At 72.6% G+C, this 57671-nt stretch carries 51 protein-coding genes and 2 riboswitches (1 of these 53 running past the window's edge); of the genes, 39 read left to right on the top strand and 12 right to left on the bottom strand.

All coding sequences use genetic code 11. The features are described from left to right. Together BGO37_RS04770 and BGO37_RS04765 are read right to left on the bottom strand one after the other, a co-directional pair. On the bottom strand, positions 1-416 hold the 5' portion of the coding sequence (locus tag BGO37_RS04770) for an ABC transporter ATP-binding protein (protein ID WP_291752750.1). The gene continues 1318 nt to the left of window position 1, outside the view; 416 of the gene's 1734 nt are visible here — the first part of the coding sequence; the start codon lies at positions 414-416; its stop codon lies off the left edge, out of view. Next, on the bottom strand, positions 413-2269 hold the full coding sequence (locus BGO37_RS04765) for an ABC transporter ATP-binding protein (RefSeq protein ID WP_291752748.1): 1857 nt from the start codon (positions 2267-2269) through the stop codon (positions 413-415). The genes BGO37_RS04770 and BGO37_RS04765 overlap by 4 nt, the downstream gene beginning before the upstream one ends. 229 nt (positions 2270-2498) lie before the next feature. Between BGO37_RS04765 and guaA the strand changes: the two genes are divergently transcribed. From guaA to BGO37_RS04745, 4 genes are all read left to right on the top strand, one after another. Continuing rightward, positions 2499-4094, top strand: a complete 1596-nt coding sequence (gene guaA / locus BGO37_RS04760) for a glutamine-hydrolyzing GMP synthase (RefSeq protein WP_291752746.1) — start codon at positions 2499-2501, stop codon at positions 4092-4094. Positions 4095-4110: 16 nt separating this feature from the next. Next, complete coding sequence (locus tag BGO37_RS04755) at positions 4111-4452, top strand: DUF3817 domain-containing protein (protein ID WP_291752745.1); 342 nt, start codon at positions 4111-4113, stop codon at positions 4450-4452. A gap of 301 nt (positions 4453-4753) precedes the next feature. After that, positions 4754-5431 carry a hypothetical protein gene (locus tag BGO37_RS04750; RefSeq protein ID WP_291752743.1) on the top strand — a complete coding sequence of 226 codons (678 nt, stop codon included), beginning with the start codon at positions 4754-4756 and terminating at the stop codon, positions 5429-5431. Positions 5432-5643: 212 nt separating this feature from the next. Then, positions 5644-6195: an aromatic ring-opening dioxygenase LigA gene (locus BGO37_RS04745; protein ID WP_291752742.1), complete on the top strand. Its 552-nt coding sequence runs from the start codon at positions 5644-5646 to the stop codon at positions 6193-6195. Between the two features lie 68 nt (positions 6196-6263). Here the strand turns inward: BGO37_RS04745 and BGO37_RS04740 are convergent, their stop codons facing one another. Both BGO37_RS04740 and BGO37_RS04735 read right to left on the bottom strand, forming a co-directional pair. Further along, positions 6264-6836 (bottom strand): hypothetical protein, encoded by a 573-nt coding sequence (locus BGO37_RS04740; RefSeq protein WP_291752740.1) that lies wholly within the window; start codon positions 6834-6836, stop codon positions 6264-6266. Next, positions 6833-8350: a PspC domain-containing protein gene (locus tag BGO37_RS04735; protein WP_291752739.1), complete on the bottom strand. Its 1518-nt coding sequence runs from the start codon at positions 8348-8350 to the stop codon at positions 6833-6835. Before BGO37_RS04735 ends, BGO37_RS04740 begins: the two co-directional genes overlap by 4 nt. Positions 8351-8507: 157 nt before the next feature. Here BGO37_RS04735 and BGO37_RS04730 point away from each other — a divergent pair, with 157 nt between their 5' ends. From BGO37_RS04730 to pcrA, 5 genes are all read left to right on the top strand, one after another. After that, the gene (locus BGO37_RS04730; RefSeq protein ID WP_291752738.1) at positions 8508-9863 is read left to right on the top strand and encodes an ATP-binding protein; all 1356 of its coding nucleotides are present in this window, start codon (positions 8508-8510) and stop codon (positions 9861-9863) included. Further along, positions 9860-10519: a response regulator transcription factor gene (locus BGO37_RS04725; RefSeq protein ID WP_291752737.1), complete on the top strand. Its 660-nt coding sequence runs from the start codon at positions 9860-9862 to the stop codon at positions 10517-10519. Before BGO37_RS04730 ends, BGO37_RS04725 begins: the two co-directional genes overlap by 4 nt. A gap of 111 nt (positions 10520-10630) precedes the next feature. Then, positions 10631-12565: an FAD-dependent oxidoreductase gene (locus tag BGO37_RS04720; protein ID WP_291752736.1), complete on the top strand. Its 1935-nt coding sequence runs from the start codon at positions 10631-10633 to the stop codon at positions 12563-12565. 137 nt (positions 12566-12702) lie between these two features. Further along, on the top strand, positions 12703-13056 hold the full coding sequence (locus tag BGO37_RS04715; protein WP_291752735.1) for a hypothetical protein: 354 nt from the start codon (positions 12703-12705) through the stop codon (positions 13054-13056). Between the two features lie 54 nt (positions 13057-13110). Then, on the top strand, positions 13111-15543 hold the full coding sequence (gene pcrA / locus BGO37_RS04710; protein WP_291752734.1) for a DNA helicase PcrA: 2433 nt from the start codon (positions 13111-13113) through the stop codon (positions 15541-15543). A 110-nt stretch (positions 15544-15653) separates the two neighbouring features. Here the strand turns inward: pcrA and BGO37_RS04705 are convergent, their stop codons facing one another. Both BGO37_RS04705 and BGO37_RS04700 read right to left on the bottom strand, forming a co-directional pair. Further along, positions 15654-16199, bottom strand: coding sequence for a Clp protease N-terminal domain-containing protein (locus BGO37_RS04705; RefSeq protein ID WP_291752732.1), 546 nt, complete (start codon positions 16197-16199; stop codon positions 15654-15656). Continuing rightward, positions 16199-16408, bottom strand: coding sequence for an RNA polymerase subunit sigma-70 (locus BGO37_RS04700; protein ID WP_291752730.1), 210 nt, complete (start codon positions 16406-16408; stop codon positions 16199-16201). Before BGO37_RS04700 ends, BGO37_RS04705 begins: the two co-directional genes overlap by 1 nt. Positions 16409-16689: 281 nt before the next feature. Between BGO37_RS04700 and BGO37_RS04695 the strand changes: the two genes are divergently transcribed. From BGO37_RS04695 to BGO37_RS04680, 4 genes are all read left to right on the top strand, one after another. After that, complete coding sequence (locus BGO37_RS04695) at positions 16690-17277, top strand: class I SAM-dependent methyltransferase (RefSeq protein WP_291752728.1); 588 nt, start codon at positions 16690-16692, stop codon at positions 17275-17277. A 218-nt stretch (positions 17278-17495) separates the two neighbouring features. Continuing rightward, on the top strand, positions 17496-18602 hold the full coding sequence (locus tag BGO37_RS04690) for a succinate--CoA ligase subunit beta (RefSeq protein WP_291752726.1): 1107 nt from the start codon (positions 17496-17498) through the stop codon (positions 18600-18602). A gap of 28 nt (positions 18603-18630) precedes the next feature. Beyond that, on the top strand, positions 18631-19515 hold the full coding sequence (sucD, locus tag BGO37_RS04685) for a succinate--CoA ligase subunit alpha (protein ID WP_291752725.1): 885 nt from the start codon (positions 18631-18633) through the stop codon (positions 19513-19515). Between the two features lie 183 nt (positions 19516-19698). Continuing rightward, positions 19699-21000 (top strand): DUF6350 family protein, encoded by a 1302-nt coding sequence (locus BGO37_RS04680; protein WP_291752724.1) that lies wholly within the window; start codon positions 19699-19701, stop codon positions 20998-21000. On the opposite strand, the gene BGO37_RS04675 is transcribed toward BGO37_RS04680, so the two are convergent. Continuing rightward, on the bottom strand, positions 20939-21595 hold the full coding sequence (locus tag BGO37_RS04675) for a hypothetical protein (RefSeq protein ID WP_291752723.1): 657 nt from the start codon (positions 21593-21595) through the stop codon (positions 20939-20941). The genes BGO37_RS04680 and BGO37_RS04675 overlap by 62 nt on opposite strands. 76 nt (positions 21596-21671) lie before the next feature. On the opposite strand from BGO37_RS04675, the gene purN reads away from it, so the two are divergent. Both purN and purH read left to right on the top strand, forming a co-directional pair. Beyond that, entirely contained in the window at positions 21672-22319 is a 648-nt protein-coding gene (purN, locus tag BGO37_RS04670) for a phosphoribosylglycinamide formyltransferase (protein WP_291752722.1), read from the top strand. 3 nt (positions 22320-22322) lie between these two features. Then, positions 22323-22413: riboswitch (ZMP/ZTP riboswitch) on the top strand. A gap of 46 nt (positions 22414-22459) precedes the next feature. Beyond that, positions 22460-24085: a bifunctional phosphoribosylaminoimidazolecarboxamide formyltransferase/IMP cyclohydrolase gene (purH, locus tag BGO37_RS04665; RefSeq protein WP_291752721.1), complete on the top strand. Its 1626-nt coding sequence runs from the start codon at positions 22460-22462 to the stop codon at positions 24083-24085. Positions 24086-24108: 23 nt separating this feature from the next. On the opposite strand, the gene BGO37_RS04660 is transcribed toward purH, so the two are convergent. Beyond that, a complete protein-coding gene (locus BGO37_RS04660) occupies positions 24109-24375 on the bottom strand; it encodes a DUF3017 domain-containing protein (RefSeq protein WP_291752720.1) in 267 nt (88 codons plus the stop codon). A 33-nt stretch (positions 24376-24408) separates the two neighbouring features. On the opposite strand from BGO37_RS04660, the gene BGO37_RS04655 reads away from it, so the two are divergent. Further along, positions 24409-25722: an FAD-dependent oxidoreductase gene (locus tag BGO37_RS04655; RefSeq protein ID WP_291752719.1), complete on the top strand. Its 1314-nt coding sequence runs from the start codon at positions 24409-24411 to the stop codon at positions 25720-25722. A gap of 15 nt (positions 25723-25737) precedes the next feature. Here BGO37_RS04655 and BGO37_RS04650 read toward each other — a convergent pair whose 3' ends face one another. After that, positions 25738-27627, bottom strand: a complete 1890-nt coding sequence (locus tag BGO37_RS04650) for an adenylyl cyclase (RefSeq protein WP_291752717.1) — start codon at positions 27625-27627, stop codon at positions 25738-25740. Between the two features lie 173 nt (positions 27628-27800). After that, positions 27801-28745 (bottom strand): aquaporin, encoded by a 945-nt coding sequence (locus BGO37_RS04645; RefSeq protein WP_291752715.1) that lies wholly within the window; start codon positions 28743-28745, stop codon positions 27801-27803. 145 nt (positions 28746-28890) lie between these two features. On the opposite strand from BGO37_RS04645, the gene BGO37_RS04640 reads away from it, so the two are divergent. From BGO37_RS04640 to BGO37_RS04560, 17 genes are all read left to right on the top strand, one after another. After that, positions 28891-30108: an NADP-dependent isocitrate dehydrogenase gene (locus BGO37_RS04640; protein ID WP_291752713.1), complete on the top strand. Its 1218-nt coding sequence runs from the start codon at positions 28891-28893 to the stop codon at positions 30106-30108. A 28-nt stretch (positions 30109-30136) separates the two neighbouring features. Further along, the gene (locus tag BGO37_RS04635) at positions 30137-31126 is read left to right on the top strand and encodes a malate dehydrogenase (protein WP_291752712.1); all 990 of its coding nucleotides are present in this window, start codon (positions 30137-30139) and stop codon (positions 31124-31126) included. 58 nt (positions 31127-31184) lie between these two features. Further along, positions 31185-31457, top strand: coding sequence for a DUF167 domain-containing protein (locus BGO37_RS04630; protein ID WP_291752711.1), 273 nt, complete (start codon positions 31185-31187; stop codon positions 31455-31457). A gap of 276 nt (positions 31458-31733) precedes the next feature. Next, positions 31734-32915, top strand: a complete 1182-nt coding sequence (chvE, locus tag BGO37_RS04625; protein ID WP_291752710.1) for a multiple monosaccharide ABC transporter substrate-binding protein — start codon at positions 31734-31736, stop codon at positions 32913-32915. Positions 32916-32998: 83 nt separating this feature from the next. Further along, positions 32999-34549 carry a multiple monosaccharide ABC transporter ATP-binding protein gene (mmsA, locus tag BGO37_RS04620; RefSeq protein ID WP_291752708.1) on the top strand — a complete coding sequence of 517 codons (1551 nt, stop codon included), beginning with the start codon at positions 32999-33001 and terminating at the stop codon, positions 34547-34549. Beyond that, positions 34546-35739, top strand: a complete 1194-nt coding sequence (gene mmsB, locus BGO37_RS04615) for a multiple monosaccharide ABC transporter permease (protein WP_291752707.1) — start codon at positions 34546-34548, stop codon at positions 35737-35739. The genes mmsA (BGO37_RS04620) and mmsB (BGO37_RS04615) overlap by 4 nt, the downstream gene beginning before the upstream one ends. A gap of 100 nt (positions 35740-35839) precedes the next feature. Then, on the top strand, positions 35840-37096 hold the full coding sequence (locus tag BGO37_RS04610; RefSeq protein WP_291752706.1) for an ROK family transcriptional regulator: 1257 nt from the start codon (positions 35840-35842) through the stop codon (positions 37094-37096). A gap of 66 nt (positions 37097-37162) precedes the next feature. Next, a complete protein-coding gene (locus BGO37_RS04605) occupies positions 37163-37933 on the top strand; it encodes an ATP-binding cassette domain-containing protein (protein ID WP_291752705.1) in 771 nt (256 codons plus the stop codon). Between the two features lie 265 nt (positions 37934-38198). After that, entirely contained in the window at positions 38199-39326 is a 1128-nt protein-coding gene (locus BGO37_RS04600; protein ID WP_291753012.1) for a sugar-binding protein, read from the top strand. 118 nt (positions 39327-39444) lie between these two features. Further along, the gene (gene mmsA / locus BGO37_RS04595) at positions 39445-41007 is read left to right on the top strand and encodes a multiple monosaccharide ABC transporter ATP-binding protein (RefSeq protein WP_291752703.1); all 1563 of its coding nucleotides are present in this window, start codon (positions 39445-39447) and stop codon (positions 41005-41007) included. Next, complete coding sequence (gene mmsB / locus BGO37_RS04590) at positions 41004-42233, top strand: multiple monosaccharide ABC transporter permease (protein WP_291752702.1); 1230 nt, start codon at positions 41004-41006, stop codon at positions 42231-42233. Before mmsA (BGO37_RS04595) ends, mmsB (BGO37_RS04590) begins: the two co-directional genes overlap by 4 nt. Positions 42234-42259: 26 nt before the next feature. Continuing rightward, positions 42260-43456 (top strand): ROK family transcriptional regulator, encoded by a 1197-nt coding sequence (locus BGO37_RS04585; RefSeq protein WP_291752700.1) that lies wholly within the window; start codon positions 42260-42262, stop codon positions 43454-43456. 94 nt (positions 43457-43550) lie between these two features. After that, entirely contained in the window at positions 43551-44309 is a 759-nt protein-coding gene (locus tag BGO37_RS04580; protein ID WP_291753010.1) for an ATP-binding cassette domain-containing protein, read from the top strand. Between the two features lie 57 nt (positions 44310-44366). Next, complete coding sequence (locus BGO37_RS04575; RefSeq protein WP_291752698.1) at positions 44367-45584, top strand: ROK family transcriptional regulator; 1218 nt, start codon at positions 44367-44369, stop codon at positions 45582-45584. Between the two features lie 123 nt (positions 45585-45707). Beyond that, positions 45708-47243, top strand: a complete 1536-nt coding sequence (gene mmsA, locus BGO37_RS04570) for a multiple monosaccharide ABC transporter ATP-binding protein (RefSeq protein WP_291752697.1) — start codon at positions 45708-45710, stop codon at positions 47241-47243. A gap of 43 nt (positions 47244-47286) precedes the next feature. After that, a complete protein-coding gene (locus BGO37_RS04565) occupies positions 47287-48549 on the top strand; it encodes a sugar ABC transporter permease (protein WP_291752696.1) in 1263 nt (420 codons plus the stop codon). Between the two features lie 64 nt (positions 48550-48613). Next, positions 48614-49810, top strand: coding sequence for a sugar-binding protein (locus BGO37_RS04560; RefSeq protein ID WP_291752694.1), 1197 nt, complete (start codon positions 48614-48616; stop codon positions 49808-49810). A 232-nt stretch (positions 49811-50042) separates the two neighbouring features. Here the strand turns inward: BGO37_RS04560 and purU are convergent, their stop codons facing one another. Beyond that, on the bottom strand, positions 50043-50894 hold the full coding sequence (gene purU / locus BGO37_RS04555; RefSeq protein ID WP_291752692.1) for a formyltetrahydrofolate deformylase: 852 nt from the start codon (positions 50892-50894) through the stop codon (positions 50043-50045). 48 nt (positions 50895-50942) lie between these two features. Here purU and BGO37_RS04550 point away from each other — a divergent pair, with 48 nt between their 5' ends. The 6 genes from BGO37_RS04550 (at position 50943) to BGO37_RS04525 (ending at position 56058) form a co-directional block, all read left to right on the top strand. Beyond that, positions 50943-51452, top strand: coding sequence for a GNAT family N-acetyltransferase (locus BGO37_RS04550; protein ID WP_291752691.1), 510 nt, complete (start codon positions 50943-50945; stop codon positions 51450-51452). Next, complete coding sequence (locus BGO37_RS04545) at positions 51449-52198, top strand: aminoglycoside 3'-phosphotransferase (protein ID WP_291752690.1); 750 nt, start codon at positions 51449-51451, stop codon at positions 52196-52198. Before BGO37_RS04550 ends, BGO37_RS04545 begins: the two co-directional genes overlap by 4 nt. Before the next feature lie 70 nt (positions 52199-52268). Further along, positions 52269-52355: riboswitch (ZMP/ZTP riboswitch) on the top strand. A gap of 65 nt (positions 52356-52420) precedes the next feature. Continuing rightward, positions 52421-53698 carry a serine hydroxymethyltransferase gene (gene glyA, locus BGO37_RS04540; RefSeq protein WP_291752689.1) on the top strand — a complete coding sequence of 426 codons (1278 nt, stop codon included), beginning with the start codon at positions 52421-52423 and terminating at the stop codon, positions 53696-53698. After that, positions 53698-54579 carry a bifunctional methylenetetrahydrofolate dehydrogenase/methenyltetrahydrofolate cyclohydrolase gene (locus tag BGO37_RS04535; RefSeq protein ID WP_291752687.1) on the top strand — a complete coding sequence of 294 codons (882 nt, stop codon included), beginning with the start codon at positions 53698-53700 and terminating at the stop codon, positions 54577-54579. The genes glyA and BGO37_RS04535 overlap by 1 nt, the downstream gene beginning before the upstream one ends. Before the next feature lie 75 nt (positions 54580-54654). Beyond that, the gene (locus tag BGO37_RS04530) at positions 54655-55134 is read left to right on the top strand and encodes a VOC family protein (RefSeq protein WP_291752686.1); all 480 of its coding nucleotides are present in this window, start codon (positions 54655-54657) and stop codon (positions 55132-55134) included. 123 nt (positions 55135-55257) lie between these two features. Further along, entirely contained in the window at positions 55258-56058 is an 801-nt protein-coding gene (locus BGO37_RS04525; RefSeq protein WP_291752685.1) for an exodeoxyribonuclease III, read from the top strand. Between the two features lie 50 nt (positions 56059-56108). On the opposite strand, the gene BGO37_RS04520 is transcribed toward BGO37_RS04525, so the two are convergent. Continuing rightward, a complete protein-coding gene (locus tag BGO37_RS04520) occupies positions 56109-57644 on the bottom strand; it encodes a DUF222 domain-containing protein (RefSeq protein ID WP_291752684.1) in 1536 nt (511 codons plus the stop codon). Positions 57645-57671 lie beyond the last annotated feature (27 nt).

The following is a 57671-nucleotide window of genomic DNA, read 5'->3' as shown; positions in this document are numbered from 1 at the left end:
CGCACCGCGTGCTGCAGCCGGTTGACGTCGTTCGTCGTGCGCGCGACGAGGTCGCCGGTGCCGGCGCGCTCGACGGTGGACAGCGGCAGGGCGGTGAGCGTCTCGACGAACTCCTCGCGCAGCTGCGCGAACACCTTCTCGCCGAAGACGATCGACGCGCGCTGCGCGGTGCGGACCAGCCCCGCCTGCGTGACGACCATGACGAGCCCGAACGCCACCATCCGGTCGATGTAGCCGCCGGTGGTGCCGCGCGTGATCGCGTCGACCACGCGCCCGAGGAGGAAGGGCCCGACGAGACCGGCCGTCGCCCCGAGGGTGTGCAGCACGGCCAGCCGCGAGAGCTCGGAGCCGTGGACCCGCAGCAGGCGCGCGGCGTAGCGACGCACGGTCGCGGCGTCGGCCACCGGCAGCTTCATCGCTCACCTCCCTCGCGTCGTGCGTACACGTCCTCGACGACGTCGTCGTGCTCGTCGTCCTCGTCCGGACCGGCCGTCCCGTCGGTCGCCGCGCCCCAGCCGTCGTCCTCGCCCTCGTCGTCGAGCCGCCGCCCGACGATCCGCTGGTAGGCGGCCGCGACGCGGGCGCCGGCCGCGCCGTCGAGCAGCTCGTCGTGCGTCCCGCGCGCGACGAGGCGGCCGTCGGCGACCAGCTGGACCTCGTCGACGTGCTCGAGGACCAGGGGGCTGGCGGTCACGACGAGCGTCGAGCGGCCGCGCCGCGCCTGCGCCAGCCGGGCCGCGATGCGCGCCTCGGTGTGGGCGTCGACCGCGCTGGTGGGCTCAACGAGCACGAGCACCTCCGGGTCGACGAGCAGCGCCCGCGCCAGCGCGACCCGCTGCCGCTGCCCGCCCGACAGCGACCGGCCCTTCTCGGGCAGGTCACCCTCGAGGCCGCCGGGCACGGAGTCGAGCACGTCGTGGGCGTCGGCCAGGGCCACGACCCGGTGCAGCTCGTCGTCGCCCGCCCCGCCGCGCACGTCCAGCTCGACCCCCAGGCGTCCGGAGAAGAGGTGCGGCGTCGCCTCGGCGACGACGATGCGGGCCCGCACCTCCGCCTTCGGCAGGTCGGCCAGCCGCGCCCCGCCGAACGTCACCGGGGTCGGTGCCTCGGCCTCGTCGTCGAACCGGCCCATGCGGGTGGCGATCGCCGCCGCCTCGTCCGGGTCCGCCGAGACGAGCCCGACGAGACGGCCCGGCTCGAGGCGCACGCCGCTGGTCTCGTCGACGAGCGCGGCGCCGGGCGCGGGGCTGTCGGCGCTGGCCGCCCGCACCCCGGTCGCCGGGACCACGCGCAGCACGCCGAGCACCTTCGCCGCGCCGACCCAGGCGCGCGTGGCGGCCTGCAGCATGATCGTCGCGTTCTGCACCGGCCACGCGAGGAAGGCCGCGAACCCGTAGGTCGTCACCAGCTGGCCCGGCGTGATGGTGCCGGCGAGCGCGCGGTGCGCCCCGAGCCACAGCAGCAGCCCGACGAAGAGGCCGGGCAGCAGCACCTGCAGGCCGTCCATCCACGACTGGGTGCCGGCGACCGCGACGCCGCGGCGGCGCACCTCCTGCGACTGGGCCGCGTACCGGCCGGTGAAGACGGCCTCGCCGCCGATGCCCCGCAGGATGCGCAGCCCGGCGACCGTGTCGGCGCCCAGCGTGGTGAGCCGGCCGGAGGCCTCGCGCTGCGCCGCCTGCTTGCGGTGGAGCGGCTTGACGAGGCGGCCGAGCACCACCGCGACGACCGGCAGCCCCAGCAGCACGACGAGGCCGAGCGTCACGTCGATCCGCAGCATGAGGACGGCCGCCACGCCGTACGCGACCACCGAGCCGACGAACCGCGAGAGGTTCGCGTAGAGCTCGCCGATGCGCAGCGAGTCGTTCGCGACCGCCGAGACGACCTCGCCGGTGGGCAGCTCCGCGGTGATCGCGTGACCCGAGCGCGCCGCCTTGAGCCCGACGAGCTCCGAGGCCGTGAACGCCGGCCGCAGCCAGCACGCGACGTCGTAGCGGTGCCCCAGCGCCCCGGCCGCCGACGAGACGACGCCGAGGGCCAGGAGCGCCGCGACCCAGCGGAACAGGTCGGTGCCGAAGCCGTGGGTCAGGCCGCCGTCGATGGCGTGCCCGACGAGGTACGGCAGCAGCGCCTGGCACCCCATCAGCGTGATGCCGAGGGCCAGCCCGGTGGTCTGGATGCCCCACTGCCTGCGCGCGAACCACCACAGCAGGCGCCCCGGACCGGTGGTCGGGGGCGTGCCGGGATCCGCGAGGGGGAGCGAGCGCACGGGGATCCACGGTAGGCACCGCCACCCACACGCCCCACTCCTTTTCCCGGCCGCCCGGCACCCGCTCCCACCCGCCGGTCCGCCGTCTCGTCGGCTCGGCAGCCGACTCGTCGGTGCGAACCGTCGAGCCGGCGCGGAACCGACGAGTCGGGGGGCGGGGGCCGGTGGGACGGGGCCGGGCGACGAGACGGGCGACGGGCGCCGTCGGCGCGCCGACTACCCTGGGGACGTGACGCCGAGCCCCGCCGAGCACACCTCCGCCCGCACGCCGCGCCCCGTCCTCGTCGTCGACTTCGGCGCCCAGTACGCCCAGCTGATCGCGCGGCGCGTGCGCGAGGCTCACGTCTACTCGGAGATCGTGCCGCACACCATGGCCGTCGCCGACATGCTGGCGAAGGACCCCGCCGCGATCATCCTGTCCGGCGGCCCGGCCAGCGTCTACGAGCCCGGCGCCCCCGCCGTCGACCCGGCGCTGTTCGGCGCCGGGGTCCCGGTGCTGGGCATCTGCTACGGCTTCCAGGCGATGGCGCACGCGCTGGGCGGCGAGGTCGACGCCGCGGCGACGGGCGAGTACGGCCACACCCACGTCGACGTGGCCGAGGACGGCACGCTGCTGGACGGGTCGCCCGACGAGCAGCAGGTGTGGATGAGCCACGGCGTGGCGGTCACCACGCCGCCCGAGGGCTTCCGCGTGCTGGCCTCCACCGCCGGCGCCCCGGTGGCGGCGTTCGAGGACGCGTCCCGCCGGCTCTACGGCGTGCAGTGGCACCCCGAGGTGCACCACACGCCCCTCGGCCAGGCGACCCTGGAGAACTTCCTCTACCGCGGCGCGCGCCTGGCGCCCGAGTGGAACCCCGACAGCGTCATCACCGCGCAGGTGGCGGCGATCCGCGAGCAGGTCGGCGACGCCCGCGTCATCTGCGCGCTGTCCGGCGGCGTCGACTCGTCCGTGGCCGCCGCGCTGGTGCAGAAGGCCATCGGCGACCAGCTGACGTGCGTCTTCGTCGACCACGGCCTGCTGCGCGCGGGTGAGGCCGAGCAGGTGGAGCAGGACTTCGTCGCGGCGACCGGCGTCCGGCTCGTCGTCGTCGACGCGACCGCCCGGTTCCTCGACGCGCTCGCGGGCGTGAGCGACCCGGAGGCCAAGCGCAAGATCATCGGCCGCGAGTTCATCCGCGTCTTCGAGGACGCGGCCCGCGAGATCGTCGAGCGGTCGGGGGCCGACGAGGAGCCGGTGCGGTTCCTCGTCCAGGGCACGCTGTACCCCGACGTCGTCGAGAGCGGCGGCGGCGAGGGCGCCGCGAACATCAAGAGCCACCACAACGTCGGTGGCCTGCCCGACGACCTGCAGTTCGACCTCGTCGAGCCGCTGCGCGCCCTGTTCAAGGACGAGGTGCGGGCCGTGGGCCTGGAGCTCGGCGTGCCCGAGGCGATCGTCTGGCGGCAGCCCTTCCCGGGCCCCGGGCTCGCCATCCGCATCGTCGGCGAGGTGACGCGCGAGCGCCTCGAGGTGCTGCGTGCCGCCGACGCCATCGCGCGCGAGGAGCTGACCCGCGCCGGGCTCGACCGGCACATCTGGCAGTGCCCGGTGGTGCTGCTGGCCGACGTCCGGTCCGTCGGTGTGCAGGGGGACGGGCGCACCTACGGGCACCCCGTCGTGCTCCGGCCCGTGTCGAGCGAGGACGCGATGACCGCCGACTGGACCCGCCTGCCCTACGACGTGCTGGCGCGGATCTCGACGCGGATCACCAACGAGGTGCGCGAGGTGAACCGGGTGGTGCTCGACGTGACGAGCAAGCCGCCGGCCACCATCGAGTGGGAATGACGACCGGGAGGGTCCGATGAGCGAGGCGCAGGCGACCGACGAGGCGCGCGTGGCGAAGGAGCGGGGTGCCCTCGGCCGCTACCGGGTGATGGCATACGTCACCGGCACGATGCTGCTGTTCCTGTGCCTGGAGATGGTGCTCAAGTACGGGTTCCACAACGACGCCATCGACTGGGTCCCGCGCCTTCATGGCTTCGTCTACATCGTGTATCTCGTGACCGTGTGGGATTTGTGGTCACGAATGCGCTGGTCCTGGGGTCGTCTTGTGACCATGGTCCTCGCCGGCGTCGTGCCGGTGATGTCCTTTGTGCTGGAGCGGCGCGTCCATCGGGACGCGGAGGCCAGGATCGCCGCCTGAGGGGCCTGCAGGGGCGCTCTCGGGGGCTCGGGACGCCCGGAACGCCGCCGTGACCTCGCCGTTTTCCTTGTGAATTCCCGAACGAACCTGCACGTCAGTGCTGGTGCGACATGTGCCGCGGGACATTGGTCCCAGCGGGTGCGGCTGACCTGCGGCGAGGCTTCCATCGCGCGGTAGTGGTGCCAACAAAATCCCAGGTCAGTTGTCCCCGCAGTGATCTCAACGCGACGCCTTCGGCTTTCGCGGACGACATGGAGCAGGCGGCGCTGATCCCCAACACAAGAAGCATGAGGAACTCCAGGTGTCCGAGAAGCCCACTCTCATCAAGGTGCTTTCCATCCTTGTCGCCGTTGTCGGTGTCGTCTTCCTGGCAACCGGCATCACGATGTACTCGATCACGTCCGTCCAGCTGAAGGCTCAGCAGGTCACGGTCGCCCCCTACAACCACGGCACGAACGGCGAGAAGAGCGGCGCGTTCGACGGCCAGGCCGTCGCCGGCCCGTTCACCGCGCTGGCGCAGATCGACGCGATCGGCCACCACATGTCGCAGGCGAGCGCCACGGCGACCGGCGGCAAGGCCGACGCCGCGACCGGTGTCGTGACCGGCGGCGACCCGAACCTCACCTACGGCACTGCCCCGTCGATCACGCTCAACGCTGACGGCACCTGCAAGTCCGCCGTGAAGTGGACCGACCCGGCCGGCAACGGCTCGTTCACCTGCGACGCCAAGGGCACGCCGGTCGTCACCGGCAGCATCGTCCCCGGCGCCCTCGCCTCGCTGCGCTCCACCCTGCAGTCGGGCTCCTTCCTCATCGCCTCGCTGTACGTCTCCGTCCTGGCGTTCGGCGTCTCCGCCCTCGTCGGCGGCCTGGGCATCGTGCTCATCATCATCGGCGCGATCCAGCTGCTGACGATCCGCACCAAGGCCGCCGTGTCCGGCGCCGCCGCGGCGAAGGTCCCCGCGACCGCCGCCGTCTGATCCTCGCGATTCCTCGCGAATCCTCGCGATCGCACGACGAGGGCCGGTCCCCTTCCGGGGGGACCGGCCCTCGTCTTGTCGTCTGCGGTCCGGCGGGCGTCTCTGGGCGGATTCACAGGTGATGGTTAGGCTTACCTTCTGCACGACGACGAAGGCATGGGGGCTGTGCAGCCCCGTCATGACCACCGCACTCTGGGATCGGGGAGACGAGAATGGCCAACGCCGCCAAGGGCAACGGGACCGTGAGGGTCCTCGGCATCCTGACCGTCATCGCCGGCGCGATCTTCGTGATCGCCGGCGCCGTCACGTGGGGGGCCGTCTCGGCCAACCTCGCCGCGGAGAAGATCACCGTCTCGCCCGACGCCGCCCACTTCGGCAACCAGGCGGTCAACTCGCCGTGGACCGCCTGGTACCAGGCGGACGCCATCAAGCACCACTCGCTCAAGGCCTCGAACAACCTGACCTACGCGGAGCTGGGCGCGGCCATCACGGCCAAGCAGAACGACCTCAAGAGCCAGGGCATGTCGGCGACGGACATCGCCAAGAACACCGACGTCGTCACGCTGCAGGGCCAGCGCAGCACGGTGATGACCGGCTCGTTCCTGCGCTCGTCCCTGTTCACCTCGGTCATCGCGTTCGGGGTGGCGCTCTTCGCCTTCGGCGTGGGAGTCGTGGCGCTGCTCGTCGGCTGGGCGCTGGTGCGAGTCTCGCGGCCCGTGGCGGTGACCGTGGCACCGCAGCCCACCACGGCCGACGCGGTCTAGCCCCCCACGTACGACGAGGGCCGGTTCCCCCCTGGGGGACCGGCCCTCGCCCCTTTCGCCCGCGGTCGCTAGCCCCGGCCCTCCAACCGGTGCCGCGACCGCCGCATGCCGACGAGCGAGCCGACGAGCAGCGCGACGCCGGCGGCGCCGAGCAGCACGATGAAGGCGAGCTCGGTGTCGAGGTGGGCGCCCCAGGCGACGGACAGCAGCCCGACCCCGACGGCCATGACCACCAGGCCCCACACCACGGTGCCGACCCGGAGCGTCCGCGGCGGCTCGGGCGCGGACGCCGCGGGGGCCGCCGGGGCCGTCGGTGACGTGACCCGGATGTGCCCGGTCGACGCGGCGTAGGCGTCCGCCGGCGGCTCGGGTCGCGGCGGCGCGGACGCGACCGGCGGCAGGGGCGCCGTCGGCGCCTCGGCCTTCGGCAGCGGGGCCGTCGCGTCCTCGGCCGGTGCCTGTGCGGGTGTGGCAGCCTCGATCGTCACGGTCTCGTCCTCCTCGGTGGTGCCCGTCGCGCCGGCCCCCTGCGCCGCCGCGACCTCCTCGGCGGGCGTCGGCTCGCTCTCCGGCACGGCCCGGTGCTCGTCGTCGGCCGGAGCGCCGAGCGGCGGGAGCTTGCGGGTGTCGTCGTCGCTCATCGGGATCCCTCCTCCACGGTGACGTTCCCGGCACCGACGTGGATCTGGAGCAGGAGCGTGGCCTGGTCGGCCGGGACGCCGAAGCTGTCCCGCCGCCCGACGCCGCTCGTGCTGGTGTTGTCGCCGCCCACCTGCCAGGTGACCTGGCCGGCGCCGATGTCCGCCTGCGCGGCGACCTGGGCCCCGCGCGGCACGCGGACGACGAGGTTGCCCGCCGACACGTCGATCGGGACGGTCAGCCGGTCACCGGCCTGCAGCGGCACGCCGGTGAGGTCCACCGTCGCGTCGCCGAAGCCCATCCGGAAGCCGTTGGCCGCGGTCGTGCGGTCCGTGATCGTCGTCGTGCCCTGGGTCGTCGTGACGTGGACGCCGTTGTTGTCGACGATCCACGGGTTGATGCCGTCGCGGGAGTTCACCGCGAGCGGCAGCGCCACGAGGGCCGCGAAGATCGCGAGCAGGCCGAGCACGCCGCCGCGGCGCCCGCGCAGGCCGGACACGATGATCGCGACGCCGAAGATCAGGACGACGAGCGCCGCCGCCGTGCCCGCCGTCGAGCGGTCGAACCACCCGCCGCGCTGGGCGATGAGCGCCCCGGCGATGACGAAGAGGCTCAGGGCGACCGAGACGCCGACGGTCGTCGCGCCGGGTCCCTGCCGCCGCGGGCGCGGGGGCTTGGGCGGCTGGGTCGCGACGGGCGCCGGGGGCGGCGCGGGGGCGTAGCGGTAGGGCGTGGGGGCCGGGGCCGGCGGCGGGGCCGACCACGCCGGGGGCGGCGGGACGGGCGCCGAGACGCGCGGTGCGGTCGCGGCCGCGGCTGCCGCCGGGCCGGGTCCCGCGGGCGGAGGGCCGTACGACGGGACCGGGCCGGGCACGTGCGGGGCGGCCGCGCCGTAGGGGGTGCCGCCGTAGGCGCCGGCGTACGGCGTCGACGGGCCGGTGTACGGCCGGGCCGGCGGGGTGTACGGGCCGGGGGCGGGCGCGTAGGGCCCGGGGCCCCACGGCGCGCCGGGGCGGGGCGCCGGCGGACGCCGGTGCTGGAGCATCGTCGCCACGAGGACCACGACGAGGATCGTCGCGCCCAGCCAGAACAGCCCCTGGATCCAGCCCGGGATCATGAACGGCCAGTGCCCCCAGGCGCCCCAGCCGATGCCCGTGACGAACATCAGCAGCGCGCCGAGCAGCGCGATGTCGGGGTGGCCCAGCGTGAGGCCCTCCATGTGGATGCGGCCGTCACGCTCCTCGGGCAGCAGGGCCCAGGCTGCGGCGTAGACGACGAGGCCGAACCCGCCCAGCAGCAGCGTGGCGAGGAAGATGCCGCGCACCAGCAGGGGGTCGAGCCCGAACCGGGCCGCGATGCCGCCGGCGACGCCGCCGATCCACCGCTCGTCGGAGCGGTAGAGGCCGATGCCGCGCAGCTGGGAGAAGAAACCGGTCGCCGGCCACGGCTTGTCGCCGGCGGGTGGGGTGGCGCCGGTGGGCGGGACGGGTCCGCCGGCTGGGGTCTGCGAAGTCATGGCTCGATCGTGGCGGCCGGCGCCGGCCCGGACCATCGGGTGGGTCCCTGAAACGACCCTGATCAGGACCCGGGGCACGGCCGCGATCCCCTGATCCGCACCCTGGTTCGGCCCCTGGACCCGTGTCCCCGCGCCCGCGAGGTGTCACGATCGGGGCGTGACCACGGCAGAGGACCCGACGGCGCGGCCGACCGCGCCCGTGCGCCTGCCGCTGCGCCGCCCCGAGCGGGGGCGGTGGTTCGGCGGCGTGGCGCTGGGCCTGGCGGCCCACCTGGACTGGCCGGTACGCCGCGTGCGGATCCTCTTCCTGGCGGCCGCGCTGCTGTTCGGCGTCGGCGCCGTGCTGTACGCGTTCCTCTGGCTCACCGTCCCGGTGGGTGACCCGGTCGAGGCCGCCACCATCACGCGGCCGGCGTTCCTCGGCCGGCTGGCGCGCCGCCAGGCGGTGGCCGGCCACCCGCTCCGGCTGCCGGGCCCGGAGGTGCTCGCCGGCGTGCTCCTCGTCGTGGGAGCCGCGGCGCTCCTGCTGGTGCGCTCCCACTCCGCGGTCAACCTCAGCTGGGTGCTGCCGGTGTTCGTGCTCGTCGCGGGCGTCGTGCTCGCCTGGAGCCAGCTCGGCGTGGTGACGCGCGGGCGCTCGCGGGAGGTCCCCGGGGGCCGGGCACAGGCGTTCCTGCGGATCGCCGGCGGGCTGCTCCTGGCCGGCGTCGGCGTGCTGCTGCTCGCGACGCAGGTCGTCGGCGCGGGCATCGACCCGGGGTTGCTGGGTCAGGTCGTCGTCGCGGCGGTCGCCGTCGTCGCGGGCGTGGCGCTGGTCCTCGCGCCGTGGTGGCTGCGCCTCGTGCGCGAGCTGGGCGACGAGCGGGCGGCACGCGCCCGGGAGGCCGAGCGCGCCGACATCGCCGCCCACCTGCACGACTCCGTGCTCCAGACGCTGGCGATCATTCGCGCGCGGGCCGACGAGCCCGCCGAGGTGGCCCGCATGGCCCGCGCCCAGGAGCGCGAGCTGCGCGAGTGGCTCTACCAGGACCGGCCCGCGCCGGGCACGTCGATCGCCGCCGAGATGCGCGCCGTCGTGGCGGAGGTGGAGGACACCCGCAGCGGTCCGGAGGGCGAGGCGGTGGCGGTGGACCTCGTCGTCGTCGGCGACCGCGCCCCCGACGCGGGCACCGCGGCGCTGCTGCAGGCGACCCGCGAGGCCCTGGTCAACGCGGTGGTCCACGGGCGGCCGCCGGTCTCGGCGTACCTCGAGGTGGGCGACGAGCAGGTCGAGGTGTTCGTCCGCGACCACGGCGACGGCTTCGAGCTCGACGACATCCCGTCGGACCGGTTCGGCGTGCGCGAGTCGATCCTCGGCCGGGTGCGCCGCCGGGGCGGCACCGCGACCGTCACGTGCAAGGAGAGCGGCACCGAGGTGCACCTCGTCGTGCCCGTCGGTCCCTGCCCGGCCGACGACGTGGGGACACTCCCCACGGGGACGGCCCAGCTGAAGGAGAAGGAGAAGGCGACGTGAACGCGGTCCCGGTCGACGTGGTGCTCGTCGACGACCACCACATGTTCCGCACGGGCGTGCGGGCCTCGCTCGACGCGCGGGTGCGCATCGTCGGTGAGGCGGAGGACGTCGACGGCGCGGTGGCGGTCATCCACGAGGTGCGCCCGCCCGTCGTGCTGCTCGACGTGCACCTGCCCGGGGGCGACGGCGGCGGCGGCACCGAGGTGCTGCGCCGCTGCGCCGACCTGCTCGCGGAGACGAAGTTCCTGGCGCTGTCCGTGTCCGACGCGGCGGAGGACGTCGTCGGCGTCATCCGGGTCGGCGCGCGCGGCTACGTCACCAAGGCGATCGACGGCCCGGCGCTGTCGGACGCGGTGGTGCGCGTCGCCTCCGGCGACGCCGTGTTCTCGCCCCGGCTGGCGGGCTTCGTGCTCGACGCGTTCGGCACGGCCGCCGGCGACGTCGCGACCGGGGACGACGAGCTGGACCGCCTCTCGGCGCGCGAGCGCGAGGTGATGCGCCTCATCGCCCGCGGGTACAGCTACCGCGAGGTCGCCTCGGAGCTGTTCATCTCCATCAAGACCGTGGAGACCCACGTCTCGGCCGTGCTGCGCAAGCTGCAGCTGTCGAGCCGGCACGAGCTGACCCGCTGGGCGGCCGCCCGCCGCCTCCTGTAGCACCTAGGTCCCTCCCGGAGGGCCATGGCGCGGCGTGACGATGCAGGGAGAGCCGTCCGCCGACGTCGCCGCCCGGCCGTGCCGTGCGCGCGTCCCGCTCGAGGAGCCGACATGCCGTACGACCACCTGCTCGCCCCGATCAGCCTGCGCGGGCTCGAGCTGACGAACCGCGTCGTCTTCCCCGCCATGGCCACCGGCTTCGTCGCGCCCGGCGGGTACGTCACCGACCAGCTGATCGCGTACCACGTGGCCCGGGTCGTGGGTGGCTCCGGGCTCAACGTCACCGAGGCGACGTCGATCCACGCGCCCTCGGCCCCCGGCTGCTTCCTCAACATCTCCGGGGACGAGTTCGTGCCGGGACTGCGCCGGTTCACCGACGCGATCCACGCGGCCGGCGGGCGGACGGCCGTGCAGCTGTGGCAGGGCGGCCTGGCCGCGTGGGGGTTCGACCCCGCGCATCTCGAGCTGATCTCGCCGAGCGGCCTGCCGACCCCCGCCGGGCTCGTGCCGGGGTCGACCCCCGAGAAGATCGCCGAGGTCGTCGCGGCGTGGGGCGCCGCCGCCGCCCGCGCCGTCGAGGCCGGGTTCGACGCCATCGAGTTCCACTGCGCGCACAACTACTCGCCGCACGCCTTCCTCTCGCCGGCGCTCAACCAGCGCATGGACGAGTACGGCGGCAGTGCCGCGAACCGGGCGCGCTACCCGCTGGCGGCGATCGCGGCGGTCCGGGCCGCGATGCCCGACGACATGCCGCTGCTCATGCGGATCGACGCGCAGGACGACGAGCTGCCCGGCGGCCTGACGGTCGACGACGTCATCGCGTTCTCGCTGCTCGCCCACGAGGCCGGCGTCGACGCGCTGGACGTCTCGCGCGGCAACGTCGTCACCTCGGCGATCAGGTACGAGGTGCCGCCCATCGACGTGCCGCGCGGCTTCAACGTCGCCAACGCGGCCGCGATCCGGCGCGGCACCGGGATGGTGACCATCGCGGTGGGCCGCATCAACGACCCCGACCAGGCGGAGGAGATCATCGCGTCCGGCAAGGCGGACATGGTCGTCGTCGGGCGTGGCCAGATCGCCGACCCCGAGTTCGTCGCGAAGACCGCCGCCGGCCGGGCGCGGGACATCGTCCGGTGCGTCGGCTGCGACCAGGGCTGCTACGACCGGATCGTCGCGTCGTTCGGGCCGATCACCTGCCTGCGCAACCCGCTCGTCGGACGCGAGGCGGAGGGCGCCCCGTCGCCGACGCTGCGGCCCCTGCGCGTGCTCGTCGCCGGCGGCGGCGTGGCCGGGATGGAGGCGGCGCTGGTGCTCGCGCAGCGCGGGCACAAGCCGGTCCTCGTCGAGGCGTCCGACCACCTCGGTGGCCAGTTCGGCGTGGCCGGCCAGGCGCCCCGCAAGCAGGAGATGGCCGACGCCGCGGCCTCCAGGGCCGACCAGGTGGTGCGGGCCGGCGTGGAGGTCCGGCTGGGCACCAGGGTGACCCCGTCGTTGGTCGACGAGATCGCCCCGGAGGTCGTCATCGACGCCACCGGCGCCCGGCCGATCCACCCGTCGATCCCCGGCGCCGACCGGGAGAACGTCACCGACGCCGTCGCGGTGCTCACGGGCGCGTACGAGGTGCACGGGACCGTGGCGGTGCTCGGCGGCGGCCTCGTCGGGCTTGAGGTCGCGGAGTACCTCGCCGAGCGGGACGTGCCCGTCACGGTCGTCGAGATGCTCGACGAGGTCGGCAGCGGCCTGGGCGACCTCCGCAAGATCTGCGTCCTCGAGGCCCTGGCCACCGAGGGCGTCGAGCAGCTGACCGGGACCACGGTGACGGCCGTCAGGAGCGGGTCGATCGTCGTCGAGCAGGGCGGGCTGACGCGCGAGGTGCCGTGCGACACGGTGGTGCTCGCGCTGGGTTCGCGGCCCGACGACCACACGCCGCTGGCGCGGCACTGCGCCCAGCGAGGGATCGCCTACCACGTGGTCGGCGACGCCGTCCGGGCTCGTCGTGCGCTCGACGCCATCGCGGAGGCGAACGCCCTGGCGCGCGCGCTGTAGCGGCCGTCAACGGCGGCATCGTGGGATGCCGCAGCCGAGCGTGGCCGGTGTGGTGGAGGGTGCCGCAGGGGGGCGGCATCCGCCACACCGGCCACTTCCGTCCCGCGCCCGGCGGGAACGCTCCGTAGGCTGCGGGCATGACGGTGTTCCTGCACGTCCTGCTGTTCCTCCACCTGATCGGCTGGGCGATCGTCCTGGGCGCCGCACTGGTCGGGCTCAAGAGCGGATCGCTCTACGCCGGGGCGTTCCACGGCGTGCTCACGGCCCTGGTGACCGGGCTGGCCATGGTGCTCGTCCTCTACGTCTGGCCACCGAGCAGCGACCCGAAGCCCTCGCCCGCCTGGGTCGCGACGAAGCTCATCGTCGCGCTGGTGATCACCGGCCTCGTCTGGCTGGCCCACGCCCGGCCGGCACGGGTGAGCAAGCCTCTGCTCGGCGCCATCGCGGCGCTGACGGTGATCAACGTCGGGGTCGCGACGATCGGGAGCTGACCCTTCGTCGGCGCGTGCGGCGGTGTCCCCGCGCTCGCCTACCCTGAAGGGGCCATGACGTCGCTGTTCGAGCACCTGCCCGCCACCCACGCGCCGCACCCGGGGGACCCGTCCGGACTGCCGCTCGTCGTGCCCCCGCGCGACGACCAGCCGGAGGAGGCGCCCCCGCGCTTCCCAGACGCGGACGCGCTGATCCGGGGCCTCAACCCGCAGCAGCGCGAGGCGGTGCTCCACGAGGGCGGGCCGCTGCTCATCGTCGCCGGGGCCGGATCGGGCAAGACGAGGGTGCTCACCCATCGCATCGCTCACCTCCTCTCGACGAAGCGGGCGCGGCCGGGGGAGATCCTCGCGATCACGTTCACCAACAAGGCGGCCGCCGAGATGCGCGAGCGCGTCGAGGCGCTCGTCGGCCCGGCGGCGCAGCGGATGTGGGTGTCGACCTTCCACTCGGCCTGCGTGCGGATCCTGCGGCGCGAGGCGACCTCGCTCGGGCTGCGCTCGTCGTTCTCGATCTACGACGCGGCCGACAGCCAGCGGCTGCTCACCCTGGTAGCCCGGGAGCTGGACCTCGACCCGAAGAAGTACCCGGTCAAGGCGATGGCGGCGAAGATCTCCAACCTCAAGGACGAGCTGGTCGACGCCGAGCGGTTCGCCGCGACGAGCGGGACCGGCAGCAACGACTTCGACTCCGTGCTGGCGGACGTGTACACGCGGTACACCACGCGGCTGCGGCAGGCGAACGCGATGGACTTCGACGACCTGATCTCGGAGACCGTGCACCTGCTCCAGGCCTTCCCGGCGATCGCCGAGCACTACCACCGCCGGTTCCGCCACGTGCTGGTCGACGAGTACCAGGACACGAACCACGCGCAGTACGTGCTGGTGCGCACGCTCGTCGGCGACGGGTCGGACGGGGTGGAGCGCGGCGAGCTCACGGTGGTGGGCGACGCCGACCAGTCGATCTACGCGTTCCGTGGCGCGTCGATCCGCAACATCCTCGAGTTCGAGGCGGACTACCCGGACGCGTCGACGATCATGCTCGAGCAGAACTACCGGTCGACGCAGAACATCCTCTCGGCGGCGAACGCCGTCATCGCCAAGAACCCCGGCCGCAAGCCGAAGCGGCTCTGGACCGACCAGGGCGCCGGCCCGCAGATCGTCGCCTACGTCGCGGACGACGAGCGGGAGGAGGCGCGGTTCGTCGCCGAGGAGATCGACCGCCTGGGGGACGCCGGCGGTGTGCGGCCCGGCGACGTGGCGGTGTTCTACCGCACCAACAGCCAGTCCCGCGCGATCGAGGAGGTGCTGGTCCGCGTCGGCCTGCCCTACAAGGTCGTCGGCGGCACCCGGTTCTACGAGCGGCGCGAGATCAAGGACGCGATCGCCTACCTGCGTGTCATCGCCAACCCGGACGACGACGTCAACCTGCGGCGCGTGCTCAACGTGCCCAAGCGGGGGCTGGGGGAGCGGTCCGAGGCGATGGTGGCGGCGTTCGCGGAGCGGGAGCGGATCTCGTTCGGGGCCGCCCTCGAGCGGGTCGACGAGGTGCCGGGCCTCGGCACGCGGGCGGTGAGCGGGCTCGCGGCGTTCCGCGACCTGCTGGGCGGCCTGCGGGAGCTGGCCGCGTCTGCCGGGCCGTCCGAGGTGCTGGGGGCCGTGCTCGACCGCTCCGGCTACCTCGCGGAGCTGCGGGCGTCCGACGACCCGCAGGACGGCTCGCGGGTCGACAACCTCGCCGAGCTGCACGCCGTGGCCACCGAGTTCGAGCAGAGCGACCCCGAGGGTGACCTGGCGGACTTCCTCGAACGCGTGTCGCTCGTCGCCGACTCCGACCAGATCCCCACGCCGGACGGCGCGGACGAGGTGACCGGGCCGGATCCCGGGGTCGTCACCCTCATGACGCTGCACACCGCCAAGGGCCTGGAGTTCCCGGTGGTGTTCCTCACCGGCATGGAGGACGGCACGTTCCCGCACGTGCGCTCGCTGTCCGACCCGGAGCAGCTCGAGGAGGAGCGCAGGCTGGCCTACGTGGGCGTGACCAGGGCGCGCGAGCGCCTGTACATCTCGCGCGCCGCGATCCGTACGGCGTGGGGCGTCCCGAACGAGTTCCCGCCGAGCCGCTTCCTCGCCGACCTGCCCGAGGACCTCATCGACTGGCGGCGGCGGGAATCGTCGACGTCGTCGATCCGCGGCGGGTGGGGGTCCGGCTTCGGCGCCGGTCGCTCGTCGGGCTCGGGCTGGGGCCGCAAGCCGAAGGACGAGGAGCGGCCGGCGCTGCCGAAGACCGGGGCGACGTTCGGCTCGGCCACCCCCCGCGCCGACGTGCCGAGCCTGGCGGTGGGCGACAAGGTGACGCACGACGCCTACGGGCTCGGCACGGTGGTCGCCCTCGAGGGGGTCGGGCAGAACGCGGTGGCGAAGGTGGACTTCGGCTCGTCGGGCACCAAGCGGCTGCTGCTCCGGTTCTCGCCCGTCACCAAGCTGTAGGGCCGGCGGCTCACCGGGATCTCGTTCCCGACCTCGTCGAGCCCCCACCCGTCTGAGCCCAAGGCGTCAGGACGGCCGGGTTCCCGCCAGCGCGCGTACGCCAGCACCACCTACTCGCCGGCGTCCGCCCAGGCGGCCACCACCGCGTCCTCGATGGCCTTGCGGTCGTGGCCGAACCATGCCAGCGCCTTCTGGGCGGCGGCGCCGTCCAGGCGGGCGGCGGCGAGCAGCAGGTGTCCGGTGTCGATGCCCTTGCTCCTGAACCGGATCGCCTCGCGCAGCGCCAGCTCGAGCATCTTCTTGGCGGCGGGGTCGAAGGGGACGTGGCCCTTGGTGCGGCGCGGCCTGGTGGCAGCGTCGAGCGCGCCGGCGCCGAACGTCGCCTCGACCTGGGCGCGCACGGCCTCCAGGTCGACGCCGATGCCCGCGAGCGCGTCGGCGTCGAGGCTGTCGGTCTTCAGGGAGCGGACGCACTCGGCGAGCGAGTCCGGCTCGATGCCGAGGCGGGCGAGGGCGCGTGCCGCGACCGACCGTTCGACGTGGACCGCGCCGAGCAGCACATGGCCGGACTCGATGTGGTCGGCGCCCTCGCGGCGGCCGGCCTCCTCGGCCCAGACGACGGCCTGGCGGGCGCTGCGTGTGAATCGTTCGTACATCAGGGGAACCTCTTCCCGTACTTCTTGTGGACCGCCTGCCGCGTCACGCCGAGCACGTCGGCGATGTGCTGCCACGGCCAGCCGAGCCGGCGGGCGCGTTCGACGTGCAACGCCTCCAGCCGGTCGGCCAGGACGCGCAGCGAGCGGACGGCGTGGAGCCCCTCGGCGGGGTCGTCGCCCGCGGCGGCGGACATCAGGTCGCTGGACATGCCGTCAACCTACGTTGACACCCTTGTCCGTGTCAACCCATGTTGACGCCCTCCTCGTCGAACGCCGCAGATGTCCACCGAGCGCCGGTGAAACGAGGGCGGCGCTCGGAGGAGGACACCGGCGCTCGACGGGCAGGGGGGGCGCGTGAGGGGTGCGCGAGAGGGGCGCGGGCCGGGAGGCGTGTCTGCGTGTGGCTGCGGACGTCGGTCGTGCGGGGGAGGATGTGCGCTCGGCGTCGAGCGAGCGAGTCGGCGACGGGCCGCGGCGTGGAGGAGGGGCGATGGGGCATCGGCGGGACCACGAGTGGCTCGAGACGTTCGAGGGCGACGGCGCCGACCGCTACGCGGAGCACGCGCGCTGGATGGGCGGCATGCACGAGCGGACCGCGCGGCGCATCGCCGAGGCGCTGCCCCGCGGCGGGCGCTACGTGGACGTCGGGACCGGCCCCGGGGCGCTCCCGGCGGCGATCGCCGCGCTGCGCCCGGACGCCGGCGTGACGGGCGTCGACCCCTCGGAGCGCATGGTCGAGCTGGCGCAGGCACGGCTCGCGGTGGCGCCGGTGGCGCCGGTGGCCGAGCCTGGCCGCGTGGTCCGCGGCGACGCCGCCCACCTGCCCCTGCCCGACGCGTCCGCCGACGTCGTGTCGGCGGTGCTGACGATGCACCACTGGCCGGACCTCGACGGCGGCGTCGCCGAGCTCACGCGTGTGCTCGCCCCGGGCGGCGCCATCGTGGTGGTCGAGATGCGCGGGCCGAGCCGCCACGTCGCTCGCGCGCTGCGGCGGGCCGGGCTGATCGTCGTGCGCCGCAACGCCTGGGTGATGGGCTTGCCGGCACTCGTCCGGCTGACCGCGCACCGTCCCGTGTGACATGCGCGCCGGCTGGGCGCGTTCGCCCCCGACGGCGTGCCCCGGCCGTCCCGTGACGCGGCCCGGACGCCCGGGTCCGGCCCGAACCTGCCGACCCAGGGAGCATCCGGCCCGATGTCTCGACGTCGAGAAATCCGGCTACGATCGAGCCGGCGCGGGCCGGCCGAGCGTGAGCCCGCGGCCGACGAGGGCCGGCGAGGCCGACGAGAGGACCGAGGGTGGACCTGTTCGAGTACCAGGCACGTGACCTGTTCGCCGCGCACGAGGTCCCCGTCCTCGACGGCCTCGTCGCGACCACGCCGGCGGAGGCCCGTTCCGCCGCCGAGCAGCTGCTGCGTGGGGCCGGCCTCGTGGTGGTCAAGGCTCAGGTCAAGACGGGCGGCCGCGGCAAGGCGGGCGGCGTCAAGCTTGCCCGGACGCCCGACGAGGCCGAGCAGGTCGCCGCGCAGATCCTCGGCATGGACATCAAGGGCCACACCGTGCACCGCGTCCTCGTCGCGCTCGGCGCCGACATCGACAAGGAGTACTACGTCTCCCTGCTGCTCGACCGCGCCGAGCGCCGCTACCTGGCGATGGCGAGCGTCGAGGGCGGCATGGAGATCGAGCAGCTCGCCGTCGAGCGACCCGAGGCGCTCGCCCGCATCCCCGTCGACCCGCTGGTCGGCATCGACGAGGCGAAGGCGGACGAGATCGTCGCGGCCGCGGGCTTCGACGAGGCCGTCGCGCCGCGCGTCGCCCAGGTGCTGCGCAGGCTCTGGGCGGTGTACGACGAGGAGGACGCCACCCTCGTCGAGGTCAACCCGCTGGTGCTGACCACCGACGGCCGTGTCATCGCCCTGGACGGCAAGGACCCGCTCGAGGCGCGCGCCAAGGCCAAGCACCTCAACTACGTCAAGCTCGACGGCCAGGTCGGCATCATCGGCAACGGCGCGGGCCTCGTCATGAGCACGCTCGACGTCGTCGCGTACGCCGGCGAGGCGCACGGCGGGGTGCGGCCCGCCAACTTCCTCGACATCGGCGGCGGCGCCTCGGCCCAGGTGATGGCCGACGGGCTCGACATCATCCTGTCCGACCCGCAGGTCAAGGCCGTGTTCGTCAACGTGTTCGGCGGCATCACGGCGTGCGACGAGGTCGCGCGCGGCATCGTCGCGGCGCTCGAGATGCTCGGCGACGAGGCGTCCAAGCCCCTCGTCGTGCGGCTGGACGGCAACAACGTCGCCGAGGGCCGGGCGATCCTCGCGGCCGCCGCGCACCCGCTCGTCACCCTGGCCGAGACGATGGACGGCGGCGCCGACGCCGCCGCCGCGCTCGCGGCCGCCGCCTGAGACCCGCAGACCTGAGGAGCAACCAGAAGTGGCCGTCTTCCTGACCGAGCAGTCCAAGGTCATCGTCCAGGGCATGACCGGGTCCGAGGGGACCAAGCACACCACCCGGATGCTCGCCTCCGGCACCGACGTCGTCGGCGGCGTCAACCCGCGCAAGGCCGGCGAGGTCGTGTCCTTCCCGACGCGGGACGTGCCGGTGTTCGGCACGGTGGAGGCGGCCGTGCGCCAGACCGGCGCCGACGTGTCGGTCGTCTTCGTGCCGCCGGCCTTCACCAAGGACGCCGTCGTCGAGGCGGTCGACGCGGGAGTGCCGCTCATCGTCGTCATTACCGAGGGTGTCCCGGTCGCCGACACGGCGGAGTTCTTCACGTACGCGCAGGCCAAGGGCTCGCGCATCATCGGGCCCAACTGCCCTGGCCTCATCACGCCGGGCCGCTCGAACGTCGGGATCATCCCCGCGGACATCACCGGCGCCGGGCCGATCGGGCTGGTGTCGAAGTCCGGCACGCTGACCTACCAGATGATGTTCGAGCTGTCCGACTACGGCTTCTCCACCTGCATCGGGATCGGGGGCGACCCCGTCATCGGGACCACGCACATCGACGCGCTGGCCGCGTTCGAGGCGGACCCGGAGACCGAGCTGATCGTCATGATCGGCGAGATCGGCGGCGACGCCGAGGAGCGGGCCGCGGCCTTCATCACGGAGCACGTCACCAAGCCCGTCGTCGGCTACGTCGCCGGCTTCACGGCCCCCGAGGGCAAGACGATGGGCCACGCCGGCGCGATCGTGTCCGGCTCGTCGGGCACCGCGCAGGCGAAGAAGGACGCGCTGGAGGCCGCCGGCGTCCGGGTCGGCAAGACCCCGTCGGAGACCGCGGCGATCGCGCGCTCGATCCTGGCAGCCCGTCACTGACCCTCGCGCACCGCGTCCCCGCGCCGAGCGCATCGTTCGTCGTCGACATCCACCCTTCCGTGCCACGGAACCCACGACGTCGGCGACGAACCATGCGCTCGCGGGCCGTGGGAGGGGCGGCGGGGTGGCGACGCGCCGGGGCACCTGAGCCGGGCGTCGGCGGGCGCACCCGACGATGGGCGGATGAGCACCCCGCAGCGGCCGGCGGCCGCTACGCGCCGCGTCATCGGCGTCCCGCCTCCGCCGGCTCGTGAGCCCAGCCCGCTCGACGGCGGGCTGCCGTGGGTCTCCGGGGTGCTGGCGGCGGTGCAGGCGGTCGTCCTCTCGCTCGCGGTGACCGTGGTGCCGGCCGTCGCCGTGTTCGTCGTGACGTCGGCGGACCCGTCCAACGTCGGCGTCCCGTGGACCCGCTCGGTGCAGATCGGTGCGGGCCTGTGGCTGCTGGGGCACGGCGTCCCGCTCGGGCACGTCACCCTCGTGCCGCTCGGGCTGACGGCGATCGCCTGGTACACGGCCTACGCCTCGGCCCGCCGCTCGGCGCGGCCGGTGCCGTCGGCGTTCCTGGCGGCCCTCGGCACCTATGTGGTGCTCGTCCTGGCGGTGGCGCTGAGCGACCCGATGACCGCGGGCCGCGCGTTCCACGCCGCGTTCGGCGCCCTCGTCGTCGGCGGCCTCGGCCTGGGCGCCGGCGTCCTGCGCCGCGGCGACGCCGACGTGCTGCGGCGACGCATCGGCCGGCCGTGGGCGCGGCTGCCGCAGTGGCTGCGTGCCGGCGTCGTCGGCGGTGTCGTCGGGGCCGGCGTGCTCGTCGTGCTCGCCGCGCTGACGGCTGCCGGCTGGGTGCTTGCCGGCCGGGCGCAGGTCGACGCGGTGGTGCGCGGCCTCGGGCTGGACACGATGGGGTCGATCGTGCTCGCGATCGGCGAGCTCGGCTTCGCGCCGAACCTCGTGGCGTGGGCCGGGGCATGGCTCGCCGGCCCGGGCTTCGCGGTCGGCGCCGGCTCGCACTTCGGGCCCGACGCCGTCACGGCCGGGCCGCTGCCGGCGGTGCCGCTGCTCGGGGCGCTGCCGACGGACCTGCTGGCTGGTGGCCCGTCCCGGCTCGCCCCCGCGCTGCTCGTCGTGGGCGGGCTGGTGGCAGGCGCGGTGGTGCACCGCCGGCTCGTCGCGGAGCGCGCGTGGGAGCCGGCCGCCGCGGCCGGTGTCGTGGGCGCTGTCACCGGCCTGCTCGTCGCCCTCGGCGTCGCCGCCGCCGGCGGCGCGATCGGCACGGGACGGATGGCGGCGATCGGCGCGCCGGTGTGGGCGGTGGCGGGGCTGGCCGCGGCGGGCGCGGTGCTCGGCGCGGCGGCGGTGGCGCTGCCGGCGGAGCGGCTGGTGCGATCGGCGGTGCTGGGCGGCATCGGCCGGCCGCACCGTGAAGTCAGCCCGCCCGGCTCTTCAGCTGAGCCACACGAGCATCGAGAGCCTGCTGGTACTCGCTGACGCATGCGTTCTGCGCCTGGACCGTGAGGGCGGCGGCCTGGCAGCGGGCGTACGACTGCTCGGCGTCCCACGTCAGCAGCGCCGTGGTGGGCCGCGTCAGGCCGAGGAGCGCGACGACGACCAGGAGGATCAGCAGCGTGCGCGGTGTGCTCTGCCGCGTCCGCGCCGCCAGGGCCAGGCCCCGGCCGCCGACGACGAGCGCGCCGAGCCCGACCAGACCGGCCGCGAGGAACCACGGGAACACGAACAGGTCGCCGACGACCGCGACCAGCACGAGGACGGCCGTCCAGCGCAGCAGCGAGGCCACGCGCAGCACGTCCGCCGGGCTCGCGGGAGGGTCCTGGTGCGGCGCCCGAGGGCGCTCGTACGGCACGCCCTCGGGGGAGCGGTCCGGTGCGGCCAGCGGCCCGGAGTACGGGGCGCCGTGCCTCGTGCCGGCCGGACGAGCGCCGGTGCCGGTGGGCGCCGCGGGTGCGCCGGCGCCGGCCGGCGGCACGGGTGGGAGGGCCTCGGCGCCCGCCGGCGGCTCGGGGGCGCGCCCGGCGCGCTGCGCCTCGCGCTCGCGGTCCTCCGGCGGGGCGTAGGGGTTGCTCACGGCAGCATTCTCCGCCCCGCGCCTGGGTGACCACCTCATGGCTACCGGGCGTCCGCATCGCGGTTAGGGTCGAGCCGTGCCGCCCGCATCGCCGCCGCAACCGCCCACCCGGTCGTCGGGCCGTGTCGTCGTCCTCGCGTCCGGCGCGGGCTCGGTGCTCGGCGCCCTGCTCGCGGCGCACGACGACCCCGCGTTCGGCGGGCGGGTCGTCGGCGTCGTCACCGACCGGCCCGCCGCCGGCGCCCTGGAGCGGGCCGAGGCCGCGGGTGTCGCCCGCGCCACGGTGCGGCTCGCCGACTTCCCCGACCGCGCGGCGTGGGACCGTGCGCTGACCGCCGCGGTGGCGGCCTTCCGCCCCGACCTCGTCGTCATGGCGGGGTTCATGCGGCTCGTCGGCCCGGCCTTCCTCGCCGCGTTCGGCGGCCGGGCGGTCAACACGCACCCGGCGCTGCTGCCGGCGTTCCCCGGCGCCCACGCGGTGCGTGACGCCCTCGCGCACGGCGTCAAGGTGACGGGCTGCTCGGTGATCGTCGTCGACGAGGGCGTGGACTCCGGGCCCATCGTCGCGCAGGTGCCGGTGCCGGTGGCGGACGACGACGACGAGGGCACCCTGCACGAGCGCATCAAGGTCGCGGAACGCACGCTCCTCGTCGACGTCGTCGGACGGATCCTGCGCGGAGGGCTGACCGTCGACGGCAGGAAGGCGAGCCTCGGCGCCGGTTAGGATGTCCCCGGCCGTGACTGGCGTGAGGTGGGCCTGACCACCGGGGAGCGGCCGAGCACCACCCGACAACGCACCGGACGCCTGGGTGCCTGGGATCGTCACCGCGCACCCGACGGTGCGCCCGACCCAGGAGCCGCCCCGTGTCGCACGCCTCGCTTCCCCCCGCAGCCGCCCCGGCCGACGCCGATCCGCAGGGGCGCCGCCCGGTCCGCCGAGCACTCGTCTCCGTCTACGACAAGACCGGCCTCGCCGAGCTGGCCACCGCCCTGCACGAGGCGGGCGTCGAGCTCGTCTCCACCGGGTCGACGGCGGCCCGCATCGCCGCCGCGGGCGTGCCCGTCACCCGCGTCGAGGAGCTCACCGGCTTCCCCGAGTGCCTCGACGGGCGCGTCAAGACGCTGCACCCGCGCGTGCACGCCGGCATCCTCGCCGACACGCGCCGGCCGGAGCACCTCGCGCAGCTCGCGGAGCTGGGCGTGGCGCCGTTCGAGCTCGTCGTCGTCAACCTCTACCCGTTCACGGCGACCGTGGCCTCGGGCGCGGGCGTCGACGAGTGCGTCGAGCAGATCGACATCGGCGGGCCGTCGATGGTGCGCGCCGCCGCCAAGAACCACCCGAGCGTCGCGGTCGTCGTCGACCCGTCGTCGTACGACGAGGTGGTGGCCGCCGTCCGTGCGGGTGGCTTCACGCTCGAGCAGCGCACGCGCCTGGCGGCGCAGGCGTTCGTCCACACCGCGACGTACGACGTCGCGGTCGCGTCCTGGATGGGCAACGTGGCGACCGCGACCGACGAGGTCGACGGCGTCCACACCGGCTTCCCGGCCTGGATCGGCGCGACGTGGGACCGCGCCGCCGTGCTGCGGTACGGCGAGAACCCGCACCAGCGCGCGGCGCTCTACACCGACGGCTACGGCCCGGCGGGCCTGGCGCAGGCCACCCAGCTGCACGGCAAGGCCATGAGCTACAACAACTACGTCGACGCCGACGCCGCGTGGCGCGCCGCCCACGACCAGGGCGACGTGCCGACGGTCGCGGTCGTCAAGCACGCCAACCCGTGCGGCATCGCGGTGGGCACCGACATCACGGACGCGCACGCGAAGGCGCACGCGTGCGACCCCGTGTCCGCGTACGGCGGCGTCATCGCCACGAACCGGCCCGTCACCCGGGCGGCGGCCGAGCAGATCGCGCCGATCTTCACCGAGGTCGTCGTCGCGCCGGCGTTCGACGACGACGCCCGCGCGGTCCTGGAGAAGAAGAAGAACGTGCGGCTGCTCGTCGTCGACGCCCCGCCGACCGGCGGCCTGGCCACGCGCGAGATCAGCGGCGGGATGCTCGTCCAGGAGGTCGACGCGATCGACGCCGCGGGTGACGACCCGGCGACGTGGACGCTCGCGGCGGGCGACCCGGCGGACGAGGCGACGCTGGCCGACCTGGTGTTCGCGTGGCGCGCCGTGCGCGCCGTGAAGTCCAACGCGATCCTCCTCGCCAAGGGCGGCGCGTCGGTCGGCGTCGGCATGGGCCAGGTCAACCGCGTCGACTCCTGCCGGCTGGCCGTCGAGCGCGCCGGGGTCGAGCGGGCGCAGGGGTCCGTCGCGGCCTCCGACGCGTTCTTCCCCTTCGCCGACGGGCTCGAGGTGCTGCTCGCCTCGGGCGTGAAGGCCGTGGTCCAGCCTGGCGGCTCCGTGCGCGACGAGGAGGTCGTCGACGCCGCGCGCGCCGCCGGGGTGACGCTCTACCTCACGGGCACGCGGCACTTCTTCCACTGACGGCGACGCGCCGGGCGGAGGGATCAGACGCGGCCGGGGACGATCGCGGCGAGCACGGTGAGGGCGACGGCGAGCGCGCCGAGCAGCGACACGTCCAGCCATCGCCGCCGCACGCCGATGGCGGCCGGACCCGGCTCGGGGCGCATGCCGCGCACCGCCGCGGCGGCCGCGAGGACGCCGGCGAGCACGTAGGCGCCGACGCGTGCGTCCGCGACGAGACCGACGACGACCGCGACGGTGATGCCGGCCGCGACCACCCAGTACGACGCGTCGCGCCGCCGCTCACCCATCCCGCCTCCCGCGCGCCAGGCTACCGTGGCGGCGTGAGCGAACCGGCAGGCCGCGACGTCCTGGTGGTCGGCGCGGGCCTGGCCGCCGCCCAGACCGTGGCCGAGCTCCGCGAGGCCGGCTTCGACGGGCGCATCCGGGTGCTGGGCGGCGAGGGCGTGCCGCCCTACGACCGCCCGCCGCTGTCCAAGCACCTGTTCGACCGGCCGCACCCCTCCTGGCTGACCGACGAGATCGGCGTCGACCTGCGGGCGCTGGCCGACGAGGTCCGGCTGGACGAGCCGGCGCGCGGCCTGCTGCCCGGTCCTCGTCCGGCCGTCCTCACCGACGGCGGCTGGGTCGCGGCCGACCACGTCGTGCTGGCGACGGGCGCGCACGCGGTGCGCGTGCCCGGCTGGGAGGCGGCGCTGACGCTTCACACGGCGGCCGACGCCGAGCGGCTGCGCACCGCGCTCCGGCCGGGATCGCGGCTGGTGGTCATCGGGGCCGGCTGGATCGGCGCGGAGGTGGCCGGGGTCGCGGCCGCCGCGGGCCATCGGGTGACCGTCGTCGAGGCGGCCGGTGCGCCGTTGTCGGCGGCGCTGGGGGAGGCCGTGGGCGGGCTCACCGCCGGGTGGTACCACGAGGCCGGTGTCGAGCTGCTGACGGGCGCGCGCGTCGCCGCGGTGCGGCCGGACGCCGTCGAGCTGGCGGACGGCCGCAGGCTGCCCGCCGACGTGGTGCTCGCCGCGGTGGGCGCCCGGCCGGCGACGGCGTGGCTCGGCCGGTCGCTCCCGCTGGCACCCGACGGTGCCGTGCCGGTGGGTCACCGGTACGCGGTGCTCGGGGCGGTCGAGCCCCAGCGCCCCCCCGCCCCGACCGAGGGGCACCCGGTCTTCGTCGTCCGCGACGGCACCGGCGCGCTGGCCTCCGGACGCCGGGAGCTCCCTGGCCTGTGGGCCGTCGGAGACGTCGCGTCGCGCTGGTCGCCGCGGCACGGGACGGTGCCGGGTGGGCACTGGGACGGTGCGCTGCGCGGGCCGCGCGTCCTCGTCGGGCACCTGCTGGGCACGCCGGTCCCCGCGCCGGCCGACGACCCGGCGCCCTACGTGTTCTCGACCCAGCTCGGCCACGACCTCGCGCTCTTCGGGGCGCCCGGGCCGGGCGACGAGGTGCTGCTGCGCGGCGACCCGACGGCCGGGGCGGGCTGGTCGGCGATCTGGCTGGCCGGCGAGCGTGCCACCGCCGCGCTCGTCGTCGACCGTCCCCGCGACGTCGGCGCAGCGCGCCGCCTGTTCGCCGGCGCGGAGCTGCCCCGGGTCGACCGCGTCACCGCCGCCGACCCGGGGCTCCCGCTGCGCACCGCATAGCTCGGTGCGATCAGGTCACGGGTAGTCGACGACCACCTGCCGCTGGCTCACCGTGGCGGCGCCGGCGGTGCCACCGGTGTCGTTGACCACGTGGTCGATCGTCCCCGGCCCGGACAGGCAGATCGTGAACACGTGGTGCAGCAGCACCCCGGGGGTGTCCGGCACCTCGAACCCGCTGGCCGTGTGGATCGACGGGTTGTTCTCGTTGAACGCGTAGACGCCACCGCCGTAGAGGTGGTGGCTCGTGACGCCGTCGGCCACCTTGTAGCCCGGGTACCCGAGCGTGCCGTTCGGCTGCGTCCAGTCCGCCTGGGTCGGCGGGTCGTACGCGAGCTCGTTCTGGTACATGACGACGGTGCCGCCGTTGCCGTTCCACAGCGTGCTGAAGTGCTGGAAGTGCTCGGAGAACAGGCCCGTCGCCGTGACGTCGTCCCCGTTGACGACCAGACCGTTCAGCCCGGTGTTGGTGTTCCACCGGTCGGTGTCGCCGTTCACGCCGTTGGTGAACCCCTCGATGCCGTGGTCGGCGCGCCAGATCCACGCGTCGTCGATGATGACGTGGTCGCTGTTGACCTCCACCGCGTTCGTCACCTTGCCGACGTGCGGCCCGCCGACGCGCACGAACACGTCGGACAGCGTCGTCGGGTCGGTGACGGACCGGCGAGCGGCGATGCCGTGGTTCGCGTGGGCCGTGCCGACGCGCAGCAGGGCCGGCGACAGCTGGGTGCCGGCGTCGAAGGTGACGCCCGCGATGACGACGCCGGGCACGTCGGCGACGGCCATGGGGACGGCCCCGCCGACGGAGGTCAGCGTCGCGTGCCCCATGCCGAGGACCACGGTGTCGGGCCGCTTGACCTCGATCGTGCGGTCGATGGCGTAGACGCCGGGCGTGAGGAGGAGGTTCTGGCCGCGCGCGAGCGCGTTGTTGATCGTCTGCACGGAGTCGCCGGGCCGGGCGATGTAGAAGTCGGTGATCGGGATGGTCCGGCCGGGCGTGACGCCGTTCGCCCACGTGATGCCGCTGCTGTTGGTCCTCGCCTCCGGCACCCGCACGTTGAACGCGCCCGTCGGGTCGACGAACAGGTACGGCTTCTCGCGGCTCACCGGGGTGGTGGCGAGCGTGGTGTACGGCGGGTCCGGGTAGCCCGCGTCGCTCGGCGCCCCGACGACGCCCGAGAACACCTGGTTCCAGACGCCGTTGCTCCAGCCGGCCACCTGGCTGTCGCGGATGAGCCACTGCTGCTGCGAGCCGCTGATGACGAACGGCAGCCGCGAGTCGGCGATGAAGCCGCCGGAGGCGTACTGCGGCCCGGCGGTGCAGTAGTCCATGAGCGAGAGGTTGGCCCCGGACATGTCGACGCGGCGCATCGAGACCGCCTGCGACACGGCCCAGAAGTTGGCGCTGGCCCGGCACCCGTCCTGCCCGGCGCCGTCGACGTGCAGCGCGAGGTTCGACAGGGTGCGCCAGAAGTTGACGAGCGCGAGGCAGTTCGACGTGCCGCCGCCGGCCAGGCAGCGGTTGTAGACCTCGACCTTCCCGTCGAGCGTCACGTCGTCGGGCGACAGGCCGAGGCCGGCGACCTCGGTGTAGTAGCCCAGCTCGAACTGCAGGGGGTTGCCCGCCGTGCCGTACGTGCCGGGCAGGAAGTAGACCGCCTTCCTGGCGTCGGTCATCTCGGCGTCGCGCTGCTGGTTCGCGATCGCCTGCAACGTCGCCGCCACCTGGGCGGGCGGCGTGGTCGGGCTGACGATCGTGACGTTCGGGCCGAAGTCCGGGTGCTGCGGGTCGATCTGCTGCTGCGGGGCGGCTGCGGCCGGGCCGGCGACGGCGGCGGTGGCGACGAGCACCGCACCCACCGTGATGGTCGCCAGCAGTCCGTCACGCCCGAATGACCTGGTGATCATCCCTGCGTCCTCTCCGTCGAGGCGGTCCCGTGGGAGCTCCACGAAACAGACTTACCCGACGGTAAGTGCAGCGGCAGATGTCCTCAACCGGAAGGACCGGACAGCCCGACGAGTGCCGGCACGGCCGACGGCCGGCGTCCGTCGGGACGCCGGCCGTCGGGTGGAGAGGCGGATCAGGCCGGCAGGACCGGGAAGGTCTCCTCCTCGTCGCCGTCGTCCTCGACCTCGTCGTCCAGCTCGTCGTTCACGGCCGTGGCCGACGAGCCGAACGCGCGCACGAGCAGGGCCGCGACCGCCGCACCGAGGAGCGGCGCCACCCAGAACAGCCACAGCTGCGACAGCGCCCACGACGGCGCGAGGATGGCCGCCGCGGTCGAGCGCGCCGGGTTGAGGCCGCCGTTGGTGATGGGCAGCGTGACGAGCATGAGCACCGTCAGCGTGAGGCCGACGACGAAGGGCGCGCGCTGCTCGACGGCCTCGTGCCGGGTGGCGACCAGGAAGACGCCGACGAGGATCGCCGTCGCCAGCAGCTCGACCAGCAGGGCCGCCGCCAGGGAGAACTGCGCCTTGCCGGCCGAGGCGGAGTTCTCGAGCAGGTGCGCCAGCGCCGAGTGGTCGCCGAAGCCGTTGGCCGTGGTGCCGAGCAGCAGGTGCTTGTCCTCGGACCCGCTGATGAGCTGCGCCAGCCCGGTCGGGACGGTCAGCCAGAGCACGGCGGCGCCGAGCGCGCCGCCGACGAGCTGGGCCAGCCAGTAGGGGAGCAGGTCCGCCCACGAGAGGCGCCCGGCGATCGCCGCGCCGAGGGAGACCGCGGGGTTCACGTGCCCGCCCGAGACGCGTCCGACCGTGGCCAGCACGACGGTCGCGGCGATGCCGAACGCGACGGCGACGGTCAGCGAGCCGCCCGACGTGTCGAGCTTCGCGTACAGCAGCGTGCCGAGGCCGGCGAAGACGAGGACGAACGTGCCGAAGAGCTCGGCGCCGGTGCGGGCCAGGAGACCGGGACCCCCGGTCTCGGGCTCGTCGACGAGGAGGACGCCGGACGGCTCCTGCTCGGCGAACCCCATGTCGGGAGCGCCGAACACGGACTCGGCGGGGTCGGGCTGCTGCTGTGACATGGCGGTCCAGTCGACGCAGGGGTGGTGGTCCGCCCCAGCATGCCAGGTGGTGCTGTGCCGGACGGGCGATCGAAAGTATCTTGATGTCGAGTAATCTGTTCCGCGGTGCCGCCCGGGTACCCGTGAGCGAGGAGGCACCGCGCCGATGGCCAAGATCACCGTGACCGGACCGGTCGTCGAGCTCGACGGCGACGAGATGACCCGGATCATCTGGCAGGTCATCAAGGACACGCTGATCCGCCCCTACCTCGACGTCGACCTCCTCTACTACGACCTGTCGATCGAGAACCGCGACGCCACCGCGGACCAGGTCACGGTCGACGCGGCGCACGCGATCAAGGAGCACGGCGTCGGCGTCAAGTGCGCGACGATCACGCCCGACGAGGCCCGCGTCGCCGAGTTCGGCCTGCAGAAGATGTGGAAGAGCCCCAACGGCACGATCCGCAACATCCTCGGCGGGGTCGTCTTCCGCGAGCCGATCATCATCCGCAACATCCCCCGGCTGGTGCCGGGCTGGACGAAGCCGATCGTCATCGGCCGTCACGCGTTCGGCGACCAGTACCGCGCCACCGACTTCAAGGTCCCGGGCGCCGGCACGCTCACCCTGACCTTCACCCCGGCGGACGGCGGCGCCCCCATCACCCAGGAGGTCGTCGCCTACCCGGACGGCGGCGGGGTGGCGATGGGCATGTACAACTTCAACGACTCCATCAAGGACTTCGCCCGCGCGAGCTTCGCCTACGGCCTCAAGCGCGGCTACCCGGTCTACCTGTCGACGAAGAACACGATCCTCAAGGCCTACGACGGGCAGTTCAAGGACCTGTTCGCCGAGGTGTTCGAGACCGAGTACAAGGCCCAGTTCGACGCCGCGGGCCTCACCTACGAGCACCGCCTCATCGACGACATGGTGGCCTCGGCCCTCAAGTGGGAGGGCGGCTACGTGTGGGCGTGCAAGAACTACGACGGCGACGTCCAGTCCGACACCGTCGCCCAGGGCTTCGGCTCGCTCGGTCTCATGACGAGCGTGCTCATGACGCCCGACGGGAAGACCGTCGAGGCCGAGGCCGCGCACGGCACCGTCACCCGGCACTACCGCCAGCACCAGGCGGGCAAGCCCACCTCGACGAACCCCATCGCGTCCATCTACGCGTGGACCGGCGGGCTCAAGCACCGCGGCGCCCTCGACGGCACGCCCGAGGTCACCGCGTTCGCGGAGACGCTGGAGAAGGTCGTCGTCGACACCGTCGAGGCCGGCGCCATGACGAAGGACCTCGCCCTGCTCGTCGGGCCGCAGCAGGAGTGGCTGACCACCGAGGACTTCCTCCGCGTGCTCGCCGACAACCTCTCCGCCCGCCTCGCCTGACCCCGCCACCGTCGAAGGAGACGAACCCGTGCCTGCCTCCCCCGTCCACGTCACCGTCACCGGCGCCGCCGGCCAGATCGGCTACGCCTTGCTCTTCCGCATCGCGTCGGGCCAGCTGCTCGGTCCCGACACCCCCGTGCGGCTCCACCTGCTGGAGGTCCCGCAGGCGGTCCACGCGCTGGAGGGGGTCGCGATGGAGCTCGAGGACTGCGCGTTCCCGCTGCTGACCGGCACCGACCTGCACGACGACCCGACGGCGGCCTTCGACGGCGTGGACGTGGCGCTGCTCGTCGGGGCCCGCCCGCGCACGGCGGGCATGGAGCGCGGCGACCTCCTGGCGGCCAACGGCGGGATCTTCGGCCCGCAGGGTGCCGCGATCAACGCCGGGGCGTCCGACGACGTCCGCGTGCTGGTGGTCGGCAACCCGGCGAACACCAACGCGTTCATCGCCGCCTCGCACGCGCCGGACGTCCCCCGGGACCGCTTCACCGCCATGACGCGCCTCGACCACAACCGCGGCCTGGCGCAGCTGGCGGCGAAGGCGGGCGTCTCCGTGGCGGACATCCAGCGGTTCACCATCTGGGGCAACCACTCCGCCACGCAGTACCCGTCGATCCAGCACGCCCTCATCGGCGGCCGCCCGGCGGCCGACGTGATCGCCGACGACGCCTGGGTCCGCGACACCTTCATCCCCACGGTCGCCCAGCGCGGGGCCGCCGTCATCGCGGCGCGCGGCGCGTCCTCGGCGGCCTCGGCGGCCAACGCGGCGATCGACCACGTCGCCACCTGGGTCCACGGCACGCCGGCCGGCGACTGGACCAGCGCGGGCGTCGTGTCCGACGGCTCCTACGGCGTGCCGGAGGGCCTGGTCTCCTCGTTCCCGGTGACCTCCGACGGGACGTCGTGGTCGATCGTCCAGGGCCTGGAGCTCGACGAGCTGAGCCGGGCGCGGGTCGACGCCTCCGTCGCCGAGCTGTCCGACGAGCGCGACCAGGTGACGGCGCTCGGCCTCGTCTGAGGCGCCCGGCCCGCGGTGGTGCTCCGGCCCGCCGCCCGGGCACGGGAGGATAGGCGCCGTGCGCCTCGGCATCCGCGTCAAGCCCGGCGCCTCGCGCACGCGGGTCGGCGGTCTGCACGGCGACCGGCTCGTCGTCGCGGTGACGGCGCGCGCGGTCGACGGCGCCGCCACCGCGGCGACCCTGCGCGCGCTCGCGGACGCGCTGGCGGTCCGGCCACGGTTCGTCACCCTGGTCAGTGGCGCGACCAGCCGCGACAAGGTCGTCGAGGTGGCCGACGAGGTGGTCGACGACGTCCTCCGCGAGCGGCTCGAGGCGTTGCGCCGGGAGTGAGCCGTCGATGCTGTCTTCAGGCTCCAAAGCCAATCATGGGATGTGAGCCTTCACATGCCCCATGTTGGCGTTCACATCGGGAGACCGAACCGTGATGGTTTCGTAACCGGGGGACCTTCTCATTCGCTTGACTTCGGGAGTCGAAGGCAAGAGGGTAGGGCTCGCCGTTCCGGGGACGCAGCAGTCCCAGGGACGCGAACCGGGCGGAAACCGCCCGGCCGACGCACCACGGTCCGACGGACCGGGAATCTCTCAGTGACGAGAAGGAGCGCGAAGATGCGACGGATCGGAATGGTGGCCGCAGGCATCGCGGTCGCCCTCAGCCTTGCGGCCTGCGGTGGCACCGGGGCCGGAGGCGCGAACGGCGGCGGCACGCCGGCCGCGACGGGCAGCGCCGGGGCGACCGGGGGCACGGCGGCGGGGGCCGGCGCGCTCGTCGGCGTCGCGATGCCGACCCAGACCTCCGAGCGGTGGATCAACGACGGCAACGCCGTGAAGTCCGCGCTGGAGAAGGACGGCTACAAGGTCGACCTCAAGTACGCGAACGACGACATCCCGACCCAGACCCAGCAGCTCGACGCGATGATCACCGAGGGCGCCAAGCTCCTCATCATCGCCTCGATCGACGGCACCGCCCTGACGAGCCAGCTCGAGAACGCCGCGTCCAAGGGCATCAAGGTCATCGCGTACGACCGCCTGATCAACGGCACGCCGAACGTCGACTTCTACACGACGTTCGACAACTACGCGGTCGGCGTCGCCCAGGCCAACGCCCTGCTGTACGGGCTGGGCCTGACGGACAAGGACGGCAAGGCCAAGACGGACGCCCCCAAGGGCCCGTTCAACATCGAGGTCTTCGCCGGCTCGCCCGACGACAACAACGCGAAGTTCTTCTTCAACGGCGGCATGGACACCCTCAAGCCGTTCATCGCCAACGGCACGCTGGTCATCAAGTCCGGCCAGACGTCGTTCGACCAGGTCGCGATCCTCCGCTGGTCGCAGGACGGTGCCCAGCAGCGCATGGAGAACCTGCTGACCTCGACCTACACCGGTGGCGCCAAGCTCGCCGGCGTGCTGTCGCCGTTCGACGGCCTGTCCCGCGGCATCATCACCGCGCTGCAGGGCGTCGGCATGGGCCCGACCCTCGACAAGGGCCTGCCGGTCGTCACCGGTCAGGACGCCGAGATCGCCTCCGTCAAGCTCATCAACGACGGTGTGCAGTCGTCGACCATCTTCAAGGACACCCGCACGCTCGCCGCGCAGGCCGTCAAGGTGGCCGAGGCCTTCCTCGCGGGCAACACGCCCGAGGCGAACGACACCAAGACCTACAACAACGGCGTCAAGGTGGTCCCGACCTACCTGCTGCCCGTCGTGACGGTCTACAAGGAAGACATCCAGAAGCAGCTGATCGACTCCAAGTACTACACGGCCGCCCAGGTCGCGGCCGGCGTCGCGTAGTCACCACCCCTCTCGCGGGCACGGTCCCGGCCCTCACCGGGCGGGACCGTGCCCGCACCCTGAACCACACCCTTGGAGGGCGCATGACCAGCGAGATCTTGGAGATGCGCGGCATCACCAAGACCTTCCCCGGGGTCAAGGCGTTGCAGGACGTGACGCTGACGGTACGGCGTGGTGAGATCCATGCCATCTGCGGGGAGAACGGCGCCGGCAAGTCGACGCTGATGAAGGTGCTGTCGGGGGTCTACCCGCACGGCACGTACGAGGGCGAGATCGTCTACGACGGTGACGAGGTCCGCTTCGGGTCGATCAACGACTCGGAGGCCAAGGGGATCGTCATCATCCACCAGGAGCTGGCGCTCGTCCCCTACCTGTCGATCGCCGAGAACATCTTCCTGGGCAACGAGGTCCGCGCAGGCCGCGGGATGATCGACTGGAACAAGGCGAACCACCAGGCCTCACGACTCATGGAGCGCGTCGGCCTCAAGGAGAACCCGACGACGCCGATCGGCCAGCTGGGCGTCGGCAAGCAGCAGCTGATCGAGATCGCCAAGGCGCTCTCGAAGGACGTCAAGCTGCTCATCCTCGACGAGCCGACGGCCGCCCTCAACGACAACGACTCCGAGCACCTCCTGGGCCTGCTGCGTCAGCTCAAGGACCAGGGGATCACCTCGATCATGATCTCCCACAAGCTGCGCGAGCTCACCGAGATCGCCGACACCGTGACGGTGATCCGCGACGGCCGGACCATCGAGACGTTCGCCATGACCGACCCCGGGGCCAACGAGAACCGCATGATCCGCGGCATGGTCGGCCGGGACCTCGAGCACCGGTTCCCGGACCGGGAGCCGCAGATCGGCGACGAGGTGCTCCGGGTGGAGAACTGGACGGTCCATCACCCGACGCAGGCCGGGCGCGTCGTCATCGACGACGCCTCGTTCACGGTGCGAGCCGGGGAGGTCGTCGGCATCGCCGGCCTCATGGGTGCCGGCCGCACCGAGCTGGCGATGAGCCTGTTCGGGCGCTCCTACGGTCGCGACATCTCCGGGCAGATCTACAAGGACGGCGCGCCGGTCGAGATCCCCGACGTGTCGGCGGCCATCGAGCACGGCATCGCGTACGCGACGGAGGACCGCAAGCGGTTCGGGCTCAACCTCATCGAGGACATCCGCAGCAACATCACGTCCGCGGCGCTCGACAAGCTGGCCACCCGCGGCTGGGTCGACGGCAACGAGGAGCTGCGCGCCGCCGAGGAGTACCGGTCGAGCCTCAACATCCGCACGCCCTCGGTCTCGGTGCCGGTCGGCAAGCTCTCGGGCGGCAACCAGCAGAAGGTCGTGCTGGCGAAGTGGCTGTTCACGACGCCCGACGTGCTCATCCTCGACGAGCCGACACGCGGCATCGACGTCGGTGCCAAGTACGAGATCTACACGATCATCAACCGGATGGTCGCCGAAGGGAAAGCGGTCGTCGTCATCTCGTCCGAGCTGCCCGAGCTCCTGGGGACGTGCGACCGGATCTACACGTTGGCCTTCGGGCGCATCACCGGCGAGGTGCCGGTGGCCGAGGCGACGCAGGAGCGACTCATGGAACTCATGACCATCGAGCGAGACGCAAAGGACAGGGCATCATGACGACGACCGTCGCCGGAGTTGGGGTCGGGGTCCGGGACCTCGTCACCCGGAACGTGCGCCAGAGCGGGATCTTCGTCGCGTTCATCGCGATCGTCGCCCTCTTCTCGGTGCTGAACAGCGACTTCCTGTCCCCGGGCAACCTGACCAACATCGTCCTGCAGTACTCGTACGTGCTGATCCTGGCGACCGGCATGCTCATGGTCATCGTGCTCGGCCAGATCGACCTGTCCGTCGGTTCGGTGGTGGCGCTCACCGGCGCCGTCGCCGCGGAGGTCGTCATCAAGGGTCACGCACCGTGGTACGTCGGTGTGCTCAGCGCCCTCGTCGTCGGCTTCCTCGTCGGCTGCTGGCAGGGCTTCTGGGTCGCCTCGGTGGGCATCCCCGGGTTCATCGTCACGCTGGCCGGAATGCTCCTGTTCCGCGGCCTGACCTACATCGTGCTCAACAACATCTCGCTGTCGCCGTTCAACGGCACGTACTACGGGATCGCGAACGGCTTCCTCAACGGGCTGTTCGGCGGCTACGGGATCGACACGTTCACGGTGGTGATCTTCGCCATCGCGGTGGTCGGGTACGCGGTGAGCCAGTGGCGGACGCGCCGTGGGCGCATCGCCTACCAGCAGGTCGTCGAGTCGATGCCGCTGTTCGTCGCGAAGATCGTCGTGGTCGCCGCGGTCGTGATGTGGTTCGGCTCGCAGCTGGCGCGCAGCCGCGGCCTGCCGATCGTGCTGATCCTGCTGGCGGTGCTGATCATCGCCTACTCGATCGTCATGCAGAAGTCGGTGTTCGGCCGGCACATCTACGCGATCGGCGGCAACCTCAACGCGGCGCAGCTGTCCGGCGTCAAGGTGCGGAAGGTGACCTTCTGGACCTTCGTCAACATGGGCGTCCTGGCGTCCGTCGCGGGCGTCGTCTTCTCCGCCCGGACCAACGGCGCCCAGCCGGGTGCCGGCAACATGTTCGAGCTCGACGCGATCGCCGCCTGCTTCATCGGTGGCGCGTCGACCACGGGTGGTGTCGGGCGGGTCACCGGCGCCATGGTCGGTGGCCTGATCATGGCCGTGCTGGCCAACGGCATGCAGCTCATGGGCGTCGGCCAGGCGGTGCAGCAGGTCGTCAAGGGCATCGTGCTGCTGCTCGCGGTCGCGTTCGACATCTGGAACCGCCGCCGCGCGGAGGCGACGCGCTGATCCACACGCACCACGGCGGGGCCGCCGCACCGGGTCGATCCGGTGCTCGGCCCCGCCGTGGCGCCCAGCCCACCGCGCCCGACCTGCGAGGATTCGCGACATGAGACTGGGGGGAGCGGCGTCCGGGTCGCAGTCCTCCCTGCGGGAGGGGAACCGGTCGCTCGTCGTCGAGGCGATCCAACGCTTCGGAGGCCTGACGCAGGTCGAGCTCGTCGGCGCGACCGGGCTGTCCGCCGCGACGGTCTCGTCGATCGTCAAGGAGCTGCAGACCGCCGGCCTGGTGGACACACGCACGACGATCCGCAGCGGCCGGCGCGCGCAGCTGGTCCGCCTCGCCAGCCGCACCGGTCTCGTCGCGGGGGTCCTCATCGGGCACCGCCAGCTGCGGGTGGCGCTCGGCGACATCGCCCACGACATCGTCGCCGAGCAGGTGCTGCCGCTGCCCGACGAGCACCGCGTGGACACCAGCCTCGACCGGGCGGCCCTGCTCGTGGTCGAGCTGGCGGAGCGCGCCGGCGCCTCGCTCGACGAGGTGCTGGCCATCGGCGTCGGGCTGCCCGCGCCCGTCGAGCCGGGCACCGGCATGATCACCGTCCCGGGGATCATGCGCGGCTGGGACGGCATCCACATCGTCCACGTGATGTCCAAGCGTCTTGCCAAGCCGGTCGTCGTCGAGAACGACGCCAACCTCGGGGCGCTCGCCGAGAGCCGGTTCGGTGCCGCGCGGGGCTACCGCGACTCCCTGTACGTCCGGGCGTCCTACGGGATCGGTGCGGGCATCGTCATCTCGGGGCAGGTTCACCGCGGGTTCGCCGGCACCGCCGGGGAGATCGGGCACGTGCAGGTCGACCCGCAGGGGGCGATCTGCCGCTGCGGCTCCCGCGGCTGCCTCGACACGGTCGTCGGCGCCGGTGCCCTGCTCGAGCCGCTGCGGGCCAGCCACGGCTCGCTCGCGCTGCGGGACGTGGTGCAGATGGCCAACGACGGCGACCCCGGCTGCCGCCAGGTGATCGCGGATGCCGGGGCCGCGATCGGGTCGGTGGTCGCGAGCCTCGCCGTGGCGGTCAACCCGCAGTGCGTCGCGGTCGGCGGTGAGCTGGCGGAGACCGGCGAGGTGCTCATCGGGCCGATGCGGGATGCGATCCGCCGCCGGGTGCTGCTCAACCAGATAGCCCCGCTCGAGGTGCTCCCGGCCGAGCTCGGCCAGCGGGCCGAGGTGCTGGGGGCGATCGCGCTGGCGCTGGAGGCGGCCGAGATCCCGCTCGACGCGGCCGAGACGCCGCCCGCGGCCGGCGAGGGCGCCGACGGCGGGACGCAGGAGGACGGGGATGACCACGGTGTGGCCGAGCGGCGTTGACGTGACCACCACCGCGGCCTTGACTGTCAGGGTTCCGCACGTGCCCAACGGAGAGCAGGTGTCGAGATGAACGAGCGGGGCGGGGCGCCGCTGCTGTCGATGCGACAGATCAGCAAGCGGTTCGGCGCCGTGGAGGCCCTGTCCGGCGTCGACTTCGAGGTGCGCGCCCACGAGGTCGTGGCGCTCGTCGGCGACAACGGCGCGGGGAAGTCGACGCTGGCGAGGATGGTGTCCGGCGTCCTGCAGCCCGATGCCGGCATCATCGAGATCGAGGGCCAGCAGGTGTCGATCTCGTCCCCCTCGGTGGCGCACGAGATGCGCATCGCCACGGTCTTCCAGGACCTCGCCCTCGCCGACAACCTCGACGTGACGGCCAACCTCTTCCTCGGTCACGAGCTGCGCGAGAACGGGATGCTCCAGGACGGCCGCATGGAGCAGATCACCCGCGACGTGCTCGCCAAGCTCGCGAGCCGCATCCCGTCGGTCCGCACACCGCTCTCGGCGCTCTCCGCGGGGCAGCGGCAGTCGGTCGCGATCGCCCGCACCCTCATCGGGGACCCGCGGCTCGTCGTGCTCGACGAGCCCACGGCCGCGCTCTCGGCGGTGCAGACCGCCGAGGTGCTCACGCACATCGAGCGCCTGCGGGACCTCGGCCTCGGGGTCATCCTCATCAGCCACAACATGACCGACGTCCGGGCGGTGTCCGACCGGATCGAGGTGCTGCGCCACGGTCGGAACAACGGTTCGTTCGACGCGTCCCGCACGAGCTTCGAGGAGATCCTCGCGGCGATCACGGGTGCGACCCACGTCGAGCCCGGCCTGCGCTCGGTCGGTTGACCTCAACCGGTGCGTAGACCGTTCTCCACGGTTGATTGCGTGAACGCAAGAGTCGTGCCGCACCGCGGCCCCGGGGGCCACGGGTGCCCGACTCGCCGATCGACACGATTTGGTCACGATCCTTGCGGCGCCTAGTCTTCAGGACTTGAATCCAACCATCACCGGACGTGCAGGGGCCGCGCTCATCGACGAGCTGGTCCGGGCCGGGGCACAGGAGCTCCGGCAGCGCCTCACGGGCCGGACGATGAGACAGGAGCGGACGACGATGTCAGTTACGTGGAAGAAGGCGGCGGCCTACGCCGTCGGCCTCGGGCTGGTGCTCACGCCCCTCGCGGCGTGCAGCAGCGGCAACACGCCGGCTGGGGGCTCGACGGGTGGCGGCAGCGGCCAGCTTGTCGGCGTCTTCATGCCGACGACCCAGCTTCCCCGGTGGAACCGCGACGGCGACGAGCTGAAGAAGGACCTGACGGCGAACGGCTACAAGGTCAGCGTCCAGTTCGCCGACAACAAGAACGACACGCAGATCTCCCAGATCGAGACCGCGATCAACGACAACGCCAAGGTTCTCGTCATCGCGTCGATCGACGGCACCACCCTCGGCCCGACGCTGGAGAAGGCCGCCAAGAAGGGCATCAAGGTCATCGCGTACGACCGCCTGATCCTCAACACGCCGAACGTCGACTACTACGCCACGTTCGACAACGAGAAGGTCGGCACGCTGCAGGGTCAGTTCATCGAGACCCAGCTCGGCCTGAAGGACGGCAAGGGTCCGTTCAACTTCGAGGCGTTCGCCGGCTCGCCGGACGACAACAACGCGCGCTTCTTCTTCAAGGGCGCGTACGACGTCCTCAAGCCGTACGTCGACTCCGGCAAGCTCGTCTCGGTCTCCAACAAGTGGCCCAAGACGCTCGACGACTGGAAGTCCATCGGCATCCTCGGCTGGGGCTCGGACAAGGCCCAGGCCGAGATGGAGAACCGGCTGAACTCGTTCTACACCGGTGGCAAGAAGGTCCAGGTCGTCCTGTCGCCGAACGACTCGCTGGCCCTCGGCATCTCCAAGGCCCTGCAGAACGCCGGCTACACCGCGGGCTCCGACTTCCCGGTCCTCACCGGCCAGGACGCCGACCAGGCGAACACCGTCAACATCCTCAAGGGCCTGCAGTCGATGACCGTGTGGAAGGACACCCGGGCGCTCGCCCAGCAGACGTCCAAGATGGTCAAGCAGATCCTCGACGGCACCACGGTCGACGTGAACAACAAGACCGACTACAACAACGGCAACAAGGCTGTCCCGTCCTACCTGCTCGACCCGCAGGTCGTGACCAAGGACACCGTCCAGTCGATCCTCGTCGACTCGGGCTTCTGGACGAAGAAGGACCTCGGCCTCAGCTGACCTCCGGATCGGTCGAAGGACGAAGATCGGTGCAGGACCGGCCGCCGGCGGCGTGTGACGCCCCGGCGGCCGGCCGGCCCGACGGTGGCAACGACGGCACGGCAACGGACGAGGGGACATGGAGAACGAGACCATCCCGCGCGATCGGATCCTCGAGATGCGCGGGATCACCAAGCGGTTCCCGGGCGTCATCGCCCTCGACGACGTGAACCTCGCCGTCGAGCGGGGCGAGATCCACGCGATCTGCGGGGAGAACGGCGCCGGGAAGTCGACGTTGATGAACGTGCTGTCGGGGGTCTACCCGCACGGCACCTACGAGGGCGAGATCGTCTACGACGGCAAGCCCGTCGAGTTCCGCGGGATCCGCGACTCGGAGCGGGTCGGGATCGTCATCATCCACCAGGAGCTGGCGCTCTCGCCGTACCTGTCGATCGCCGAGAACATCTTCCTCGGCAACGAGCAGCGCACCGGCGTCGTCATCGACTGGAACGCCACGAACGTCAAGGCCGCCGAGCTGCTGCGACGCATCGGCCTGAACGAGCGGCCCGAGACCCGCATCGCCGACATCGGCGTCGGCAAGCAGCAGCTCGTCGAGATCGCCAAGGCGCTCTCGCGCGAGGTCCGGCTGCTCATCCTCGACGAGCCCACGGCCGCCCTGAACGACGAGGACAGCGCGCACCTGCTCTCTCTCCTCAAGGAGCTCCGCGAGCAGGGCATCACCTCGATCATCATCAGCCACAAGCTCAACGAGCTGCTCTCCGTGGCCGACACCATCACGGTGGTGCGCGACGGCCACACCATCGAGACCCTCGACAACCACGGCACCGAGCCCGTGACCGACGAACGCCTGATCCGCGGCATGGTCGGCCGGCCCATGGACCACCGGTTCCCCGAGCACACGCCGAACATCGGCGAGGAGGTGCTGCGCGTCGAGGAGTGGACGGTGCACCACCCGATCGACCAGACGCGCAAGGTGGTCGACAACGCGTCGATCACGGTGCGCCGCGGTGAGATCGTCGGGCTGGCCGGCCTCATGGGCGCGGGCCGCACCGAGTTCGCGATGAGCCTCTTCGGCCGCAGCTACGGCGTCAACGTCTCCGGGCACGTCTACAAGGACGGCCAGGAGATCCACCTGCCGAGCGTGGGGGCGGCGATCGAGCACGGCATCGCCTACGCCACCGAGGACCGCAAGCGGTACGGGCTCAACCTCATCGACACGGTGCAGCGGAACATCTCGGCCGCCGCGCTGCGGAAGCTGTCCCGGCGCGGCGTGGTCGACGCCAACGCCGAGACGAACATCGCCGAGCGGTACCGCCGCGAGCTGGCGATCAAGACGCCGACCGTCGCGGCCCTCGCCGGCAAGCTGTCCGGGGGCAACCAGCAGAAGGTCGTGCTGTCGAAGTGGATCTACGCCGAGCCGGACGTGCTCATCCTCGACGAGCCGACCCGTGGCATCGACGTCGGCGCCAAGTACGAGATCTACGTGATCATCCAGAGGCTCGCCGACATGGGCAAGGGCGTGGTCTTCATCTCGTCCGAGCTGCCCGAGCTCATCGGGACGTGCGACCGCATCTACACCTTCAGCCAGGGCCGCGTCACCGGTGAGGTGGCCAAGGCCGACGCGACGCAGGAGCTCCTCATGACGTACATGACGATGGACAAGGACGTGACTGTGCGATGAGCACCGACCTCAACCTCGTGCCGACCGGCGGCAAGCTGACGACGGGCACGTCGTGGCGCGAGCGCTTCGGCGGCCTGGGCGGCAACGCCCGCCAGTACGGGATCTTCGCCGCCCTCGTCGTCATCATCCTGCTCTTCCAGGCCATGACCGGCGGCCGGCTGCTCTACCCCGACAACGTCGCGGCCCTGGTCAACCAGAACGCCTACGTCATGGTGCTGGCCATCGGCATGGTGATGGTCATCATCGCCGGGCACATCGACCTGTCGGTGGGCTCGGTCGTCGCGACCATCGGCGGCGTGGTCGCCATCTCCATCCACGACTGGGGCCTGTCCTGGTACGCGGCGGTGGCGCTGGCGCTCGTCCTCGGTGCCGCCGTCGGGGCGTGGCAGGGATTCTGGATCGCCTACGTCGGCATCCCGGCGTTCATCGTCACGCTCGCCGGCATGCTCGTCTTCCGTGGCCTCGCGCTGGCGATCGTGAGCCAGAGCATCCCGGTGCTGGACACCACGTTCAACGGCATCATGGCCAACTCCCTGCCCAACTTCCTGGGGCGTGTGGGGAACGCTGACGTCCTGACCCTCGTCATCGGGGTGCTGCTCATCCTCGCGACGATCTGGGCGCAGCTGCGTGCCCGGACCGCGCTGCGCAAGCACAACCTGGCCGTCGAGGCGGTCGGCGTCTTCGTCATGAAGGTCGTCCTGGCCTCCGCCGGCATCGGCGTCGTCGCCTGGCTGCTGTCGCGTTCCACCGGCGGCTCCCCGATCGCGCTCGTCATCTGCGCGGTGCTCGTCGTGGCGTACTCCTTCGTCATGGGGCGCACGGTGTTCGGGCGGCACATCTACGCGATCGGCGGCAACCGCCAGGCCGCCCGCCTGTCCGGTGTCAACACCCGCAGCGTCGACTTCTGGATCTTCGTCAACATCGGCGTGCTGGCCGGCCTCACCGGCGTCATCGTGACGTCGCGCCTGGGCACGGCGCTCGCGGCCGCCGGTGACGGCTTCGAGCTCGACGCGATCGCGGCCTGCTTCATCGGCGGTGCGGCGGTCACCGGCGGCATCGGCCGGATCTCCGGCGCCATCGTCGGCGCGCTCATCATGGGCGTGCTCAACCAGGGCCTGTCGATCATGAACGTCGACCCGGCGTGGACCAAGGTGATCAAGGGGCTCGTCCTGCTCCTCGCCGTCGCGTACGACCTGGTCAGCAAGCGGCGGGCCGGGACGCAGTAGATCGGCAGGGCGCCGAGGTAGCGGCCGTGAGCAACAAGGCGACGGCGGGATCGCAGTCGTCCCTGCGTGAGGCGAACCGGACCCTGGTGCTGCACACCGTGCAGCGCTGGGGCGGCCTCACGCAGGTCGAGCTCGCGGCCGCTACCGGCCTGTCCACGGCGACCGTGTCGAACATCGTGCGCGAGATGTACGCCGCCGGGCTGGTCGACACGGCGGTGACGACGCGCAGCGGCCGGCGGGCCCAGCTCGTGACGCTGGCCCGCCGGCTCGGCCTGGCGGTGGGCGTCCACCTCGGGTCGCGCCACCTCCGGATCGTGCTCGGTGACTTCGGGCACTCCGTCATCGCCGAGCAGTCGCTGCCGCTGCCACGGGACCATCGGATGGACGCCAGCCTCGACCGGGTCGCGCTGCTCGTGGCCGACATGCTCGAGCGCGTCGGTGCCTCGGTCACCGACGTGGTCGGCGTCGGCATCGGGGTCCCGGCACCGGTCGACGCCGCCACCGGGATGATCTCGGTCGGCGGGGTGATGCGGGGCTGGGACGACACGCACCTCGGGCAGACCCTCGCCAAGCGCGTGGGCTGCCCCGTCGCGGTCGACAACGAGGCGAACCTCGGTGCGCTCGCGGAGAGCACGCTCGGGGCGTCGCGCAACCATCGCGACAGCGCCTTCGTCCTGGCCTCCCACGCGATCGGCGCGGGACTGGTGATCGACGGCAAGCCGCACCGGGGCTACGCGGGGCTCGCCGGCGAGATCGGGCACGTCCAGGTCGACCCGCAGGGCCTGATCTGCTCCTGCGGCAACAGGGGCTGCCTCGACACCATCGTCGGTGCGGATGCCCTGCTCGAGGCGGTCCGCCCGATCCGCGGCGCGCTGTCGCTGCGGGACGTGGTCCTGCTCGCCAAGGAGGGGGACCAGGGATGCTCGCGCCTGGTCGCCGACGCCGGCGCGCAGATCGGGGCGGTCGTGGCCAACCTGTGCATGGTGATGAACCCCGAGGTGGTCGTCGTCGGGGGCGAGCTCGCCGAGAGCGGCGACGTCTTCCTCGGTCCGATGCGCACGGCCATCACGCGCCGGATGGTGGTCAACCGGATCGCGCCCCTCGAGGTGGTGCCGGCGGCCCTCGGGACGCGGGCCGAGGTGATGGGCGCGCTGCTGCTCGCGCTGCAGGCGGCGGAGGTGCCGGCGATGGGTGACGTGGACAATGAGGAGTCGGCCAGTTGACGGCCGTCTCACGTGCGGTTTCCAATGATGGGCGACGGTTCGACGGGGAGCTGGTGCGAGAGTGATCGGTGTCGCGCAAGGCCCGCTGCTCGCGATGCACGGGATCAGCAAGCGGTTCGGCGCGGTCGAGGCGTTGACCGACGTCGACCTCGAGGTGCACGCCCATGAGGTCGTCGCGCTCGTCGGCGACAACGGAGCCGGCAAGTCGACCCTCGCGAAGATGGTGGCCGGCGCCCTCCCGCCCGACTCGGGCCTCATCGAGATCGACGGCGAGGCCGTGACGATCCCGACACCGGCGGCGGCGTACAACCTCGGCGTCGCCACGGTGTTCCAGGACTTCGCGCTCTGCGAGAACCTCGACGTCACGGCGAACCTCTTCCTCGGGCGGGAGATGCACGGTGCCCTGCGCCGTTCCGACGAGGAGATGGAGCGGATCACGCGCGAGGTGCTCCACCGGCTGGCCAGCCGCATCCCGTCGGCGCGGACGCCGCTCGCGGCTCTGTCGGCGGGCCAGCGTCAGTCCGTGGCGATCGCCCGGACACTCATCGGCAGCCCCCGGATCGTCGTCCTGGACGAGCCCACCGCCTCGCTGTCGGTGGCGCAGACCGCTGAGGTCCTCACGCACATCGAGCGGCTGCGGGAGATGGGCCTCGGCATCATCCTCATCAGCCACAACATGACGGACGTGCGGGCCGTGGCCGACCGGATCGAGGTGCTCCGCCTCGGCCGCAACAACGGGTCGTTCAGCACCCAGCGCGCGAGCTACGAGGAGATCATCGCCGCCATCACCGGCGCCACCCGCGCCGAGCCGCCGTGGCAACCGAGCGGAGCCCCACTCTCCGCCGTAGGTTGACCGCAAACGCACCCTTTGCGTTCAAGGGTTGACGGCAGCACCGCTGCCAGGGTACACATGACGACCATGGCCGTGAGGACGCGGGTCGTCGCCCCGCAACGCGACACGGGGTCGCAGAAGGCCCTGCGCGAGCGGAACATCCGCATGGTTGTCGCCACCCTCCGCGCACAGGGCCCGAGGACGCAGGCGGCCCTCGCCCGGGCGACCGGCCTGTCGACGGGCACCGTCTCGTCCATCGTGCGCGAGCTGGAGACGACCGGACTGGTCGCCACCGCCTCGACGATCAGCTCCGGCCGCCGCTCGGTCGAGGTGCGGCTCGCACCCGACCCGCGCGTCGTCGTCGGCGTGGACATCGGTCGCACCCACATGCGCATGCTCGGCTGGGACGCCGGGCGGCGCGCGTGGGGCGAGCAGCTGGTCCAGCTGGCGCCCGGGCACGAACCCTTCGAGACGCTGCCGCTCGCCGCCGAGATGCTCGACGGGCTGCTGCACGAGCACCACGTCGACCGTTCGCGCGTGCTGTGCTGCGGGGTGGCCCTGCCGGCATCGCTGGAACCCGTCACCGGTCGTGTGGTCCAGGCGAGCGTGCTCCCGAACTGGGCGGGTGTGGATCTCGGCGAAGCTCTGCGCGACGCCCTCGGCGTGCCGGTCGTCCTCGAGAACGACGCCAACCTGGGCGCGCTGGCGCACTACGGTGCAGGTCAGCACGCTGGCGCGCACAGCCTGGTCTACGTCAAGGTCGCCACCGGCGTCGGCGTCGGGCTGTCGTTCGACGGCAGCCTGTACCGCTCGACGACCGGCATCACGGGCGAGATCGGGCATGTCCCCGTCGTCGACAACGGCGAGCTGTGCTACTGCGGCAACCGGGGGTGCCTCGAGACGCTGGTGTCGACGCGCCGTCTCGTCGGCGACCTCCGGCGCACCCGGCCCGAGAGGACGTGGGACGTCCCCGAGGTGGTGCGTGCGGCGCAGGACGGTGACGTCATGGTCAACCGGCTGCTCTACGACGCCGGTGTCGCGCTCGGCCTGGCGCTCGCGCCCGTCTGCAACCTGCTGAGCCCGGACGACGTCGTGCTCGGCGGCCCCCTGGCGGCCGGTGGCCAGGCGCTCCTGGAGGGCATGGTCGCCACGGTGCGGCAGCGGGCGCTGCCCGCCACGACGGGGCGGACGGACTTCGCCCTCACCGACCTCGGCGAGACGGCCGAGGTCCAGGGTGCCTGCCTGCTCGCCCTCCAGGCATCGTTGCGTTCAGGTGACGTTTTGGTATCGAACTAATGATGGTCTGGACACGACCATGTGTTCAGAAGTTGACGAGAAAGGCTCCGCTGCCTAGGGTCCAACACGGGCAGCGGCGCGATCGGCGTGCACAGTGGCACAGCGGCACAGGGAGTCAGGTAGATGAGTGACGGACCCGTCATCCTCGAGATGAAGTCGATCACGAAGGTGTTCCCGGGCGTCCGCGCGCTCGACAACGTCAGCATGTCGGTGCGCGCCGGCGAGATCCACGCGATCTGCGGCGAGAACGGTGCGGGCAAGTCCACCCTCATGAAGGTGCTCTCGGGGGTCTACCCCCACGGGTCGTACGAGGGCGACATCATCTTCGAGGGGCAGGAGGTGCGCTTCGCCAACATCCGCGCCTCCGAGCACGCCGGCATCGCGATCATCCACCAGGAACTGGCGCTCATCCCGGAGCTGTCCGTCACCGAGAACATGTTCCTCGGCAACGAGGTCGCCACCCGCGGCGTCATCGACTGGATCGCGGCGCGGCGCCGCGTCGTCGAGCTGCTCGCGCGCGTCGGCCTGGACATCGACCCGGACATCGCGATCAAGAACATCGGTGTCGGCCACCAGCAGCTCGTCGAGATCGCGAAGGCCCTGGCCAAGGACGTCCGGCTGCTCATCCTCGACGAACCGACGTCGGCCCTCAACGAGGAGGAGACCGCGAACCTCCTCGACATCCTGCGGTCCCTGCGCTCGCGCGGGCTGACCAGCATCATGATCTCCCACAAGCTGAACGAGATCGCGGCGATCGCCGACTCGATCACGATCCTGCGGGACGGCAAGACGGTCGAGACCCTGACCGTCGAGGACGGCAGCGTCAACGAGGACCGGATCATCCGGGGCATGGTCGGCCGCTCGATGGAGTCGCGGTTCCCCAGCCACACGCCGCACATCGGGGAGCGCATCTTCGAGGTCCGCGACTGGGTCGTGGAGCACCCCCAGGTCCCGGGGCGCCTGGTGACGAAGCACGCCAACTTCTACGTCCGCGCGGGCGAGATCGTCGGCTTCGCCGGGCTGATGGGCGCGGGGCGCACCGAGATGGCTCGTTCGATCTTCGGCCGTTCGTACGGGATCTGGCACGGCGGCCAGATCTACATCGACGGGCGCGAGGTGGAGGTCACCTCCGTCAAGGAGGCGATCGCGCACGGCATCGCCTACGTGCCGGAGGACCGCAAGATGCTGGGCCTCAACCTGCTCGACACCATCAAGGGCACCATCTCGTCGGCGGGCATCGACCGCATCTCGAAGCGCGGCGTCATCGACCTGGAGGCGTCCGCCGCGGCGGCCGAGCGGTACCGGACGGCCATGCGCATCAAGGCCGCGTCGGTCGACGTCGGCGTCTCGACGCTCTCGGGTGGCAACCAGCAGAAGGTGGTGCTGTCCAAGTGGATGTTCACCGAGCCGCGGCTGGCGATCCTCGACGAGCCGACCCGCGGCATCGACGTCGGGGCGAAGTACGAGATCTACGGCCTCATCAACGAGCTGGCCGACCAGGGCAAGGGAGTCGTCATGATCTCCTCCGAGCTGCCCGAGCTGTTGGGTGTGTGCGATCGCATCTACACCGTGTTCGAGGGCCGAATCACGGGTGAGGCCGATGCGCGGACTGCGACGCAGGAGTCGCTCATGCGTCAGATGACCGACACGGCCGCCTGAACTCCATCCAAGACCGTCACGAGCTGAGCAGGAACAGAAGACAATGAAGGCACTTCGACAGTTCTTCGGCGCGAACATGAGGCAATACGCGCTGTTTGGCTTCCTGATCGTCGTCATGGCGTTCTTCGCCTGGCAGACGGGCGGCCGTACTCTGCACTCCGAGAACCTGCAGAACATCATCATCGGCTGGTCGTACGTCCTCGTCATGGCGCTCGGCATGCTGTTCGTCATCGTCATGGGCCAGATCGACCTGGCGCCGGGGTCGGTGGCGGCCGTCGTGGGCATCTGTCTCGCGCTGTCGATCAAGGACTGGGGCTTCCCCTGGTGGGCGGGCATCCTCTTCGGCATCGCGGTCGGCACCGCCATCGGGATGTGGCAAGGCGCCTGGCTCGCGTACATCGGGGTGCCGGGCTTCATCACCACGCTGGCGGGCCAGATGCTGTTCCGCGGGCTGGACCAGCACATCAGCAACGGCCAGAGCGTCCCGGTCCCCCCGCAGATCGTGAAGATCGGCAGCGGCTTCCTGCCCGACTGGGGTCCCCACACGGGCTTCAACAACCCGACCCTGGTGCTGGGCGTCATCGCGATGCTGGCCGTGATCTACCGGGAGATCCGCCGCCGCGGGAAGATCGTCCGCGGCGGGGGCGTCGTGCCCCCGACGTGGGTGATGGTCGCGCGCCTGGCGACCGTCGTCGCGGCCCTGGCCATCCTGACCATCGCGTTCGCGAACGGCCGCCCGGGGACGTCGTTCCCCGTCGCCGGCGTCATCATCGTGCTCCTCGTCATCTTCTACCACTTCGTCGAGACGCGGACGACGATCGGCCGGGGGGTCTACGCGGTCGGCGGCAACAAGGCGGCCGCGGCGCTGACCGGCATCAACATCAAGAAGGTCTACTTCATCGCGATGACGAACATGTCGTTCCTCGCCGCGGTGGCCGCGATCATGTTCGTCGGCAAGTCCGGCTCGACCGGCCTGTCGGACGGCAACGGCTGGGAGCTGGACGTCATCGCGGCCGTGTTCGTCGGCGGCGCGGCGGTCTCCGGCGGTGTCGGCACGGTGGTCGGGTCCGTCATCGGTGGCCTGTTCATGTCGATCCTCAGCAACGGCATGTTCGTCCTGGGCGTCGGCTCGGACTGGTCGGCCATGATCCGCGGGCTCGTCCTGCTGGTCGCGGTCGCCTTCGACCTCTACAGCAAGGCTCAGGGCCGGCCTTCCATCACCGGCGCCATCATGAGGGGCTTGCGTTCCAGGAGAAAGGAAACGCAGGGAGAAGAGCAGGTGCGTCCCGAGGTCGCCAAGATCTAGTCGGCGTCGGGCAGCTGCGGAACGTGTGATCAACGGTGATTCACCAGTTAAAGAGGAGAGAAGAATGAGGAAGTTCGCGATCTCCGTCGCGGCCCTCGGCGCTGTCGCAGCGCTGGCCTTGGCGGGTTGTTCGTCCAACAACAACACCGGCAACACGACCGCGACGACGGGGGGTTCCACGCCGGCGGCCTCTGCCACCACCACCAGCGGCGGCGGCGCCTCCGGCGACACGATCTCGCTGCCCGCCTTCCCGGCCGGCTCCACGGTCGGTGTCTCGCTGCCCCAGAAGACGTCCGAGAACTGGGTCCTCGCCGGTCAGCTCTTCACCGACCAGCTGACCGCGGCGGGCTTCAAGCCGATGGTCAACTACGCCAACGGCGGCGTGACCGACCAGCAGAACCAGATCCAGGCCATGATCACGGCCGGCGCGAAGGTTCTCGTCATCGGCGCGATCGACGGTTCGCAGCTGGGCAGCCAGCTGCAGGCCGCCAAGGACGCGGGCATCTCGGTCATCGCGTACGACCGCCTGCTGACGAACACGCCCAACATCGACATGTACATGGCGTACGACAACTACAAGGTCGGTCAGCTGCAGGGGCAGGCGCTCCTCGACGGCCTGAAGGCCAAGGAGGGCGCGTCGCCCTGGAACATTGAGCTGATCGCCGGCTCGAACGACGACTCGAACTCGAAGCCGTTCTTCGAGGGCGCCATGAGCGTCCTGCAGCCGAAGATCGATGACGGCACGCTGAAGATCCTGTCGGGCCAGAAGACCCAGTCGCAGGCCGCGACCCAGGGTTGGCAGGCGCAGAACGCCCAGACGCGCATGGACGCGATCCTGGCTGCGAACTACACCGGCGGCACCAAGCTCAACGGCATCCTGTCCCCGAACGACACGCTGGCTCGTGCGGCGCTGACCTCCGTGAAGAACGCCGGTCTGCCGAACCCGGTCATCACCGGCCAGGACTCCGAGGTCGCCTCGATCCCGCTCATCGCCGACGGCACGCAGTACTCGACGATCAACAAGGACACCGGCAAGTTCGTGACCCAGGTCGTCTCCGTGCTCAAGGACATCTCGGCCGGCAAGCCGGTCACGGTCAACGACACGAAGTCGTACAACAACGGCAACAAGATCGTGCCGTCCTTCCTGCTGGCCCCGGTCCTCGTGACGCAGGCGAACGTCTGCACCGCGTACGACCCGACCACGAGCCCGAGCGCGTCGGCCGCGGCCCTCGCCACGGACTACTGCAAGACGCACAAGTGATCTGAGCGGCCCGCGGGACTGATGTCCCGAGCGCCGTGACCTGATCGGTTCCGTCGGCGGCCCGTTCCCCACCTCGTGGGGGGCGGGCCGCCGACGCGTGTTCCGCCGGTCGTCGTGGCCACGGTCGACGTGGCGTGCAGGGCCGTGACGGCAGGCGCCGGGCACGAGGCTGCGGCGGCCGGCGCCGGTGAGGGGTGATCGCGAGGGGTCCGGTGGGCGCCCTCGGCGGTCGTCAGCGGAAGACGATCGTCTTCGGGCCGTCGAGCAGCACGCGGTGCTCCGCGTGCCAGCGCACGGCGCGCGCCAGGGCGCGGCGCTCGACGTCCTGCCCCAGGCGGACGAGGTCGGCCACCGTGCGGTTGTGGTCGACGCGCTCGACGTCCTGCTCGATGATCGGCCCCTCGTCGAGGGCGGCGGTCACGTAGTGCGCGGTGGCGCCGATGAGCTTGACGCCGCGCGTGTGCGCCTGCTGGTAGGGGCGGGCGCCCTTGAACGACGGCAGGAACGAGTGGTGGATGTTGATGATCCGGCCGGGCAGGCGCGCGCAGAAGTCGTCGGACAGCACCTGCATGTACCGGGCGAGCACGACGAGCTCGACGTCGAGCTCGTCGACCAGCGCCTGCAGCCGCGTCTCGGCGGCGGCCTTCGTGTCCGGCGTCACGGGCACGTGGTGGAAGCCGATGCCGTAGAAGTCGGCCAGCGGCCGCAGCGTCTCGTGGTTGGAGACGACGGCCACCAGGTCGATCGGCAGGCCCTCGGAGCGCTGCCGGAACGCCAGGTCGTTGAGGCAGTGCGCGGCCGTGGACACCATGACGAGCGTGCGCACCGGCCGGCCGGCGACGTCCAGCGACCAGTCCATGGCGAACCGGGGTGCCAGCGCGCCGAAGGCGCCGGCGAGGTCGTCGTACGAGGCGGTCGCGGTGACCTGGACCCGCATGAAGAACTGCCCGGTCTCGGGGTCCCCGAACTGCTGGGACTCGGTGATGTTCCCGCCGTGCTCGGCGATCAGCCCGGCCACCGCCGCGACGATGCCGGGGCGGTCGGGGCAGGACAGGGTGAGAACCCAGTCGGTCGGCTCGGACACGAGGCCCGAGAGTAGTGCCCCGGCTGCTCACCTGAAACGATGGGGCGCATGACGGACGACGAGCTCGACATCCGCCCCGTGACCGACGACGACGCGGGAGAGCTGCTGACGCTGCGGCGCGCCGCCTTCGTCACCGAGGCGCGGCTCATCGGTGACGTCAACATCCCGCCGCTGACCCAGACGCTCGACGAGCTGCGGGCCGACCTGGCGCGCGACGACGTGGTCACGCTCGGCGCGTGGGCCGGGCACCGCCTGGTGGCCTCCATCCGCGTGCTCGTCGAGGGCACGAAGGCGACGCTGGGTCGCTTCGCGGTGGCCCCGGACGTCCAGGGACGCGGCATCGGCACCCGGCTGCTCAACGAGATCGTCACGCACCTGCCCGAGGGCACGCAGGAGGTGTGGATCTTCACCTCGCGCGACTCTCTGCACAACATCGCGATGTACCAGAAGCGCGGCTACGAGTATCAGAACGACCAGACGGCCGGCGACCTCACCTACGCGTACCTGCGCAAGCTGCTGGGCGACGACGCCGCCGAGGACGACGCCCCGACGTCGTGACCGCGCGGTTGGTCGCCGGCCCGCCCGAGGGGGCGGTGTCGGTCCCGGCGGCGGTGGCCGCGCTCGCGGGCTCGTCGTCGGTCGAGGCGGTGTGGCGCAACGAGCTCGGGGGAGTGACCTTCGCGATCCCGGGTCGGTACGTCAAGTGGCAGCCCGCAGGTACGGGGATCGAGCCGGCGGACGAGGCGGCGCGCCTCGCGTGGGCGGCCGCGTACACCCCGGTGCCCGCCGTGCTCGGGTCGGGCACCGACGACGAGGGGACGTGGCTGGTCACCGCCGCGATGCCGGGCTCGTCGGCGGTGTCCCCGCGGTGGCTGGCCGCGCCGGCCGTCGCCGCCCGGGCGATCGGGGAGGGGCTGCAGGCCCTCCACGCGGCGCTGCCGGTGGGGCCGTGCCCGTTCGACTGGGGCGTCGCGGCGCGGCTCGCACGTGCCGACGAACGGCGCTCCGGCTCGTCGTCGGCCCGTGCGGGCCTGGGTGCGCCGCCACCGGTCGACCGGCTCGTCGTCTGCCACGGCGACCCGTGCGCGCCCAACACGCTGCTGGACGACGCCGGCCACTGGACCGGTCACGTCGACCTCGGCGCCCTCGGCGTCGCCGACCGCTGGGCGGACCTCGCCGTGGCGACGTGGAGCCTGGAGTGGAACTACGGGCCCGGCTGGGACGGCGTGCTGCTCGAGGCGTACGGCGTCGCGCCCGACGACGAGCGCACGGACTACTACCGGCGGCTCTGGGCCGCCACGTAGCGCCGTGGAGCTCCTGCGCGCGTGGCTGGCGGCAATCGAGGCGCCGGCCGCGGGCCGTGGGTTGGTAGGCTGACGCCGTCGCGACTGGCGCAAGGTGGGTTCCCACCGGGGAGCGACGAAGCAGCAGGACTGCGGGTCGGACGCCTGGGCCCGGCGGTCGCCACACACCACGGTGTGCGGGTCGACCCGCCCGCACACCCCGACTGCCACGGGAGCGCCGCCATGACCAACCTCCTCGACCAGGGCCTGTCCGAGGTCGACCCCGACATCGCCGCCGTCCTCGACGGTGAGCTCGCGCGTCAGCAGGGCACGCTCGAGATGATCGCCTCGGAGAACTTCGTGCCGCGTGCGGTGCTGCAGGCCACCGGCTCGGTGCTGACGAACAAGTACGCCGAGGGCTACCCCGGCCACCGGTACTACGGCGGCTGCGAGCAGGTCGACATCGCCGAGAACATCGCGATCGACCGCGCCAAGGCGCTGTTCGGCGCCGAGCACGCCAACGTCCAGCCCCACTCGGGCGCCACGGCGAACGCGGCCGTGCTGCACGCCCTCGCCACCGCGGGCGACCGGATCCTCGGCCTCGAGCTGTCCCACGGCGGCCACCTGACGCACGGCATGAAGATCAACTTCTCCGGCCGGCTCTACGACGTCGCCGCGTACGGCGTCGACCCGCAGACGTACCGGATCGAGCCCGAGGCCGTGCGGGAGGCCGCGCTGCGGCACCGCCCCGAGGTGATCATCGGCGGCTGGTCGGCCTACCCGCGGCACCTGGACTTCGCGGCGTTCCGTGCCATCGCCGACGAGGTCGGCGCGAAGCTCTGGGTCGACATGGCGCACTTCGCCGGCCTCGTCGCCGCCGGCCTGCACCCGTCGCCCGTGCCCTACTCGGACGTCGTGTCCTCGACCGTGCACAAGACGATCGGCGGGCCACGCTCCGGCTTCATCCTGTCCAAGGCCGAGTGGGCGAAGAAGATCGACTCCGCCGTGTTCCCGGGCCAGCAGGGCGGTCCGCTCATGCACGTGGTCGCGGCCAAGGCCGTCGCGTTCAAGATCGCGGCGACCGACGAGTTCCGGGACCGGCAGGAGCGCACGCTGTCCGGCGCGAAGATCATCGCCGACCGGCTCACTGCACCCGACGTCACCGCGGCCGGCGTCGACGTCCTGACCGGCGGCACGGACGTCCACCTGGTCCTCGTCGACCTGCGCAACTCGCCGCTCGACGGCCAGCAGGCCGAGGACCTGCTCCACGACGCCGGCATCACGGTCAACCGCAACGCGGTGCCGTTCGACCCGCGCCCGCCGCGAGTCACCTCGGGCCTGCGGATCGGCACGCCCGCGCTCGCGACGCGGGGCTTCGGCGATGTCGAGTTCACCGAGGTGGCCGACATCATCGCCACCGCGCTCGTCGGCGGTGCCGCGACGGACGTCACGGCGCTGCGAGCCCGGGTGGCGAAGCTCGCCGAGGCGTTCCCGCTCTACGCCGACCTGAAGCAGTACTGATGACGGCCGCCCTCCTCGACGGGAAGGCGACCGCCGCCGCCATCAAGGACGAGCTGCGCGTCCGCGTCGCGGCCCTCGCCGAGCGTGGCGTGCGGCCCGGCCTGGGCACGCTGCTCGTCGGCGACGACCCGGGGTCGCAGATCTACGTCGCCGGCAAGCACCGCGACTGTGCGGAGGTCGGCATCGCCTCGATCCGGGAGGACCTGCCGGCCACCGCGTCGCAGGACGAGGTCGAGGCGGCGATCCGGCGGCTGAACGACGACCCGGCGTGCACGGGGTTCATCGTCCAGCTGCCGCTGCCGCGCGGGCTCGACGCGCAGCGCGCGATCGAGCTCATCGACCCGGCCAAGGACGCCGACGGGCTCCATCCGACGAACCTCGGCCGGCTGGTGCTGCGGGTCAACGAGCCGCTGACGTCACCGCTGCCGTGCACGCCGCGCGGGATCCTCGAGCTGCTCACCCGCCATGGCGTCTCGCTGCACGGGGCCGACGTCGTCGTCGTCGGGCGGGGCGTGACCGTCGGCCGGTCGATCGGCCTGCTGCTGACGCGGCGCGCCGTCAACGCGACGGTGACGCTCACCCACACCGGGACGGCCGACCTCGCCGCGCACACCCGCTCGGCCGACGTCATCGTGGCCGCGGCGGGCGTGCCGTCGATCGTCACGGCCGACATGGTGAAGCCGGGCGCGGTCGTCGTCGACGTCGGCGTCTCCCGTGTGACGGACCCGGTCACGGGGAAGTCCCGCGTGGCGGGCGATGTCGACCCCTCGGTGCGGGAGGTGGCGGCGTGGGTGTCGCCCAACCCGGGCGGGGTCGGGCCGATGACGCGGGCGATGCTCCTGGCCAACGTCGTGGAGGCCGCCGAGCGCTCCCTGGGGTGACGTGCGGCCGGCCCTCCGGTCGTCGGATCGGCGGGCGCGGGCGACCATGGACGGGCCCACGACGAGGAGGCACCCATGGTTGCGGTCCGCGCCCACCTCTGGTTCGACGACAACGGCTACGAGGCCGCCCGGTTCTACGAGCGGGTGATCCCGGACACCCGCATCACGAGCGTGGCGACGGCGCCCGAGGGAGTGCCGGGCGCGCCGCCCGGGAGCCCGTACGTCGTCGAGCTCGACCTCGCCGGGGTGCCGTTCACCTTCCTGTCCGCGGGGCCGGGCCTGGCGCTCGACGACGCCTTCTCGGTGCTCCTCTCGGTCGACGGGCAGGACGAGGTGGACCACTACTGGGAGATCCTGACCGCCGACGGCGGGCGACCGGGGCCCTGCGGGTGGTTGCGTGACCGCTTCGGCGTGTCCTGGCAGGTGGTGCCTCGCCAGCTCATGGAGGTGATGTGGGGGCCCGACCCGGCGGGCGTCCAGCGGGCCACCGCCGCCATGCTGTCGATGGGCAAGCTCGACGTCGCAGCGCTCCAGGCGGCCTACGCCGGCTCCTGAGGTCGGGCCAGGAGGGGTGGCACTCGCGCCGCGCCCCACCTCCCGGCTTCCAGACAGCCGGGGCGGCGCCACCGTCAGCGGACGGATCGGCGGGGTGTCGGTGACGTCCTGCAGGATGTCCGGGTGCTGCGGGTCGCGTCGGTCAACGTCAACGGCATCCGGGCGGCCTTCCGCCGGGGGATGGGCGCGTGGCTGGCCTCGTCGGGCCCGGACGTGCTGCTGCTGCAGGAGGTCCGCGCGGACGACGAGATCCTCGCCGACCACCTCGCGCGCGACGAGTGGCACCTCGCCCACGAGGCGGCGGAGGCCAAGGGGCGCGCCGGTGTCGCGATCGCGTCGCGGCTGCCGATGCGGGCGATCCGGATCGGCATCGGCACCGGAGCGCCCGGCGACTCCGGGCGCTGGGTGGAGGCCGACCTCGAGCTCCCCGGCGGAGAGGCGCTCACGGTGGCGTCGGTCTACGTGCACTCCGGGACCGCGGGCACGGCGTCGATGGACGAGAAGTACGCGTTCCTCGAAGCGGTGACCTCACGCATGGCGGCGATCTCCGACGACGGCGGTCTCGCCGTCGTCGCGGGCGACCTCAACATCGCGCACCGCGAGGTCGACCTGAAGAACTGGAAGGGCAACCTCACGCACGCGGGCTTCCTGCCGGGGGAGCGCGCCTACCTCGACCGATGGTTCGACGAGCTCGGGTGGCACGACGTCGGCCGGCGGCTCGGCGGGGACGGCCCCGGCCCGTACACGTGGTGGTCCTGGCGCGGCAAGGCGTTCGACACCGACGCCGGGTGGCGCATCGACTACCAGATGGCCACGCCCCGGCTCGGCGAGCGTGCGGTCAAGGCGACGATCGACCGCGCGCCCAGCTACACGGAGCGCTTCAGCGACCACGCTCCGCTCGTCGTCGACTACGACCTCGGCTGAACGGCGAGCCGGCCGCCGACCACGGCGCCGCGCGCGCCGATCCAGCGGGGTCAGGCGGAGAGGAGCCCGAGGAGGTCGACGGGCGGATCGTCGGCCGCGGGGCGCGGCCGTGCATCGGGTGGCGCCTCGCCGTAGACACGGCCGTCGGGGTACCGATGCTCGACGCGACCGTCCGGCAACCGGTTGACCACGATGCCCTTGCGATGGATCTCGTGGTGGTGGAAGGAGCAGTACGGCAGGCAGTTCGCGAGATCGGTTCGCCCGCCGTGCTCGTACCACCAGGCGACATGGTGCAGCTCGGTGTCGGCCAGCGGCATGCCGCAGCCGAGGATCGAGCAGCCGCTGATGCCGGCCGCGTAGAGGGCCATCCAGTGCTGACGCTTGAAGCCCCGCGCCTCTCGGCCGAGGTTAAGGTCGGCGTCCTTGGCGCCGACGACGGCCCGGGTCAGGGCGCAGTCGCACAGGGCACGGGCGATCTCGGACGCCGGCCAGGCCTGCCCGGACTCGTCGGTGACCGGTTCGACGCCGCGCAGACGGCTGACCAGGTCGGCCGCCGACCCCGGCGTCGCCGGGCCATGGCGTGACAGGTCCGTGTCGCTCGGGTCCGGCTCCGCGTGGTCATCGCCGGCCGCCGGGGCTGACGGTGACTGCGGGGCGGCGCTGTGGTGATCGCCCGCGCTCGGCGGGTGACGACGAGCCGCCGCGGCGGCGTCCGCGCGAGGAGTGGGGTGCGCGGGAGGGGCCCCGTCCCGGGCTGTCCGGAGCGCCGCCCACGTCTCCTGGCTGAGCGTGAGGACGGCCTGCACGGGTGCGACCGCGCCGGGCATCGTGTCCTTGTCGCCCAGCACGCGGCGGACCATCGTCGCCAGGGCGTCGGCCCGGCGCTGCTCGCCGGTCCGCTCGTCGTCGATCGTCGGCCGGGGGCTCAGCGCCTGCAGCGCCTTGCCCAGCTCGTGCCCGACGACCGTGTCCAGCCGGCCCTTGAGCAGGGTGCCCGACGGCGTGTGCGTCAGGTTGAGGAAGCGGTTGGCGCGCTGCTCGTCGTGGGTGCGCTGCCGCATCGCCGGGTCGAGGCTGGCGCCCAGCTGCTGCAGCGCCTTGCCGAACGCGGAGCCGTCCAGCCGGCCCGCCAGCTCCACCACGCGCTCCTGGCCCTCGGCCGTCGCGAGGTCGGCAGCCAACGCGGGAGAGGCCGCGGTGGCGCGCGTGATCTGAGCGATGTGCGTCGTGGTGACCGGCCCGTCGACCAGCGCGTCCGCGACGGTCGGCATCGCGGCCAGCGTCCCGGCCTGCGCCACGGCGGCCATCCCGGCACCGCGGCCGGCTCGCGTCTCGCGCCCGACGAACCCCGCGAGGTCCCGGTCACCGCGCAACGCCCATGTGCCTGCGTCGCGCTCCGCGGTCAGCACCTTGCCCTCGACGGCTGCCACGAGGTCGCGGTGCTCGGACAGCCAGGCCAGCACAGCTTGCCGCGTCGGCGCGCTCCACGCGTCGGCCCCACCGGCGACGCCGAGGACGGCACGGAACGCCGCATCAGCAGCGGCGCACTCCGCCGGCAGCGCGGCGCGCGGCACCGGACTCGTCATCGTCGCGCACCCCCTGCGCATCGTCGA

Origin of the sequence: Cellulomonas sp. 73-92 (assembly GCF_001898175.1) — a bacterium.
GTDB lineage: Bacteria > Actinomycetota > Actinomycetes > Actinomycetales > Cellulomonadaceae > Cellulomonas.
The sequence above is the reverse complement of the archived record's forward strand: the minus strand, read 5'-3'. Positions and strand labels throughout refer to the sequence as shown.

Excerpts from the sequence above, each read along its gene's own strand:
- BGO37_RS04680 (WP_291752724.1), top strand. The coding sequence starts at position 19,699 with ATGAGCACCCCGCAGCGGCCGGCGGCCGCTACGCGCCGCGTCATCGGC.
- BGO37_RS04645 (WP_291752715.1), bottom strand. The coding sequence starts at position 28,745 with ATGTCACAGCAGCAGCCCGACCCCGCCGAGTCCGTGTTCGGCGCTCCC.
- BGO37_RS04530 (WP_291752686.1), top strand. The coding sequence starts at position 54,655 with ATGGTTGCGGTCCGCGCCCACCTCTGGTTCGACGACAACGGCTACGAG.
- mmsA (WP_291752708.1), top strand. The coding sequence starts at position 32,999 with ATGACCAGCGAGATCTTGGAGATGCGCGGCATCACCAAGACCTTCCCC.
- BGO37_RS04695 (WP_291752728.1), top strand. The coding sequence starts at position 16,690 with ATGGGGCATCGGCGGGACCACGAGTGGCTCGAGACGTTCGAGGGCGAC.
- BGO37_RS04715 (WP_291752735.1), top strand. The coding sequence starts at position 12,703 with ATGACGGTGTTCCTGCACGTCCTGCTGTTCCTCCACCTGATCGGCTGG.
- BGO37_RS04560 (WP_291752694.1), top strand. The coding sequence starts at position 48,614 with ATGAGGAAGTTCGCGATCTCCGTCGCGGCCCTCGGCGCTGTCGCAGCG.
- glyA (WP_291752689.1), top strand. The coding sequence starts at position 52,421 with ATGACCAACCTCCTCGACCAGGGCCTGTCCGAGGTCGACCCCGACATC.
- mmsA (WP_291752697.1), top strand. The coding sequence starts at position 45,708 with ATGAGTGACGGACCCGTCATCCTCGAGATGAAGTCGATCACGAAGGTG.
- BGO37_RS04565 (WP_291752696.1), top strand. The coding sequence starts at position 47,287 with ATGAAGGCACTTCGACAGTTCTTCGGCGCGAACATGAGGCAATACGCG.
- BGO37_RS04700 (WP_291752730.1), bottom strand. The coding sequence starts at position 16,408 with ATGTCCAGCGACCTGATGTCCGCCGCCGCGGGCGACGACCCCGCCGAG.
- BGO37_RS04755 (WP_291752745.1), top strand. The coding sequence starts at position 4,111 with ATGAGCGAGGCGCAGGCGACCGACGAGGCGCGCGTGGCGAAGGAGCGG.
- BGO37_RS04740 (WP_291752740.1), bottom strand. The coding sequence starts at position 6,836 with ATGAGCGACGACGACACCCGCAAGCTCCCGCCGCTCGGCGCTCCGGCC.
- mmsB (WP_291752707.1), top strand. The coding sequence starts at position 34,546 with ATGACGACGACCGTCGCCGGAGTTGGGGTCGGGGTCCGGGACCTCGTC.
- BGO37_RS04720 (WP_291752736.1), top strand. The coding sequence starts at position 10,631 with ATGCCGTACGACCACCTGCTCGCCCCGATCAGCCTGCGCGGGCTCGAG.
- BGO37_RS04705 (WP_291752732.1), bottom strand. The coding sequence starts at position 16,199 with ATGTACGAACGATTCACACGCAGCGCCCGCCAGGCCGTCGTCTGGGCC.
- BGO37_RS04535 (WP_291752687.1), top strand. The coding sequence starts at position 53,698 with ATGACGGCCGCCCTCCTCGACGGGAAGGCGACCGCCGCCGCCATCAAG.
- BGO37_RS04600 (WP_291753012.1), top strand. The coding sequence starts at position 38,199 with ATGTCAGTTACGTGGAAGAAGGCGGCGGCCTACGCCGTCGGCCTCGGG.
- BGO37_RS04610 (WP_291752706.1), top strand. The coding sequence starts at position 35,840 with ATGAGACTGGGGGGAGCGGCGTCCGGGTCGCAGTCCTCCCTGCGGGAG.
- pcrA (WP_291752734.1), top strand. The coding sequence starts at position 13,111 with ATGACGTCGCTGTTCGAGCACCTGCCCGCCACCCACGCGCCGCACCCG.
- chvE (WP_291752710.1), top strand. The coding sequence starts at position 31,734 with ATGCGACGGATCGGAATGGTGGCCGCAGGCATCGCGGTCGCCCTCAGC.
- BGO37_RS04650 (WP_291752717.1), bottom strand. The coding sequence starts at position 27,627 with ATGATCACCAGGTCATTCGGGCGTGACGGACTGCTGGCGACCATCACG.
- BGO37_RS04575 (WP_291752698.1), top strand. The coding sequence starts at position 44,367 with ATGACGACCATGGCCGTGAGGACGCGGGTCGTCGCCCCGCAACGCGAC.
- BGO37_RS04550 (WP_291752691.1), top strand. The coding sequence starts at position 50,943 with ATGACGGACGACGAGCTCGACATCCGCCCCGTGACCGACGACGACGCG.
- BGO37_RS04660 (WP_291752720.1), bottom strand. The coding sequence starts at position 24,375 with ATGGGTGAGCGGCGGCGCGACGCGTCGTACTGGGTGGTCGCGGCCGGC.
- mmsA (WP_291752703.1), top strand. The coding sequence starts at position 39,445 with ATGGAGAACGAGACCATCCCGCGCGATCGGATCCTCGAGATGCGCGGG.
- BGO37_RS04580 (WP_291753010.1), top strand. The coding sequence starts at position 43,551 with ATGCACGGGATCAGCAAGCGGTTCGGCGCGGTCGAGGCGTTGACCGAC.
- BGO37_RS04735 (WP_291752739.1), bottom strand. The coding sequence starts at position 8,350 with ATGACTTCGCAGACCCCAGCCGGCGGACCCGTCCCGCCCACCGGCGCC.
- BGO37_RS04640 (WP_291752713.1), top strand. The coding sequence starts at position 28,891 with ATGGCCAAGATCACCGTGACCGGACCGGTCGTCGAGCTCGACGGCGAC.
- BGO37_RS04520 (WP_291752684.1), bottom strand. The coding sequence starts at position 57,644 with ATGACGAGTCCGGTGCCGCGCGCCGCGCTGCCGGCGGAGTGCGCCGCT.
- mmsB (WP_291752702.1), top strand. The coding sequence starts at position 41,004 with ATGAGCACCGACCTCAACCTCGTGCCGACCGGCGGCAAGCTGACGACG.
- BGO37_RS04605 (WP_291752705.1), top strand. The coding sequence starts at position 37,163 with ATGAACGAGCGGGGCGGGGCGCCGCTGCTGTCGATGCGACAGATCAGC.
- BGO37_RS04745 (WP_291752742.1), top strand. The coding sequence starts at position 5,644 with ATGGCCAACGCCGCCAAGGGCAACGGGACCGTGAGGGTCCTCGGCATC.